The sequence below is a fragment of the Clostridium paridis genome (assembly GCF_016765615.1).
Taxonomy (GTDB): domain Bacteria; phylum Bacillota; class Clostridia; order Clostridiales; family Clostridiaceae; genus Clostridium_T; species Clostridium_T paridis.
In genome coordinates, this window is record NZ_JAESWA010000023.1 from 1 (window position 1) to 57,671 (window position 57,671).

The window sequence follows — 57,671 nt, forward strand, 5'->3', positions numbered from 1 at the left end:
ACAACTATAGATCACAATGGAATTTAAAAAAGATGACTCCTGTTCAATACAGAAATCATCTTCTTAAGTCTGCTATATAGTCTTTTTTAAACTGTCCTTTACAAAGGGTACATTTTAGAGATGTCTAGGTTTTTTTATTTTACTTCCATAAATCCTTGATAAAAATCTAATTTCCTTTCCAGAAATTCATCTAAATATCTTCCATTTCTAGGAGTCAAACTTTTATATTCAGTTATAATCATATCAGTACGAAATCTTTTACTATTAATTATTAAGTAAGGAGATATTAATTCTAATAGTTTTATTGCATCATTGTATTCTTTAATATACGAAAAAGAGTCCATATGTTTGTTTTTATTGTAATTTTTATTTCATTTAATTATTCCAATTCTAAAGTCTTAAATAATTAAAAAAGTTGTTAGAATAGTACATGGAAATAAAATACATTTAGTATATGTTTATACAATTATGTAGTATAATAGGAATTGGTGAAGAATTATTGTAGTTTTATGGGAGGGAAAAATGAATAAAGAATTTGTACAAGCAGTTCATGAAAAAAAACTAATACTATTAAAGTTTCATTCTAACGAAAAAGGTATAATTACTAGAACGTGTGTACCTTTTGATTTTGGACCAAGTAAAATTTATAAGGATGGTCAAAATAGATATCATTTTTATGATTTAGATAGTCCGTCTAACAATCATAATTTATCAATTTTGCCAACTCAGATTATTAATATTGAGGTATTAAGTAAATCATTTGAACCTAGTGATTTTGTAACTTGGAGTAAAATAAATTGGTTTTTAAAAAGGGATTGGGGAAAGTACTCATAGATTAAAAGTATAATTTGATTAATATTTTTTTATTAGTTTTGGGCTGGTTCATAAATAAAATTTGAAATAAAAAATATTTAAAATGTATCATATGTAGGACGAGGAATATATTAATTTAAGCTAATAAGTAATCTAATTATTAAAATTCTTGAATTTATAATGAGAATACTAAATTTGGGAGGGTATATAGTGAGAGGAGAAAGTTATATAGAAATAAATATAAAAAATTGTAACAATATAAAAGAAGGCTTGATAAAAATTGAGCAAGATAAATTAAATATAAAATATGCTATGAATGGAACAGGGAAATCTACACTTTCAAAGGCAATTAGAATTAAAAGTGAGCAGAGAAACCTTGATGAATTGACACCATTTTCTAAAGAGGGAGTTCCTTTTGTTAAATTGAGTAGAGAAATAAATAAAGTACTAATGTTTGATGATGAATTTGTGAATAATATAGTATTTAATGAGAATGAAGTAATAAAGAATTCTTTTGATGTTTTTATTAAGACAGAAGATTATGATATAAGAAGAAAACAGTTAAATGACATGCTTAGAGATTTAAAAATGCAAGTTGTAGAAAATGATAAAATTGAGGAAATGATAAATGTTTTTTTTGAGGTGTCAAAGAAGATTGTACAAAATAATGATGGTAGATTAAAATCAAATCCATTTCTTAAGGCAATTACAAGAAAGGAAAATTTGCACAATATACCTCAAAGGTTGGAAAAGTATAAGATTTTCATTCAAAATGATAATTATAATATAGAATGGATAGATTGGAAGAATAGGGGATTCAATTTTGATGAAAGACATATATGTCCATTTTGTTCTGAAAAATTACAAAATGATTATAATGAAGAGAAAGAAGTGTTTACAAAGTCATATGATAAAAATAATACAAGACATATAAAAGATATGCTTAATTATTTTAAGGATATGGAAAAGTATATTAATAAAGATAAGTATGAAGTATTAGAGAGTTCTTTAAGAACTGTAGAGGATGATGCATCATTAAAGCTTGAATTAGAAACTTTTATAAAAGAACTAAATTATATAAAAAATAAAATAATTGAAATAAGAGAATTTGACTCATACAAGATTAAGAATGAAGAAATATCAAAATTAGATGAAAAAGTTAAAAAATTTGAAATTAATAAAAGTATATTAAATATTTTTAATAGCGAATATTCATTAGAAATAGTAGACAGTATTAATGAGAAAGTTAAAAATTTAATTGAAAAAATTACAATATTAAAGTCAGATGTAGGAAAGCTAAATGGATATATACAAGCTGTGATTAAAAATTCTAAACAAGATATTGATGCATTCTTGGAGTCAGCAGGCATAAATTATGAAATAGTTATTTTGGTTAAAGATGAAGGAGATGCGACAACAATATTAAAATATAAAGGCAAAGATAATATTTCTTATGAAGTAGAAAATATAAAAAAACATTTAAGTTGGGGAGAGAAAAATGCTTTTGCATTAATTCTTTTTATGTATTATTCATTAAGGCAAGAAGCTGAATTAATTATATTAGATGACCCAATTTCATCATTTGATAGTAATAAAAAGTATGCTATTATAAATAGGTTATTTAAAAAAACAAATGGTAATAACAATCTAAGTCTATATAACAAAACTGTATTAATGTTAACGCATGACTTTGAACCAGTTATTGATTTCATAATTAATCATAAGCCTACTGGAGGATTTGTTAGTGCAAGTTATTTGAAAAATAATTTAGGAATGTTATATGAAACTGAAATTATCGATAATTCGGATATACAGCCTGTTATGTCAATGCTAATTAATAATGCTAGAAATAGAGAATTGAATTATGTACATAGGGTTATTTCTTTCAGGAAATATATTGAATATATGAATTTTGGAGATACTCAAAGCAGTGCATATGATATTCTTTCATCACTAATTCATGGAAAGAAAATACCGGATAGAAAGATTGGGATTGATCAATATAAAAGTTTTACAGAAGATGAACTTAGCAATGGATTATCTTATATATACAAATTTATTGAGGATTTTGATTATGAAAGTATTTTAAAAACGGATTATTCACAAAAGATGTTGGTACATCATTATACAACAGAAGAAAATAATTATCTGAAGTTACAAATTTTTAGACAGTATCTCGAAATATCAGATATACGTGATAAAATAAATGATGATGTCGTACTAAAGTTTGTCGATAATGTATATCATATAGAAAATGATTATACTTATTGCTTAAATTTTATGAAATATGATATCGTTCCCACATATATCATTAAAAGGATTGATGATTTTATGGAGCTTGAAGTAGTTAAAGTGAGTAAAGAAAGTTGAAAATATAGTAAACTTCAATATCGATGATTTACAAGTAAAATGAAAAAACCTAGGAATTTCTGTCTAGGTTTTTTCATTTAACTTCCATAAATCTTTGATAAAAGTCTAATTTCCTTTCTAGCAATTCCTCTGAATATCTTCCATTTCTAGGAGTCAAACTTTTATATTCATTTATAATCATATCAGCACGAAATTTTTTGCTATTAATTATTAAGTAAGGAGATATTGATTCTAATAAATTTATTGCATCGTTGTATTTCACAATATACGAAAAAGAGTTTTTATGTTTGGTTTCATTGTAATTTTTCTTCCCTTTAATTACTCCAATAGAAGTTACTTGCTTAATCCATTCCAATAGTTCTAATGAAGTAGAGGCAATGGAAACACAAGGGGAAGGGAGCTGATTATTATGGAATTTAATAAGCATTATGCTTCCTTCACCATCAATTATGCCAGCGATATAGGCTTTTTCAGCTTCAGTCAAAAAAATCACTCCTAATTAATAATATGATTATATGTTGCCAAAATGGATGATTGGATATTCATTAATTAGAACAATGTTAGCTGAAAGAAAATCATGATTATGCTTTGACATGAATGACCTGAAAAGTAAAAAAATTAGATTATGCTGAACAGATTCAAACCTATATTAACCTATCTCAATATATGATAAAATGTATTGATTAGTATTTAGGAAAAGGAGGATTCAAATGCAAAATTATAAGATGATGATAGCCTATGATGGTAGAAAATATATGGGGTATAATAAATCCAAAGATAACGCAGAAAAGAGTATTCAAGGTAAGCTAGAAATGATATTATCAAAGCTCTATGACCAAGAGATAGAGGTTATAGGTGCGGTTAATACTGATGCTGGAGTGCATGCTAAGGGGCAAGTTGTTAATTTTATAGCGCCAGATAATAGATTAAGTGAGAAAGAGATTTTTGATTATATCGAAAAATATTTAACTGATGATATTATTGTTTTATCAGTAGAAACTGTTGATGAAAGATTTCATAGTAGATATTTAATGAAGAGTGCCACTTACGAATATCGATTATGGAAGAAAGATGCTCCTAATCGCCCTTTGTTTGAAAGACATTATGTTAACTTAATGAATCAAACAATAAATGTAAATAAAAGCAGAGAAGCTGCAAAACACCTTCTAGGTGAACATGATTTCTTAGCTTTTACTACTAATAAGAAAACAAAGAAATCAATTAAAAAGCTAATTTCACTTGATGTAAGGGAAACTACAAATGAAATTATTATTACTATGACAGCAAATGGATATTTATTAAATATGGAAAGAGTAATAGTAGGTACATTAATTCAAGTGGGACTTGGGCAATTACCTGTAAGCACAATTCAAAAAGCTTTCGAGTCTAAGGATTTGAATGATGTAGGCCATAAAGCTAGTGCAGATGCGCTTTGTTTATTAAGTGTTCAATACTAGTACATATATTTTATTTAAGTCTATGTTATATCTGTTAGATGAAACAAGGCTGGAGAAAATCTAGTAGGATAAAATCCAAGAAAGTCATGAGGGGCTGCTTTCGGACGGATGGGTTCGATACCATAACTCCGCCACTGATATGTACAAAAAAGATGATAAGGTTCATATCTACCTTATCATCTTTTTCTTTGGAATATTACATGGTTATTGGATATATTTTTCCTTTAAGATTATCTGTATAGGCTAGTTTCCCATCCACAGTTATTACAACAGCACCCATGCCATTAATTCTATTAACTCTTTGAATAACTGAAGCAGCATCTAATCCAAACAATTTTGTAGTATATATATCACAGTCTAGGGATTTATCAGCAATAATAGTTAATGAAGCTATATTGCTTTCTATTGGATAGCCTGTTTTGCTGTCAAATATATGGTGGTATTTAAGTCCATCCTTTTCAAACACTCTCTCATATATCCCTGAGGTTACAACTGATTGATCTTTTATTTTAATAAGTGCTACCGCATTTCCTCTTGGTAGAAATGGATTTTGTATTCCGACTTTCCAGTCACCGCCTTCGGATGGTGATTCTCCAAAAACGAGAACATTACCTCCCATATCTACCATAGCTGAAACAGCCCCATTTTTCTTAAATAATTCCATAACTTTATCAGCAAAATAGCCCTTAGCTATGGCTCCAAGGTCTATCTCAATGCCTTTTTTTAAGAAATACACGGTCTTTTTTTCATCATCTAGTTGTATATTCTCGGGTTTTAAAAGTTCTAGCACCTTTTCTATAGATTCTTTTTCTGGTACATGTGCCCCCTCAAAACCTATTCTCCATAATTTTATTAATGGACCTATTGCAATATTTAAGTATGTATTTTCACATAGACTATGTTCTTTTCCTATTTTTATCAGCTCATACAGTTCCTCATCTACTTTTTGTGGAGCTGATGCAGCTGTTTTTTTAAGCATCGCAAGCTGTGAGTCATCACTGTTGGCACTAAAGACTTCTTCATAATGAATCAGCATATCGCAAGCCTTTTCTGCAAGCTTTTCAGCAGCCTCACCTTTTATATATATATAGATTTTTGTTCCCATAAGATATATTATCTTCGTATACTCATTCATTTGGATCTCCTATATTGAAATTATTTTGACCATGAACTAGAAATGCATCTATAAGGTCTTTATCAACGTCAGTTAGTTTTTTTTCACTGTTATATGCTATAAAATAATCTAAACTCAGCTCATCAATTGGAACTTCATATATATTGTATTCAGATGGGCACTCCTTTACATAGATGCTTTCAGGTATAAAAGTTACCCCCAAATTATTCGTTGCAAGGTTGAGTATAGTATAGATTTCCGTGCTTTCCATTATGATTTTGGGCTCTACCTTATAAATGCTTAATAACTGATCTATCTGCTTTCTTATAGCAGAACCTTTGGAAGTTAATATCAGCTTTTGACACAATAGCTTGTTTATGTCGATAGTTCCTTCTGGAATAATGGCTACATCTTTCTGATATAAATCACAGCAGCGAGGAATAATAGCACGGTATCTGTGTCTGCCCCAAGTAATCGAGTTTAAGTTCGGAGAAATATTTCTTGAATTTTGTCCAAGCCAAAAATCCAATTCACCATTCTGAGTAAGTTTCTCATTTTTTTCTGGTAAAGCCTCTGAAAGTTCTATTCTACAGTTTGGATGTATATCCAAAAACTTTGGTAAGAAAAGAGGTAAAAGGTAGGTTCCAAGGCTAGGAAGCACTCCTATTTTTATAACTTTGCTATCTATATCTGACACAGCTGATATTTCCCTAAGCAGCTTTGCATAATTATTTTCTATTGAAGTTAAATACTGATAATATATCTTCCCCTGCTCGGTTAATCTATATGGCAGATTGCTACGACTTATAAGCTCACAGTTTAACTGACTTTCTACCCTTTTAATAACCTGTGTCAAGTAAGGTTGAGAAATATAAAGTGATTTGGCAGCCTTGCTATAATTACTGTACTTTAAAATTGCATCAATATAATACAAAATATCTTGAGAGTAGTATTTTGACATTTAATTCACCCTTTTGCGAAATAATTAACTTATTTATTATTGTGTTTGATTATAACAAATATGTTATCAAGCTTCAATAAAATAACTATTAGATATAATATAGTCAACATGTTAAAATTATATCAAACAATTACTAAAATTATGAAAGTTTGAAATATAGAAAGGGGATTACTATGAAGTATTTAGCAATTGTAGGCACTAACTCAGACGTGTCAACTAATCGTATGCTGCTTCAATTTATGCAAAAGCATTTTTCTAGTGAGGCAGAGATAGAACTATATGAAATTAAGGCTTTACCTGCCTTTAATGAACCAGAGGATTCTGATATTCCTGAAAAGGTAGCAGAATTATCTGATAAAATTCTTAAAGCAGATGGCGTAATAATAGCAACTCCAGAGTATGATCATGCCATACCTGCAGTTTTAAAGAGTGCTCTTGAATGGATTAGTTACACTAGTCAGGCACTTACTGACAAGCCTGTTTTAATAGTGGGTGCTTCTCATGGTACACTTGGTTCTTCCCGTGCACAGGCGCATCTTAGACAAATACTTGATTCACCTGAGCTTGCTGCTAGAATCATGCCAAGTAGTGAATTCCTTTTAGGAAAATCACAGGGTGCATTTGATAGTGCAGGAAATCTTATCTATTCAGATAAGCTATCAGAGCTTGATGAAATTTTTAGAGAGTTTCTTCTATTTACAGATATTACATCAAAACTTTTAGCAGAAAAAGTTTTACATAAAAAAGTTAAAAAATTCACTTGGCAAGAGTAGGAGGATTAATATCAATGAAATTTATAGCAATTGTTGGAACTAGTGCAAAAAGATCATATAATCGTAAACTCCTTCAGTTTATGAAAAAATACTTTGAGACAAAGGCAGAAATAGAAATACTTGAGATTACAGATGTTCCTATGTTTAATCAATCTGATAATCAGTCCTCAAGTGAAGTGATACAGATGTTCAATAATAAGATTACAGAAAGTGATGGTGTTATTATAGCTACTCCTGAGTATAATCACTCAATCCCATCAAGTCTAAAAAGTTTAATTGAATGGCTAAGCTTTGATCTTCATCCACTTGCAGGAAAACCAGTAATGATCCTTGGTGCTTCTCTTGATACTCAAGGTTCTTCTCGTGCGCAGCTACATCTTCGTCAAATATTAGATGCACCAGGTGTTGATGCAAATGTAATGCCAGGATATGAGTTTTTACTTGGAAGTGCAAATAAAGCATTTGATGAGCAGGGTAATCTAAACAATGAAAGAACCATAGACTTCCTAGAAATATGCTTTCTACGCTTTATGCGTTTTGCAAAGATTTCAAATCAGCTTAATGAAGAAGAAGAGTTTACCTTTAAGCCAGGAGTATATGAGGTAGATGCAATAGGTCACAGCGGAAGTCTTCCAATGAAAGTATCCTTTAGTGAGAACAGAATAGAAAGTATAGATATAAATACAGATGGCGAGACGGAAGGACTTGCAGATGTAGTTTTTGTAAGAATACCAGATAAAATAATTGAAGGACAGACATTAAATGTTGATGCTCTTTCTGGTGCTTCCGAAACTAGTAATGCTGTACTAGACGGTGTAGCCAAAGCAGTTAAGCTTGCAGGAGTTAACCCTGACATACTTAAGAGACGTCCAAAGCCTGCTAGCAGCCTAATCAAAGAAGATGAAGAATATACTTGTGATGTAGTAGTTGTAGGTGGAGGCGGTGCTGGACTAAGTGCAGCTGCAACAGCGCTACAGAATGGTAAAAGTGCTATTGTTCTTGAGAAATATCCAGCAGTAGGTGGAAATACAATACGTTCAGGTGGCCCTGTCAATGCTGCAGATCCAGAGTGGCAAGTGAAATTTGATGAAAATCCAGGAGAAAGACATACCATCGAAGCACTACTAGATACAGATGAGAGCTTAATTCATCCAGAATATATAGATGATTTCCGTGCGCTTAGAGAAGAGTTTTCTGCTTACCAGAAAAAGTTTGGCACACAAAAGGGACATCTATTTGACTCTCCACTACTTCACAGAATGCAAACATATTTTGGTGGTAAAAGAACTGACCTTAATGGCAACACTATATACGGACAATATGACCTAGTAAAAATCCTTACAGACAGAGCTTTAGAAAGTGTTAAATGGCTAGAGGAGATAGGGGTCGAGTATGATAAGAGCATAGTATTTGCTCCTGTTGGTGCACTTTGGCGTCGTGGTCATAAGCCTACTAAAAGCCATGGTTCATCATTTATACTTGCACTAACAAAATATGTACAAGATAACTCAGGAAAAATCATTACTGATAGCCCTGTAAAAGAATTCATCATAGAAGATGGTGAAATAAAAGGAGTTATAGCAACTGGTGTAAATGGCCAAAAGATAACTGTTCATGCAAAAGCAGTAGTGCTTGCAAGTGGTGGTTTTGGTGCAAACACAAAGATGCTAAAAGAATACAATACTTACTGGAGTGAAATTGCTGACGATATAAAAACTACTAATTCTTACGCTATGACCGGTGATGGAATATTACTTGGTAAATCTGTAGGAGCAGCACTTACAGGAATGGGCTTTACCCAAATGATGCCTGTAGCTGATCCTGAAACTGGTGAATTATTTAGCGGACTTCAAGTACCTCCTGAAAACTTTGTAATAGTAAATAAAGAAGGAAAAAGATTTATTAATGAATTCTCTGGAAGAGATGTTTTAACAAAAGCTGCTATTGACCAGGGTGGTTTATTCTACCTTATAGCTGATGATGAAATAAAGAAAACTGCAGCTAATACAAGTCAAGAAAAGATAGACCGTCAGGTAGAAGCTGGTACTCTATTTAGAGCAGATACTCTAGAAGAGCTAGCAGTAAAAGTTGGTATGGATCCTGCAGTTCTTGTAGACACTATTAATAAATATAATTCATATGTTGATGCAGGCTTTGATCCTGAATTCCATAAGGATACATTTAGCTTAAAAGTTTTAAAAGCACCATTTTATGCGACTCCTAGAAAGCCAGCAATCCATCATACAATGGGTGGACTTAAGATAGACACTAAAGCCCATGTATTAGACGAAAATGATAAACCAATTAAAAATCTTTATGCTGCAGGAGAAGTAGCTGGAGGTATCCATGCAGGTAACCGTCTTGGCGGTAATGCATTAACTGATATATTTACCTTCGGAAGAATTGCTGGTAAAACTGCAGTTGATGAAATGAAATAAAGATGAACAACTAGTTCATCTATAGTTAATGTTTAGATAATTAAAATAAGAAAGTAGACTCCACTATAAAACCAACGAAAATCTAAATTTTAGATTTTCGTTGGTTATTTTATTTCAAAAATTTTTAAATTGCTATCTTAATTTATTTCATCTATAATTCTATTCATTAATCTTATTAAAACTTTCATATCTTCAATTTCTTGACTAGAAATTTCTTTTAAATAATCACGTTGTCTTTTCAAGGAATTTTCTAAAATTCTAATTTCATCATCTACATTTGGACTTGGTTCATCATATTTAGATTTTAGTGAATGCGCTAAATCATATAAATCCTCATTTGGCTTTTTTATCATACTACTTCCAAAGGAATCGCCATTGCCATAAGGTATTCTATAAGAAAAGAAGTCATAGGTCTTCTTGCTAAATTCAAAAACATACCTGTTGTTGTCAATAGGCTTAATATAGTTTTCTACTATATCACTTAAAGATTCACGCTTGTTTTTTAAACTTGAAATAGCCTTGGTCAATAAATCTATATTTTTCATAGCTACAGAGTGAGGGAAGGTAAGGGTATGAATACTTTGTTCCCAATAAAAGGCTAAGAGACTATCTTGGATTTTTTTTAGTAATTTAAATAACATATGATTAATATGACAGGAATCTCCAATATCATCAATATAACTGGAATTAGCAAATTGAATTGTCTGGGAGAGTCTTTTGGAAGTGCGGCACATCTCATAAATGACATCTTTTAAATCATTACTTATAATAGAAGGTAATAGCTCCTTTTTCATAATTTCAAACCTTGTATTAAAATTCAAAGGTTTTATTGATAAAGAATCTAGGCTAAGAATCAACCTACCATATAGTTTATGAATCATTTCATAGGTTTGTAGGTCAAATCCTACTTTTTCACTATCCATTGAACTGTGATAATAGTTTTCGTAATATATGGAGTTTTCAAAATCTTCTCCTGGCATAAGGGTTGGAATTCCGTTTTTATAATAAGAAAAATCATCAGCAAAAATAAGGCTTGGACAAATTACCTCATAATTATAACTACTCTTAGACGTAAAATATTTTATGAATTTTTCAACATACGTATATAATTCATAGGAACTGTAAACTCTAAAATTTCTTTCGTTAGCTATTGGAAAGTTTCCGTCAAAATTAAATAATGCAAAAGCTTTTTCTTTAAGTTCAGGATGAAGTTTTTCTATCTCATAATAAGAACCACATGCCCAGTCATAATCCTTATAACCTTGTCCCCATTCTTCAGCCCCTTGAGCTATAACTCTTATGGTTTTCATAGGAGTATATCCGCTGTCTATTATTGCTTTACTAATACCAAGAATCTCTGAAACCCCATTAGCATCGTCAAAAAATGAATGGTAATAACCATCATAGTGTGCGATTAAATATATTACCTCTGAACTTTTTCCTTTGATTTCGCCTACAACATTATAAGAATCTGCATAAGGTACAACTGTAGAATTTGCATTAAAAATAGCTTTAATCTCATTATCAGGGCTAGCTGAAATTAAGTCTTTTAATTTTTTCACATCTTTTATGCTTATAGCTAAAGTAGAGCAGTAGGGGGGAGCCTGAAGATCAAAAGAAATTAATATATCATCATGTTCTACGTTATAGGTTAAGGCAATTAATATACCTTTTGCATTATGAAGGTAAGCTTCATATGCAGGAAGGTTAATCCAGTAGTCAGTGGTGGGATTAATTGTTGAGACTAAAACCAGTTTATTTTTTATATCGCCTAAAGCGTTTAACTCATCTATAGTACCTCTACCACCATCAACTATACTTACTTCTTCATTTACAGCTTTAATATTCGAAGCATATCCTCCTAAAATAATTTTTTGTAAGAAACCTTTATCATCTTTATACATTATATTAGCACCTTTGTATGTCCAGCCATTAACCTGAAATTTATCCATAGATACATTTATAAGTGCTGTTTCTTTAAATTTGCTGAACAAATATTTTGCAGCATCGTAGGAGGCCTTTGAGCCTGCGGATCTATTTCCAGTGTCTTTATCATCTCCAAATTGACCTAATTTCTCCATGATTTTTTTAGAGAAGTTTAGGTCTAAAGCTTGGCAATAATCTCTATAAACTTCAAAATCATTCATCATTAAAATTCACCTCAATATAGATTATGAAATAAAACAATAGTTGTGATTATGTAATTTTTACAGTTATAACTTATGTAATTTATCATTGTTCTTTATAGTTTTTTACACCCAATTAGTTAGATTTAAATATATATTCTATAATAAATAAAAGGGAAAAAAACTAAACTAAGTTTATATTGTATTTACATTCATAATATATACTTGTAACAGGAAGGTGATAGATTTGAATAATGTTTTAGTTATAGATGATGATGGATATATAAGAGAGCTTATTTGCACAGTATTGAATAATGAAGGATTTTCTGTGTATGAAGCTGTAAATGGACTGGAGGCCTTAAAAAGGCTTGGAGAGGAAAAAATTGACCTTTGTGTACTTGATATCATGATGCCGCAAATGGATGGCTACGAATTTTGCAAACAAGTGCGTAAATATTATGTGGATATGCCAATTTTAATGCTAACTGCAAAGAGCGAACTTCCCCAAAAAGTAAAGGGTTTTGAACTTGGTGCAGACGATTATTTAACCAAACCCTTCGAGATTGATGAGCTACTTGTTAGAATAAAAGCACTTCTAAGGAGATATAAAGTTGTTACTTCACAGACTATTAATATTGGAAATTTAGTTATTGATAAAAGTAGTTATACTGTCATTAACAACGATGAAAAGTGTGATATACCAATGAAGGAATTTGAGCTTTTATTCATGCTTGGAAGTTATCCTGGCAAAACTCTTTCTCGCAATAGACTCATAGAAGAGATTTGGGGGCTTGATTTTGAAGGAAACGAGAGAACACTTGATGTTCATATAAATCGTCTTAGAGAGAGATTTCCCTGTGAGGTTTACAAGTTTAAAATTACTACTATTAGGGGACTTGGGTACAGATTGGAGGAAGAGAAGTGAGAGGAAACTGGTCTTTTTTTTCAATTATAATGATTTTTATTACAACATTACTAGGCATTATTAGTGGACATTATTTTTACATATTTATTTTAGGTGAATCACAAAGTATTCCTTCATATATGGTCTTTATTGTTGAAAGTTTGGCATCTGCAATGATATATTTTTTAGTCTGGAGAGTGTGGTTCTATTTACACAAACATTTCGCGAATAAACATAAAAGATTTGATCTTTCACATTTTCCAATATTAAGTGGAGCTATTGAAGCAATGAATAAGATGGCATCTGGTGATTTCAATGTACTTGTTAAAACAAATGAATTGGATCCTTTTAATGAGGTGGCAGATAAGGTGAATAGAATGGCAAAGGAACTTGGATCGTTGGAAAAACTGCGTCAAGATTTTATATCAGATGTATCACATGAAATACAGTCACCTTTAACATCTATATCAGGATTTGCATCCCTTTTGAAAAAGGGGAATTTAAGTGAAGACAAAGTATCACACTATGCTAATATAATAGAAGCTGAAAGTAAAAGATTATCCAAATTAAGTGAAAACTTATTAAGATTATCTAATTTAGAATCAGAGGAAAATAATTTAAACTTAAAGAAATATCAAATGAACAAGCAAATTGAAAGTATTTTACTAATGTTAGAACCACAATGGTCTGCAAAAAGTATAGCACTTGATGTTTCCCTTGAGGAAACCATAATATGCGCAGATGAGGATTTATTAAGTCAGGTATTTATAAATTTGCTTAATAATGCAATTAAATTCACACTAGAAAATGGAAGTATAGGCGTTAAATTATCAAGCAATGAAAACGGAATTGAATGTAGAATCTCCGATACAGGTATAGGTATTTCACAACAAGATCAGCTACGAATTTTTGAAAGGTTTTACAAAGTAGATAAATCACGTGACCGTTCTTTGGGTGGCAATGGACTTGGACTCTCAATAGTAAAGAAAATTATTGATTTGCATGGAGGAAAAGTATCTATTGAAAGTGAAATTGGAAAAGGTACTGAATTCACAATTTTTTTGCCTAAATAGAAAAAATATATTTATAACCACAGTCTGAATTAACAGAAGGTGGTTTTTCTTTTTGTTTACATTCCGTTTAAGTTCCATTTAAGTTAGGTTTAAATTGTAGCAATATACTATGTTTGTAAAAGTCAAACAGGGTTTAGAAAACAATACTATTGTTACGAGAGGATATTTTATTACTCGCAAAACGAAAGGAGTTTTTTATATGGAAAACATAGAAAATATGGATCAAAAATCACTGTACTATTTGGAAAAGGCACCCGTTACAAAAGCAATAATACACATGGTTATTCCTATGATGCTAAGTAGTATTGCCTCAGTTATCTATAATATCATCGATGCTTTTTTTGTAGGCAAGCTTAATAATACAGCGATGATGGCATCGGTGATGTTGGCTTTGCCATTTACATTAATATTAATGGCGCTTGGGCAAATGTTTGGAGTAGGTTCAGGAACATATATATCGAGACTCTTAGGTGAGGGAGATAGAGAGAGTACCAAAAAAGTTAGTTCTATTAACTTTTGGTCTTCAATGTTTATAGGGATTATTTTTATGCTAATATGTCTGCCTCTATTATCTTATATTTTGCCGCTTTTAGGAGCAAGTGGGGAAACACTACAATATACAAGAAATTTCGTAATGATACTTGTTATTGGTGCTCCAATTAGTATTACTAATATGGCACTTGAAGCAGCTGTACGTGCAGAGGGTGCATCAACTATTTCTATGACTGGTACCATAGGAGGTATTATAGTTAATATAATACTTAATCCTTTTTTCATTTTTGTTCTTAACATGAATGTTATGGGATCAGCACTAGCATCTCTTTGCGGCAATACAGTTTCTGCTCTATATTTTATATATTATCTGCAAAAAAAGAGTGCTGTTCAGAACTTATCAATAAAGAATTTTAAGCCTAGTAAAGAGATTTATATTAACATTTTTAAAGTTGGAGTTTCAGCTTTATTACTAAGTGGATTTTTCGTTATCATAAGTCTTCTTTTCAATAACTTTTCTATGATTTATGGAGATACTGTTGTGGCTGGATTTGGAATTGCACAAAGAGTAGTTCAAATTGTAGATTGTATTGGTATGGGCTTTGCAATGGGAGTTGTACCACTAATTGCATTTGCTTACTCTTCAAATAATCAAAAGCGTCTCATGGAAATTATTAAGAAAACCATAGTGTACATGTTGGTTTTAACATTAACCTTAGGAGCAATTCTATTTGCACTCAGGTTACAGATAATTGGCTTTTTTAGTGTTGATTCTAAGGTTATAGCCATTGGTCAAATAACTCTAATAGCTCAACTTTCCTCAACAGTTTTTGCTGCACTATGCGAGTTTTTCACAGGAATCTTCCAAGCCCAAGGAGCTGGTGTGCAATCAAATGTTATGGCTGCTGTAAGAGGTGTTTTATTTATCCCTATTTTGATTGTAGGAAACATGCTGTTTGCAGTTAATGGTGTTATTTGGACTATGACAGCAACAGAAGGAATCTCATGTCTGATAGGAATTACCCTATGGCTAGGAGTTAGAAAGAAGAGTTTCGTAGAAGTGTCTATGGGTGATCAAATAAGTTAAAAACGTTAGAATGAGGTGTTCAAATAATAACATTAAATGATTTAGAAATTTATTGGTGGATTTCAAAGGTCACGCTTCGCCTCCACCATAAAATCCACGACCATTTATATGTGGCTTAAATAGCTGCTTATAGATGGTCGTGTTTTTTTATGCTACGGGTAGCTCTGCCAATCATGAATTTTATTAGAATATTTGTTTTAATTTTTATATTGTGGATATTACTGAGTTATAAAAGTAAACTCTAATGAATCTCTGTCGACTAACCTTGAATAAGTATATTTTGGATACCCAACCATAACAGCACCAGTGATTTTCTTATTATTGGTGATATTAAATAATTTAAGTAATGGAGAATTATCCTTCATAGAAATTCTTTCAAACATTCCAGCCCAACACGAGCCTAATCCTAGTGTTGGTGCATATAGCTCCAAATATGATAATGAAAGAATAGAATTTTCTCTTCCGCGTGGGAAGTTTGAATCAGCAGTTGCCAAGATAAGGCAGGGAGCTCCTCTTAAAATTGTATCAATTCCCTTTTCACGATATGGTTTTGTAAAGTTACTTGATACTTTATCTTTTTCAAATTCTTCAATAGCAATCATAACAGCTTTATCAAGTATATCCCTATCGTCTATGATAGCGTAAGATATTCCTTGAAGATTATGTCCGCTAGGAGCAAAATGTGCAATGTTGACAAGATCTATTAATTTTTCTCTTGGGACAGGAGTTTCTTTATATGAGCGTATTGAACGCCTTGAACGAAGAAAGTTTTCTGCTTCCTCAGGACTTAGTTTTGGAAATTTTTTTGAACTTATTTGATTGGATAATGGTGTTTTTATATTATCAATTGCTTCCTGTGGACATATAGCTACACAATGGCCACAGGAAATGCACTCTTCAGTAGAAATTTCTTTAGGCCCATTTTTACTAAGTTCTAATACACGTTCTGGGCACTCCTTTACGCATAAACCGCATTTAATACATTTCTCTTGATCTAAAGTTATTAAATTCATTTTTATCTTCTCCTTTAATTTAAACATATTCCATCAAATAATAAGGTCTATCTGTTAGTGTATATAGTAATGGAAGACTTATGACTTATATCATATTCTTCACAATATAAAACTAATGAAAGTAAGTTCTTTTTATTTTTTGATTATGTCTTAAGTCATCTCACAAATTATTGCTGTGTCGGTTGATTTTTAGAGATAAATATATTTGAAGATTTAGTATTGTTTTTTGGAATTAAAAGATTATTAGTGATTAGATAATAAATATACGCCAGTAAAAGTACACTGCAGCTTGTACTTGTAATTCCTATAACACCAAATGAATGATATACAGAGGTACTTATCCATGAACCTAGAGATCCACCTAAGTAATATCCAACCATGTAAAGGGAATTTAATCTACTATGATTTTGAAGACTAAGCTTATAAATCCTTCCTTGATTTAAAGACATATTCATTCTCGAACCAACATCCAAAGTAAAGGTTATAAGAATTATAATTATAAGTTTAGACCAGCCTATGCCTAAGATTAAAAAAGATACAAACATTATAGCTAAAGCAAAAAGGTTCCATAAGCTTACACTTTTGCTGTTTGTAAGTTTTCCTGAAAATCCAGCTGCCAATGCTCCTGCTATACCTAAGAAACCAAAGAGTCCAACGATGGCACTTCCATAATTATAAGGAGAGCTTTCTAAAATAAAGGACAATGAAACCCAAAAAATATTGAATGCACAAAATGCAGCAGCACCGAAAACTATTGTTTCTCTTAATACCTTCTCTTTTTTTAATAATGGAGGTAAGGATAATATAATGTTTTTATATGAACTTTCTTTTTTCACATTATCATCAGGTAGAGAATAATATAGGTATACTGCAAAAATTAATAAAACTATTGCTGCGAATTCATGAACAACTCTCCATCCAAATAATTGTCCAATAACGCCTCCTAATACTCTGCCGAGTAGAACTCCAAGAAATACTCCTGTTAGTAAGTGACCAACTATTACACCTCGTTTTTCAGATGAAATATTTGACGAAACAAATGGAATTATAAGTTGTGCAGAAACACTAGAAATTCCCATAAAAAATCCTATGATTACTACTAAATTAAATGTAGAGACTAAAGTCATTAAATATAATAATGCAGCTGAACTAATAATACTTAAAATAACTAATAGCTTTCTATTATATCTATCTCCCAATGGAACAATAAAAAATAATCCTATTGTGTAGCCTATTTGTATAGCTGTTACAAGTTTACCAGATGATGAAGTAGCTACAAAAAAATCATTTGAAATATTGGTTAATAAAACTTGATCATAGTACAAATTAGCTACTATAATTGCACAAAGAATCGATAAAATTAATAATAATTTTTTTGAAAGATTCTTGTTTTCTAAATCTCTATTCATTTACACATCTTCCTCTCTATATGTTATGAGAATAGTGTATAATGAAAATATTATCTTAAATAGAAGCTAAGTTATCATATGATTAATAATACTATGTTAAACAAATATGAAATAATTTATAAAATGATTTAGTAATTTTCATGTATCATCATTAATGATTAAGGATAAATGGGAGAGATGGTAATGGTATCTAAAAATAAGGAACTTGGGTTATTTTTAAAAAAGAAAAGATCCACGTTAAGGCCAGAACAATTTGGACTTAAATTTGAAAAAAAAAGAAGAGTGAAAGGGCTAAAAAGAGAAGAAGTTGCTGATTTAGCAGGAGTAAGTATCGACTGGTATGTACGTATTGAACAAGGACAAAATGTTAACCCCTCAACAGCTGTACTACTATCTTTGAGTAGAGTTTTACAATTAAATAATGAAGAAAAAAGATATTTATTTAATTTGTCAGATAAAAAGTTACCTATAGAAGACGTTACTTCCGCTAGTATTTCGAATACATTACAAAAATTCTTAGATAATCAAAATCCTAGTATAGCTTATATTACTGATAGTAAACTAACTATAATTGGATGGAATGAAACAGCTTTAAAAGTTTATGGCAATTATAAAGAAATGAGTGAAAAAGAAAGAAATTCTGTTTGGAGAGCTTTTAATGATGATTATCTAAAGGAACTACTAGATAATTGGGAAGGACATACTAAATTACGTGTTGAACAATTGAGAGCAAATTACAACTATTATGAGAACGATAATACAATAAATGAGATTATAGATGAATTAAATGAAAAACATTCTCTATTTAATAAATGGTGGAATAATCAAGGTATTATGGGAACACCAGAAGGGCAAAAACTTTTACATCATCCTGTAGTAGGAGACTTATATTTAAGCTATATTTCATTTAAGTCTACAGAAATAGAGGGGGCACATATAACCATTCAAATGCCCATAGATGATTATACAAAAAATAAATTAGAGCAACTTACGTTAGAATAAATTAATTCTGTTTGAAGCTGTATATTAACAAAAGACTATATGCATCAATATAGTCTAAAGGCCAATATTAGGGGAGAGAATTATTAATAACCATTCTTTCTTAGATGAAAATAAGATAATAGAAGTTTTAACAATTATGATATTTTCGATGTAGATAGAGATGAATTTTATTAGTGGATTTCAAAGGTCACGCTTCGCCTCCACCATAAAATCCACGACTACTTGTAATGTAGCTTAAACAGCTGATTACAGGTAGTCGTGTTTTTTTATTGTTGTGGGTAGCGGTACCATTAAAACTCTCATGCTAATTAAAAAAATGTTATTTTAATAACTCAGATAACATATAAACGAATGATAAATATAGAAGTTTTCTACAAATAGAGAAATTTAATAATAAATTAAAAGATCAAGAATGAGATAAAGATTTTTGATTGGTGTTTATCAATATTATAGAGTGAACTACTTATGAATCATGATGAAGTAATACTTATTATGATTTTTTCTATTCTTATATAATAGGAAAATTCTTATTAATTATAATAAATTACTATTATAAATTGATATAAGAAACAATTATGGTAAAATAAACATGGTAAGAGATGGAATATAAAATTAGAGTTCTAGATATTCATAGTGACTGTGTAAACTAATATGTTTCAAATAATATAAATATTTATAGATAAAATATAGTGTAGTTACTTAAAAAAATTTCCATTTAGAATGATGCATACATTGAGTTTGTGTATGTAATAATTAAGAGAGAATTACTTAACACAATATAATTAAGGTGTATAGAAATTATATTGAGGGAATTAGGAAGAAAAATCTGAAATATGGGGGAGGAAATATGAATAAGTTAGTTTATTTATTCGAATTAGATTCTGTAAGAAAAACTGATAAACAGATATATAAAGGTCAATTAGCAATGTTTGATGAACTTTTAGGGAATGGAAACATTATTGTAATGTCTATGAATCAAATTACTGATTCAAAAGCATTTTTATGTATGCTTGAAAGTGATGAACACTATAATATTGTAAAAAAATTAATAAAGCAGGGATACATTCGAATATCAAGATATGGGGGAACGCGAACTGTTTCTCAATATATACAAAATGCTATAAATAAAAATTTAGATAAAAGTGATGATATATTTATTTTTTCTGCTATTCCAGTAAAAAGTAATCAAAAACTTTTACTGAAATTAATGCAGAATGTTTTAACGAATACTGACTTATCAATAATTCAGGAATATATAGATTTAGGAGATGAAGATAATCAAAAGATAGTAGAACTTTTTAATGAATATAGTATTGATGGAACAATTAAAGAAAATACTATAAATATTAATAAAGCAAAAGAGTATTTAGAATTTCTTTATCGTTTTCTAGAATTAACAATTATTGCGAGTATGTATGGTGATTCAATAACTCCTCTTATAAAATATAGTGAAATATATATAGAAAAAAGTTTCTTTACTATTATGGAGAAAATAGTAGATTTTAATTGCAATAAAAGTGAATATCCTTTATGGGATGAAACAATTATTACATTAAGAGAAATAAAGAATCAGTTGATTGTTAATGCAGGAAGTGAAAAAAATAATCGTTCAGTATGGATAAAAAAGATAAAGGAGTTAGATGGAAAGAAAAAAAAAGAAAATTTATATTATGCTGAATTAATTGTTAATTTATGCTATAACTATACGGTGGAACTTAGTATTTATGGTGTTTCAAAGCATTATGAAAGAGATGATGATATTAATATTGATTCATTTGAAAGAGAATTTTTTTCGCGTTTAAAATATGAATGGAATGGTGGAGAAGAGGCAGTATCTAGATTTTTACAGGAAGAAACAAACGAATATGTGCAATATAAAGGGAAATATCCAGATTGGAAACGTGGTATGAGGATAATTTCGAGACGGAAACATATTAAAATAAACTTTAATGATTATAAAAAAATACCATTATATGAATATAGTTATGAAAGTCAGCGTAAAAATGAAAAGAGAAAAGATGCTGGTAATATTTCCAAGGTGCTAATCACTATATTTATTAATGCATTAGTTCTTTATTTTTTGGACAATAAAATATCATATTTACAAGAATATATAAGTACATTTTTAAAATCAGTGTTAACTTTCTTTGCAATAGCCGTTTTAAATGATATTATATCTAAATTATTTAATCTTCCTAATATATTAGAATGTATTCAGGTTGTGGAAAAATCAATGATTGATTTATTCGCAATTATTTTTAGAAAAACAGATACATATATAAATTATGATAATTTTAATAATGATCATGTAGAAGAAATACCAAACATTTTAAGGCAGGCAGATACAAAATCAAAGGCATTACAAGAATATATAGAGTTGTGGAAAAATAGACCGGATATGTTTAAAGAGTATATTAATATGATTATTATTGAACCAAATAAAAATGGAATTAAAGAAATTATCAAATATGAGACAATTTTTAATAAAAATATTGGGGTTGTTTATAAGAGTGATTATAATATGATGGTAGTTGATTTAATTCGAAATATAGAAGGCAAATATAGTACATATGAACGCTTAATGCCTACAGTTCGAGAAGGAGCTGTAGTAGTTGTACCGGTGTATAAAGGTAAATTTATTCTTTTAAATCAATTTCGTCATGCGATAAGACAAAAACAGTTAGCATTTCCACGTGGATATGGAGATATGGACAAAAACGGAAATGAAATAGATACTGAAAATAATGCCATTAAAGAAATAAAAGAAGAATTGGAAGCTGAAATAATTGATAAACCACAAAAATTAGGAAGTATCATTGCAGATAGTGGAATTAGTGCTAATAAAGTAATGGTTTATACAGTTAATATTGCTAAATATAAAGAAAAATTTGGATATGAAGGTATTGAAAATATACAACTAAAAACTGAAGAAGAACTTATTTACTCTATAAAAAATGGAGAAATTAATGATGGGTATACATTAGCAGCATATATGTTATATATTAATAAACTTAAATAAAAATTATTTTTAAGTTTGTATAATAGCTTTGATAAATTTTTCAGTATAGTCTATAGTTTCTTCATTTTATATTTTAAAAGAGAAGCTAAGAGGCTATGAATAGATGCATAATATGTGGTGGATTTCAAAGGTCACGCTTCGCTTCCACCATAAAAAACCCACGGCAAAATTATGCTGTGGATTTTTTTCGTTTATAAGGAAGTTTGGAATTGTGAAAGATGAGCCGTACCATAAGTAAATGCAGTACCTTGATAAACTTTTGATTATAGATAATAAAAGAGAAAGTAAAGAAAAAATTAAATTTACGAAAATAATAATATAATAGTTTTATCTATTAATAAAAAAGTTCTATTTTTGATGGGAGAGTAGGGATGAAAAACAGAAAAATGAAGATGATATCATTAATACTTGTTTTGGTAAGCTTATTTGTAAGCTTTAATGTTACGTCCGCTAGTGCAATTACAATAACAGGAACGGATACAAATGGTTTTACATGGCAGTCAGATGATGGAGTAACATATTCGATAACAGGTTACAATGGGAGTGATACCAATATTACAATTCCTAGTTCTATAGATGGACATGCTGTTACAAGCATAGGAAGTAATGCTTTTAGAGAAAAACCATTAACAAGTGTAACAATTCCAGATACAGTTACAAGTATAGGTGGTTTTGCATTTTATTGTTGCTCGTCTCTTGTAAATATAGCAATACCTAATAGTGTAACAAGTATAGGAGATAGTGCATTTGCATATTGTACATCCTTAGCAAATATAACACTTCCATCCAATCTTAGTAGCATAGGAAATTCAACATTTCAAGATTGTAAGGCACTTAAAGGAATAACAATTCCAGATAGTGTTACAAGTATTGGCATCTATGCATTTGTGGAGTGCTATTCACTTACGGATATTACAATACCAAACAGTGTAACATCTATTGGAGAAGGGGCATTTAAGGATTGTAAGGCACTTAGATCTGCAGTAATGCCTGATAGCGTAACAAGTATAGGAAATTATTTATTTTATAACGATCAGCTTTTATCAAACGTAAGGTTATCCAATAATCTTACGGATACAGGTAATTTTATATTCTACAATGATTTCTCTCTTACAGGAGTTACACTTCCAAGTAACCTTAAGAATATAGGAAACAGTGCATTTGAAAATTGTACAGCGCTTACAAACATAACAATCCCAACTGGAGTGACTAGGATTGGATATAGAGCTTTCATAATGTGCAGAGTCCTTTCAAATGTAACAATACCAAACACAGTTAAAATCATAGATTTTAATGCATTTGCTCATTGTTATGCATTTACTAATATCATAATTCCTGAAGGCGTTACTAGTATTGGAGACTATGCATTTTATTATGATACAGCTTTAACAGAAATAACAATACCTCAAAGTGTTACTAGTATTGGTTTTTTAACATTCAGTAGTTGTAATTCAAATTTTAAAATCAAGGGGTATGAGGGTTCTTATGCACAGATTTATGCAGGTAGTAATTCTATAACCTTCCAAGCACTGTCTACAACAGAATTTCAAAGACTATCAGGTCTTTCGAGATATGAAACAAGTGTTGAAATTTCAAAAGCTTGGGGTTCTCATGCTGATTATATTGTTCTTGCTACAGGAGAGGATTTTCCAGATGCTTTATGTGCGGCTCCGTTAGCGACTAAGTACGGTGCACCTATTTTATTGACTTTAAAAAATTCTCTTCCTGAAGCAATAGAAAATGAAATAGATAAACTTAAGCCTCAAGAAGTTTTTTTGATTGGAGGAACAGGAGTAATATCAGATAATATAAAAACAGTTCTTCAAAGTAAAGGAATTAAGGTTACGAGAATTTCAGGGGTAGATCGTTATGATACCTCTCTTGAAGTAGCGAAATATGTTAACAGTCCAACTCAAGAGGCTTTTATAGTAACTGGTGATAACTATCCAGACGCACTATCTATAGCTTCCTACGCAGGAAGCAAGCAGATACCAATTCTATTGACAGATAAAAGCAAGCTTAATGATAAAATAAACAACTATATTAGAAACAAAGGAATAACAAAAACCTATGTTATTGGTGGAACTGGAGTAGTTAGTGACAATGTATTGAGCTCACTTCCAAATGCAGAAAGAATTTACGGAAGCAACAGGTATGAAACTAATTATAAAGTTCTATCCAGGTTTTCATTCTCATATGGTGATAATTATTTTGCTACTGGTGAATCCTTTGCAGATGCTTTGTCAGGTTCTGCTTTAGCTGGAGTTTCAAATAATCCTATAATTTTAGTTGGTGATTCAATGCCGGATAATATAGTTAATTTACTTAAGCAGAATAAGGACATGATGAAATTTAAAAAAATTCTTGGTGGAACTGGAGCGGTTTCAGATACTATAATAAATAAGATATTTAAATAATAGTGGATTTTAAATGTGGTGTTTCACCTCAATCATATAAAGAACCTAGACAGAGATGTCTAGGTTTTTCATTTTACTTCTATAAACTTTTTATAAAAATCAAGTTTCTTCTCTAATAACTCATCTGAATATCTTCCGTTTCTTATTCAAACCATCAGATTCAAAGACTTGATTCAATATATATGTGCCCTTATTTTCTTGTTTTAGTTTTTTATTTCATATTGACAGGAATAGAGCGCAGTCTCATGACCAGGAAAAGCACTATCTCCATACTCTTCGTATTCACTTATCCAACTCGAGAGGTAATCGTAATGAATTGATAATTCTTTTACTGGATCAGAAGCAGACATATTATCTTCAAAACTAATTTTACAGCAGCAATTTAAGTTATTTATCATAATTTCTTATGATAAGGTAGACCACCTTTTTATATTTTTCTCTTATCTTGGTGTCTACTTTATTGTATTACTTTCAGATTTTTATTTTTTAAGCTATCTTCTTTAAGGGAGAATATCACACTACCGTTCTTACGAGGATTTTTTTATTTTTTAAATCTATTATCTTTTATTATATACTGACAGTCAATGTCATTATATAAAGGTAAAATTAAAGTAAGTTTTATGTGATATAGATATTGAGAGTAGGTGTATTGAGTGGATTGTGAAAACATGGATAAAGAAATACTTATTAAAATTCTAAAAGAAAAGGATGAGTTGCTAAAAAGATTGGTCCTAGAAAAAGAAAAGTTAAACTATTATGCAAGTATAGATCCATTAACTGATGTGCTAAATAGAAGGTCAGGTTTAGTGCAACTAAGTAAAGAACTCGATTTATCAAAAATTAATGGTAATAATCTTGTTGTTTGCTTTGTTGATATAGACAAATTTAAAATTATAAATGATGTATTTGGTCATGAGGAGGGGGACAAACTTTTAATAAATACATCCTTAATTTTAAAGAATAGTATTAGAAAAACTGACTTCGTAATTAGAATGGGTGGAGATGAATTTTTAGTTGTTTTTCCTGAAACAACAATAAGAGAAGTAAATAAAGTATGGTATAGAATTTTAAAAAGTGTAGAAGAAAGTAATAGAAATAATGAAAAATATAATTTAAGTTTAAGCTATGGATGTTATGAGTATGGTAATGAAATAGAAAATAAAGTAACTGTCAATGACTTAATAAGAAGAGCAGACATAGAAATGTATAAGATAAAAAATGTCAAAAAAGAGGATTTTAATTACAAATATAGAAATAATGTTAGGTGGTAATATCTAAAGGAGTAATATTTTTATATGGAAAGATTTAAAGCAGATGCTTTGTTATATATTTATAATAGATTATTTGAAGGGAAAGTAGTTAAAAAGAATGATGTAGTAGACAAATTTAACATTAATGAAAGAACTTTTTATAGATATATAAAAGATATAAAAGATTTTGTAGAAAAACCTAATAGTGTAGTAATAGGTGAGAGAGTTATATCGGATAGAGAGAAAGGTGGGTATGTTCTTAAAGAAAAGCATGAAAAAAATCTTAATGAAAAAGAAGTTTTAGCTATGTCTAAAGTTCTTCTTGAAAGTAGAGGTTTTGTAAAGACAGAAATAAAAGGGATGATAGACAAGCTCCTTGAAAATTGTATAAGTGAAGATAAAGACAATATTAAAAGAATTATTGGAAATGAGTTAGTTAACATGATTCACCACAACATAGAAAGGAGCTTTTAGATAGGTTATGGCAAATTAGCAATGCCATAAAAGAACAAAAGATATTAAGTATTGACTATCTTAAGATGGGTACTGATGGAAAATTACTAGATGAAGTTTCGAAAAGAAATGTATATCCACAAGGATTATTATTTTCAGAGTATTATTTTTACCTTATAGCTTTTATTGAAGGGACAAGCTATGAATATCCTACTATCTATAGAGTAGATAGAATTAAAGATTTAGTTATAACTGATAAAAAATATAAAGTAGATTATAGTAAAAGATTTAAAGATGGGGAGTATAGAAAGTTAATTCAATTTATGCAAACAGGAGAACTTGAAAAAATAAAGTTTAAATTTACAGGTAGATCTATTGAGGCAGTTTTAGATAGGTTACCTAATGCCAAAGTAGTAAAGGAAAGACACGGAGAATACATTGTTGAGACTAATATGTTTGGTAAGGGAATAAAAATGTGGCTTTTGAGTCAGGGAGATTCGGTAGAGGTTTTAGAACCTGATAAATTTAGGAAAGAAATTATGGAAACTATTGAAAATATGAGAAGGGTATATACATAATCTATCAATTGTAAAAAATATAAGAATACTTAAAGATTAAAGAAAACGAGGTGAGAGAAAATTATGGATATAGAAGAGTTGCGTAGAAGAAGAAGAGAATTAAGTAGTAGTTCAGAAACAACACTAAGAAATATGGAAGCTATAGCTAATGAATCTTATAGAGTTGCGGAAGTAGCACATAATTCAAGAAAAATACTTGATAATCTTGATAAAGAATTTGAGACACAAACAGGATTGAAAGGTACAGATATTGCCTTTTTATTTATAGCAACAGCTTTACAATGTGGAAGAATTTTTATCATAAACAACTTAACAAAGATTGAGAAAGCTGGTCAAGGCAACCGCAATGAAGGCTTTTTACATGACTTACAAGACAAGATATTACACAAGTTTGATAATGGTACAGTTTTAGGGATAGACCGTTACCATGCTCCATTAAATCAAATTATTACAGGACGTGGTGTACCATATGATGCTACTGGGTATATGGATGAGAATTTTAAATTATTTAAAGGTGCGAATCATAGATTTGCTACTTTGGGGCATGACCCTATCTTAGGATTGATTTTCGGAACAGCTAATATTTTGACGAATACAATAACCTGTGTCAATGCACCCATAATCTCAACTAATCATGTGATTTATGATTCAAGTCTAAAGAATCCGAGAATTGGTGGATTTGCACCGACAACAGTAACATTAAAAAAGGCAGTAGAAAGATTAGATGGCGATGTAAGTTCGATAGTTGCAGCAATTATTAAACAAATTATTCATATAGGAACAGATATGTATACACCTTGTGGAATTCAATTTCCAGGAGCAAATCTTCTCTTATCTAAAGAAAATACAGAAAAATTAACAAAATATATTAGCACAGGTGATCTAGTCAAGATTGGAGCATCTGCTGGCCTATCTACACTGATAAATACAATTATAAGTACAGTCCATATGTTAATGTATGATGGAACTAAGTATTCATCGCAGGATGTGTATAGTGTAAAAACACGAAAAATTATTCTATACTCAAATCTTATTGCTTCAACCAGTAATATTATATGGGTTGGTGGAAATATGATTGCAGGAAATGAAGGTGCAATTAAGGAATTGGATATTGGTGGATTATTGGTTACATTGCATCGACTTATGACTGATACTAAGTTTATACGAGAAGTCAAGGAAGAATTTGTATTTGGTGGGTTTAATAAAATGATTCAAGGTGATGAATTGAGTCTTAAGGAGGTAACATTATGGGAATAGGTAGAATGTTATGGAGAAGTACAAGGATTGGGAGAACAATAGATACAATAAAAAATATTGTTGATGAAGGCAATTTAGTTGAAGGGGTAAAGCGTACTGTAAAAGAAGATTATTGTGAAGATAATCCACTTACCAGCGCAATATATAAATCTGGTAAATATGATGGAAAGATTGAAGGATATGAAGAGGCTTCATATGAGTATGAGAAGAAACTTTTAACACAGGCTGACGAATTCTTAAATCAGACTCGTATTTTTGAAATTGAGAAAGATGCTTATGAGCAGTTACTTGATGAATACGAAAAAGAAATAGATGAGTTGAGTGAAAAAGTCAATCGTACTGAGGCTGAGAATCAATACTTACATCAGCTTTTGCTAAGAGACCGTAAATTGCGTAAAATGGCATGTTAAATTTATTTTCGATGGTATTAAATACGTTTAGCGTTTAATTATGAGGTTAACAGTAAAAATAATACGACAGGGATGGAAGCTGTGGATTTTGAAACAAAAGCAGATGATCCAAGCGCTGAAGTTACAAATCATTTAAATAACATATTTTCAGCTAAGTGCGTGACTTTTTCCTAAGAAATGAAACACTCAAAAATATCAAAATATACAGCATCAACCTAGGTTGACATCAAAACAAGACATATTAGCTATCTGGCATTGGAAAATATATCGATATAGATGTACACTTTTTAGCGAGACTTCATACAATTTAGCATTAATTAATTTAATCAATACTTTGAAAATAGCGCTAAATTGTATCAAAATGATAGTGATTAGACAAATAAAAACCTAGACAGAGATGTCTAGGTTTTCTCATTTTAAATTAAAAATCTTCCGACTGTAGTTTTAGATAGTCGGAAGATTTGTTTTTATATCTAGACTTATATTTTATTTTTCGAAAGTGATTTTACATATTTTTTTGGAGAGAATCCGAACTCATCCTTAAAAGCTTTTAAGAAATTTTGATAGTTATTAAATCCACTACCAATATATGCAGAGTCAATAGAGGCCCCATTGTACAAATGAATCTTGGCAAAAATAAGTCTTTTTTTACTAATATACTGATGTATAGTAAAGCCAACATATTGCTTGAATTGCCGACTTAGATGATACTTGCTTATATAAAATTTCTGAGATAGTGTGTCGAGGGATAAATCTTCACATAAATTTTCATTTATATAATGTACTACGTTGCTTATTTTCGAATTCTGCTCAATATCGATTTCAATTTCTTTAGATGTATCAAAATATGCTTTATTGAGATATATTAGTAATTCTGTCATATAGATTTTCCTAAGAAGAGTATCACCATAATCATTTCCATTGTAGGACTTTTCAAACTTTTCATATATTTTCTTTATAAGATGAAGAAGATCGATATTTGGACGAAGAAGGTTGTAATGATGTTTTGATGAATCTTCAAAACAAAGTGTAAGAAAGGTTTCATTATTTTCAATCTTTTTTACAAAGCTTGGATCAACCCAAATAACAATTCTTTCATAATTAATTCCATTCTCAATTACAGGTTTATGTAGCTCTCTATTGTTAGTTAGAAGAATATCGTTAGGTCTAAGATTGTAGGTTTTTCCTTCAATAATATATTTAACTCTTCCGGAGATAAAAAAGAATATCTCATAAAAGTCATGATTATGATATTCAACATTTAATGAATGTTTATCTGAGTAGTGAAAAAATTCAAAATCAGGTGAATTCATCACTTGTCTTGATGTAAATTCTAATATGTTATTATCCATGACTCCTCCTTAAATTTTTATAAGTATACAATATAGCAATTTTTGTTATTTTTCAAGCAAGAAAAACAATAAATATTATAAATAGAAAGATATAATTTAGATATAGAAATAACGAAAAGATAATTTAAATAAGAGGTGGTTATTATGAAATTATCATTTAGATGGTATGGAGAAAATGATCCTGTAAAATTAAAGTATATTAGACAAATTCCTAATATGAGAAGCGTTGTTACAGCTGTTTATGATGTGCCAGTTGGAGAAGTGTGGAGTCGCGAAAGTATAGCAAAATTAAAAAAAGATGTTGAAGAGTCAGGTCTTATCTTTGATATAGTTGAAAGTGTACCGGTTCATGAAGACATAAAGCTAGGAAAGTCTACTCGTGACAAATATATAGAAAACTATAATGAAAATATTAGAAGATTAGCTGAAGCTGGTGTCAAGGTTATCTGTTATAATTTTATGCCTGTATTTGATTGGACAAGAACTCAGCTTGATAAAGAACTAGAAGATGGATCAACAGCACTTGTTTATTACAAGGATCAACTTGAAAAAATGGATCCACTGAATGGAGAGTTAGCTCTTCCAGGATGGGATTCTAGTTATAAGAAAGAAGATTTAAAAGCTTTATTTGAAGATTACTCAAGGATTAATAAAGAAGCTCTTTGGGGGACCTTGCAATATTTCTTAGAAAAAGTCATTCCTGTTGCAAAAGAAAACGATATAAATATGGCAATACATCCAGATGATCCGCCATTTGATATATTTGGCCTTCCAAGAATAATAACTGGTGAAGCCAATATAGATAGATTTTTAAAACTAGTTGATAGTCCTAATAATGGATTAACCTTATGTACGGGATCATTAGGATGTACAAAATCAAATGATATTTATCAAATGATTGATAAATATAGTTCGCAAGGAAGAATTCACTTTATGCATGTAAGAAATGTAAAGATATTAGATGATGGAAGTTTTGAGGAATCAGCTCATTTCTCAACTTGTGGTTCACTTGACATTGTTAAAATCATGGAGATTTTACATAAAAATAAATTTCAAGGTTATTTAAGACCAGATCACGGAAGAATGATATGGGACGAAACTGGTAGACCAGGATATGGATTATATGATCGTGCATTAGGTGCAAGTTATATTACAGGTATATGGGAGACACTTGAAAAATTGAAATAATTATAAATATTAAGGGGAGTAAATAATTATGAAAATACCATTTCAAATAGATTTAAAAGACAAGGTAGTAGTTGTTACTGGAGCTGGCGGAGTACTTTGTAGTATGTTTGCTAGTGCAATTGCTGAGTGTGGAGCTAAGGTAGCTCTTTTAGATATAAATATTGAGAATGCACAAAATTACGCAAATGAAATCACAAAGTCAGGTAATATAGCAAAAGCTTATCAAGTTGATGTACTTAATAAAGAGAGTTTAGAAGTGGCACGAGCACAAGTTACTGCTGACTTTGGAACTTGTGATATTTTAATCAATGGTGCAGGTGGAAATAACCCTAGAGCAACAACAACTAATGAATATTATTTTGAAGGAGATTTAGATAAGACTGATATTACTACATTCTTCAACTTGGATCCTAAGGGTGTTGAATTTGTATTTAACTTAAACTTCCTTGGAACATTAATACCTACACAAGTATTTGCTCAGGATATGTTGGGTAAGGAAGATACAAGCATTGTAAATATCTCATCAATGAATGCATTTACTCCACTTACAAAAATTCCTGCTTACTCAGGAGCTAAGGCGGCAATAAGTAATTTTACACAATGGCTTGCAGTTCATTTTGCTAAGTCAGGTATCCGTGTAAATGCTATTGCACCAGGATTCTTTGTAACTAAGCAAAATCGAGATTTATTATTTAATGAAGATGGTGAACCTACTGATAGAACAGCTAAAATTTTAAATAGTACTCCAATGGGACGATTTGGTGAAAGTGAAGAACTTGTAGGAACATTATTATTCTTACTTTCAAAACCAGCGGCCAGCTTTGTTACAGGCGTTGTAATTCCTGTAGATGGTGGGTTTAGTGCATATTCAGGAGTATAAAGTGAAACCTTTCAGTATAAAAAATATTTGAAAGTAGGATGATTAGCTTGAAAAAATTTATGGATGAAAACTTTTTATTATCTAACTCAACCGCAATAGATTTATATCATAACTACGCAAAGAAAATGCCTATTATTGATTACCATTGCCATGTAAATCCAAAAGAAATATATGAAAATAAAAAATTTAATAATATTACTGAAGCGTGGTTATACGGGGACCATTATAAATGGAGAGCTATGAGGAGTAATGGTATAGATGAAAAATATATCACAGGGGATGGAAGTGATTATGAGAAATTCCTAGCTTGGTCAAAAACAATACCTATGGCTATAGGTAATCCTCTTTATCATTGGGCTCACTTAGAACTTCAACGATTCTTTGGAATATATGATGTTATAGATGAAGATACTGCTCCATTAATTTGGGAAAAAGCTAATGCATTACTTAGAGGAGAAGGTTTTAGAGTAAGAGATTTAATTAAAAAGTCAAATGTTGAATTTTTATGTACAACAGATGATCCTATTGATACATTGGAATATCATATAAAAATTAAGGAAGATGAAAGCTTTAATGTAAAGGTATTGCCAACATTTAGACCAGATAAGGGAATGGAAATAAATTCAGATGGCTTTGTTTCATGGGTAAAAGATCTTGAGAAGATATCTAAAGTTACCATTAACTGTTATGATGAATTTTTACAAGCACTTGAATCAAGAATAAAGTTTTTTCATTCAGTTGGATGTAGAATATCAGATCATGGCTTCAACAATACGGTAGTATATTCAGAAGTTTCAAAAGAAGAGGCAACAGCTATATTTAAAAAAGTGCTAGACGGTAGGGCTATAAGTATAGAAGAAGAAAAGAAATATAAGACATATACATTTAGATTTGTAGCTAAATATTATTATAAGCTTGGATGGGCAATGCAACTTCATATTGCAGCGCTTAGAAATAATAATGTAAAAATGGCTGAATGTTTAGGTGTAGATACTGGCTTTGATTCTATAGATGATAAAAGCATAGCTTACCCCCTTTCTAGACTATTGGATTCTTTAGAAAGAGAAAATTCACTTCCAAAGACCATTTTATATACATTAAATCCAAAGGATAACTATGTTTTAGGCAGTATGATTGGAAACTTCCAAGGAGAGGGGATTCCAGGGAAAATACAATTTGGTGCAGCTTGGTGGTTTAATGATAATAAAGATGGAATGATTGAGCAAATGAAAGCATTAGCTAATTTAGGGTTATTAGGCCGTTTTGTTGGAATGTTGACTGACTCAAGGAGCTTCTTATCATATACAAGACATGAATACTTTAGGAGGATAGCTTGTAATCTTATTGGAGAATGGGTTGAAAATGGTGAAGTACCAGAAAATATAAAATTATTAAAAAATATTGTTCAAGGTATATGTTACAATAATGCTAAGGAATATTTCGGCATATGAAAGAGGTGTACGCTCAATGGATGTAATTACAATAGGAGATGGAATGATTGCAATGTGTCCTATACAAAAAGGACCAATAATGTTTTCAAATACTTTTGAAAGAAAAGTAGGAGGAGCAGAATTGAACGTTGCAATGGGTTGTGCAAGATTAGGATTGAAAGCTGGATGGATAAGTAGACTAGGAAATGATGATTTCGGAAAGTATATTTTAAAGATTATAAGAGGAGAAGATGTTGATATATCAGAAGTTAAGCTTGTAGATGGATATCAAACATCAGTATATTTTAGAGAAGTTTTATCTGATGGGTCTAGTAGGTCATTTTATTATAGAGAGAAATCTCCAACAAGTACAATGAACCCAGAAGATTTGAATGAAGAATATTTTAAGAATGCAAAAATACTTCATATTACAGGAGTTTTTCCTTCAATTAATAAAAATAATCAAAGTGTGATTATAGAAGCGGTAAAATTAGCAAAAAAATTAAATTTAACAGTATCCTTTGATCCTAATATTAGATTGAAAATGTGGACAAAAAAAGAAGCAAAATATTTTATACAAAGTATTTTACCTAGTGTTGATATTCTCTTAATAGGAGATGAAGAAGTAGAACTATTATTAGAAGATACTAATATAGAAAAGGCAATAGAAACTTTTCACGGTTATGGAATAGAGAAAGTTATTGTTAAAAGAGGAGCTAAAGGAGCAATAGGTTCAGATGGTAAAAATGTTTATGAAGTTCCAGCTATTAAACCAAAAGCGTTAGTAGATACAGTAGGGGCAGGAGATGGATTTGCGGCAGGCTTTTTAACTGCACTACTTAAAGGTGAAACACTAGAAAATTGTGTTAGATTTGCAAATGCAGTTGGATCCCTAGTAGTTGGTGTCGAAGGTGATAATGATGGATTACCTTATTATGATGATGTTTTAGTACATTTAGGACAAGCTAAAAAAATAGAACGATAGAATAACCTGAATTAAAGGTGAGGTGTAAATAATGTTTGAAGAAATTTATAATATTTTAAAAGAAGAAAAAGCAGTAGCTGTTATTAGAACTAACACATATGAAGAGGCAAAGGAAATTAGTATGGCAGCTATTGAAGGTGGAATGAAGATTATAGAAATAACTATGAGTGTACCTAATGCACCAAAGCTCATAAAAGAATTAAAAGAAGCATATAAAGGTGTATGTGTCGGAGCAGGAACTGTTTTAACTAAGGATGCTGTAGATGAGTGTATCGATAATAATGCTGATTTTATTGTTTCACCTTGCATTGATGAAGAAATAATAAGTTATGTGAGTCAAAGAAAGGCATTAATAATTCCAGGTCTAATGACAATGTCAGAAGTAAATAAAGCTTATAAATTAGGATTAAGATTTATAAAATTATTTCCGGGAAGTGTTGTTGGGAAAGGGTTTATTGGAGCAGCAAAATCAATATTCCCAGATATTTATATAATGCCTACTGGAGGAGTAAATAAGGACAATATAAGTGAATGGATACAAGCCGGAGCAGATTGTAGTGGAATTGGTAGTGATTTAAATAAAGTATATAAAAGTAGTGGTGTTATAGGTGTAAAAGAATATTGCATTAAAGTTATGGCAAAAGTAAAATAAATGATAAAAATCAATCTATCATCTAATAACCCTTCTTAATTTTCCATTTTATTCATATAATGAAATATTGTATTATTATGATCATAAGATTAGTTCAACCTTATAGAAAATGAAAAATACAGATTGTCTATATGCTGTGGAAATATATCAATTCAAATTAAAAGTAATTTTTATGGAAAAGGGGAAAATGATGATACAACTAGGAAATGCATTTATTCTTTTAGCACTTGTAGTTGCTCTAGTTCTAGCCGTCTTTGCAATAGTACGAGGATATAAAGGCATTAAGGCGAGCAAACTTTTCGATACAGATGATAAAAAAGTAAAAGTTGGTTATTGGTTACTTTCAGCCATACACATGTGGGTGGGCATTTTAATTACTTTGTGCTATTTGATTGCAGGAGTATTTATTTTGAATAGATTTTAATGGAGGTGGACTGATGTTCTTTTTTATTTTACCGTATTTAGCGGCTATAATTGGAATTGTTATTGCATTTAGTTGTTTTATAGGAATATCTCTCATAATTATTGGTGGTACAGGGGTAGCAATGGATAAAATATACTTAAAGCAGATGGATACAAAAAATGGTGTATCAAAACCTTTATTTAATACAAGTTCAATAATTTTAGGACTTATATTCATTTTATTTCCTATAGGATATGTTCTATATAAGATTATTCTTTCATTATCATAAAGATAAGTATAATAGTAATTAAGCCCTAGACTAATTAATTAGTCCAGGGCTTTTATTGGTTACTGAGAATTCAGTAATTATGAAATTATATAGATCGTCCAGGTGTTAGATGGGGAGGTCGTGAGCCTGTTACTAAAGACTAAATTTATAGTAATTTAATCAGCGCTTCTAACTCCTCTAATAAAGCCTTTGCAAGTGTAAAATCAGTATTTTTTAAAGCAGATTCTATTCTTATTTCAACTAATTTTTTCTTTTGTTCTATTTCTAAATAGTCTAAGCTAAAATGCTTAGCATAAATCATCTTTCTAAATTTTCTCATATTCATTTTTCTAATTGTTTTATCTTCAATGATTAAAACATAATCCATACAGTTAACTATAGAATAGAAATCATGAGAAATCATAAGTATCGCGCCTTGATAATTTGATATGGCCTTCTCTAGCGCTATTTGTGAATAGGTGTCTAAATGACTTGTAGGCTCATCAAGAAGTAACATGTTTGTTTTACTATCAGAGATTTTAGCCAATTGAAGTATATTTTTTTCTCCACCAGATAAAGACCCTATCTTTTGATTAATCATTTCTTCTTCAAAACCATAGTTTAAAATATGGGCTTTAATATCATCATAAGTTTTAAATCCAGCATCAAAAAATTCTTCAAGTATCGTATTAGATTCATTTAGTGTTTTGCCTTGAAGCTGAGATAAATAAGCTATTTTAACATTTTCATTTATTTCAATAGAATCATGATTATTTTTATATATCTCTTGGAGTAAGGTTGTTTTACCTGTACCATTTGAACCGATAATGGCTATTTTATCTGTAGATTTAATCTCAAAGTTAACATTTTCTAGAAGCAAATCGTCAAAGGAGATGCTATAATCATTAACTTTTAAAGCAACAATTTCTTCGGGCACATTATATGTAGATAAACGTATATTCGGTTGTTTAATATCTACAAATGGTGCTTTAATCATACGTTTTTCTAATCTCTCTTGATATTTAACTCTAGCTCTTAGGGTTCTCCCTCTAAAAGCTTCAGCATTATCAGTTGCTATATCTCTTAGTTTTTTTATTAATTTTTCGTTTCTTTCAAATTCCTCATTATCAGAAGCAGCTAGCTCCTGTAATTCAATTTTAGTTTGGAGTAATGAGAAGTTATAATCAATAAAGTTTCCGTCATACTCTTGAATCTCCATGTTTTCTAGGTGAATAATTTTGTCAAAACAATGATTCAATAGATATCTGCTGTGTGTAATAATTAACATTGTTCCTTTGTGTGAATTAATTAGATCTTTAAGAGCTTTAAGATTATCAAAGTCTAAAAACACATCGGGCTCATCCATAATCATTAGGTCTGGAGAGTTTAACATTTCCTTGATTACTTGAATAAGCTTGAATTGCCCACCGCTAAGCTCAGATATCATTAAATCTTTATACTTGATTAAGTTTGCAAGATTTAGGCTTTTATTAATGTTGTTTTCGTAGTCAGCACCATTAATTGCATCAAATGCATCTAAAGTTTGTTGATACTTTTCTAATAAAGTATCAATATCAGAAGATGTTTCCATTTCAGTACAAATAGATGTTATTTCATTTTGTAATTTAATAAATTCTTCTGCAATATAATCGAAAACTGTAATTTCTTTTATCTTGTCCAAATGTGAGAATTGACTTACATAACCAATTCTACAATTAGGGGATAGTTCTAAACTACCATCGAACATATATTTTTCTGGATACATAATTATATCTATCAGTGTACTTTTTCCACTGCCGTTTGTTCCTATAAAAGCACAATGATTACCATCTTCTAATGTAAATGAAATGCTATTAAATAAATCTTTTTGGGGGAACGAATAGGACAAATTATCAACTTTTATCACGTTATTACCTCTCTTTATTACTAAAAAAGAGCCTATAAAAATAAGCTCTTCATTATATTAATTTTAACTTTGATAGCATAACACTTTTTAAGGCTAAGTTCAATCACTTCATATTTGCTGTTACTATTGGTGTTGGTAAAAATAAATTTATAAGTTAATCTATTATAACAAAAATAAAGATGAGCATTAATTTTCACACCTTGGAAAACACTTGAAATCAAGGATTTTTCTTGTTTTTTAGGGTGAATTTTAGTGTGTACTTTTTAGCAGAAATATAATATTGTAAGAACTATAATACACACATGTGATTGAAATCACATAAAGTTTCTCTAGTTATAGATAATATATATACTATAAATTATCTATATCGGAGGTAGAATTATGTCAAGATTTAAAGCACAAGTAGATGCACGTATATATCCACCAAGGGAAAAGCATGTTGTAATATTTGATACTTTTAATAATCTAGTGAGTGGAGAAGAAATGGAGTTATTAAATGACCATGATCCAAGACCATTACATTACCAATTTTTGGCGGAATATACTGAACAATTTGAATGGGAATATCTTGAACAAGGACCAGAGGTATGGCGCGTAGCCATTAAAAAGAAATAGAATTAGTATATTAATTTAACTAATTTTTATAGGTATTAGAAACCCCAATTGTGAATTTTTTCAGAACCCCCCCAACCGTTTGTAAGTAACTTAAATAGCTATTTGCAAGCGGTTATATTTTTTTTAAAGTCTAATTGAAAAGGCTTAAAATGAAAGTTGAATATAGAAAATTATCTATATTTAGAATATTCTGAAAACTTTAAAATGGTTAGTACTGAAATATTAACAAATATTGAACAATAAAAAATAATATAAAATAATATGATTTAATACCTTGAAATTTATAAAAAAAAGTGATATTATGAAAACGTAGTCAAGTTAGGAGTAGTTAAATAGCGGTTCCTAAGTAGATTGCAGAGTAATAATAAATAATAATATCTAGCATGCTACTAATTCAACTAGGCGTTATCAAAGTAAATAAAGTAATTTAATATTGATTTGTATTCACTATTTTTTGTACAGTTTTATAAGGGTATTATGATGTTTTTTAATTAATTTAATTCAGTGTACAAGCAGTATGATGAAATCCAAACAATATGTATTTTGTTTTATTTTATAATGCTCATGCCTTTTGTTTTTGTAGCAAATAAAAATTAGGAGGTATAAGTAAAAATGGTAGGAATTATTCTTGCTAGTCACGGTGAATTTGCTAAAGGCATCTTGCAATCTGGTACGATGATTTTCGGAGAACAAGAAAACGTTAAAGCTATTACGTTGATGCCAAGTGAAGGACCTGATGATCTAAAAGCAAAAATGAAAGAAGCAATCGCATCTTTCGACAAGCAAGATGAGGTTTTATTCTTAGTTGATCTTTGGGGCGGTACTCCATTCAACCAAGCAAACTCTCTATTTGAAGAACACAAAGATAAATGGGCTATTGTAGCTGGTTTAAATCTTCCAATGTTGATTGAAGCTTATGGTTTACGTCTTTCAAATGAATCTGCACATGAAATTGCAGCATCAATTTTAACATCAGCTAAAGAAGGAATTAAGGTTAAACCAGAAACATTAGAACCAGTTACTGGTGTAGCTTCACAAGCCTCAGCTCAACAATCTAATGCAGGTGCACCTGGATCATTCGAGTATGTTTTAGCTAGAATCGACTCTCGTTTGCTTCATGGACAAGTAGCAACTGCTTGGACAAAAGCTATGCAACCTACACGTATTATTGTAGTGTCAGATGATGTTGCAAGAGACAAACTTCGTAAGAACTTAATCACACAAGCTGCTCCTCCAGGGGTTAAAGCTCATGTTGTACCAGTAGATCATATGATCAAACTTGCAAAAGATGATCAACATTTTGGTGGACAACGTGCTATGCTTCTTTTTGAAAATCCTGAGGATGTACTAAGAGCAGTAGAAGGTGGAGTACCTTTGAAGACAATCAATGTTGGTTCAATGGCTCACTCATTAGGTAAAGTTCAACCAAATAAAGTACTTGCTTTTAATCAAGTAGATATTGATACATTCAATAAGCTTAAAAAAGCTGGACTAAACTTTGACGTTCGTAAAGTACCAAATGATTCAAAAGGAAATATGGACGAAATACTAAAAAAAGCACAAGAAGAATTAGCTAAACTTAAATAATTTAATTATTTAAGAAATCTAATTATTTAGACAAAAGGAGGTTTAATAATCGTGACTTTAAATATAATTCAAATAATATTAGTCATTATTGTAGCATTTCTAGCTGGTGTAGAAGGTATATTGGATGAATTCCAATTCCATCAACCAATAATAGCTTGTACATTAATCGGTTTAGCTACAGGAAATTTATTACCATGCCTTATCCTAGGTGGTACTCTTCAAATGATCGCTTTAGGCTGGGCAAATATTGGTGCTGCAGTAGCACCTGATGCAGCATTAGCATCTGTTGCATCCGCAATTATTTTAGTTCTTGGTGGACAAGGTAAAGAGGGAGTTGCTTCAGCAATCGCTATAGCTGTTCCTCTAGCAGTTGCAGGTTTATTATTAACAATTATTTGTCGTACTATTGCTACAGCATTCGTACACTTTATGGATTCAGCTGCAAAAGAAGGAAATATCAGAGCTGTTGAAATGTGGCAAATCGCTGCTATCTGTTTACAAGGTGTACGTATAGCAATTCCTGCTGGTTTAATATTAGCAATTGGTGCTGATCCAATACGTTCATTACTTGACGCTATGCCTACTTGGTTAACTGGTGGTTTAGCAATAGGTGGTGGAATGGTTGTAGCTGTTGGTTATGCAATGGTAATCAACATGATGGCAACAAAAGAAGTATGGCCATTCTTTGCAGTAGGTTTTGTATTAGCAACAGTTTCACAAATTACACTTATCGGATTAGGTGCTTTAGGTGTTGCTTTAGCTCTTCTTTACTTAGCATTAAGTAAACAAGGCGGCAACGGCGGAAGTTCAAATACTGGAGATCCATTAGGGGATCTTATAGATAGATACTAAGAAGGGAGAGGACGAAAATGGCAAAAGATTTAAAATTAACTAAAAAAGATCGTATTTCTGTTTGGTGGCGTTCAGCTTTCCTTCAAGGTTCTTGGAACTATGAAAGAATGCAAAACGGTGGTTGGGCATTCGCAATGATTCCAGCAATCAAAAGATTATATAAGACTAAAGAAGAAAGAACTGCAGCGTTGGAACGTCACTTAGAGTTCTTCAACACTCATCCATATGTAGCTTCACCAGTTATCGGTGTAACATTAGCATTAGAAGAAGAACGTGCAAATGGTGCTCCAATCGATAACGCAACTATTCAAGGTGTTAAAGTTGGTATGATGGGACCTTTAGCTGGTATCGGAGATCCAGTATTCTGGTTTACTGTAAGACCAATATTAGGAGCATTAGCTGCTTCACTTGCTATTAGCGGTAACATTATTGGACCATTCATATTCTTCTTTGCTTGGAACATAATTCGTATGGCATTTATGTGGTATACACAAGAGTTCGGTTACAAAGCAGGATCTCGTATCAGTGAAGATTTAACTGGTGGTTTATTACAAGATATTACAAAAGGAGCATCTATCCTTGGTATGTTCATATTAGGATCATTAGTTAACAGATGGGTATCTGTTAGATTTGCACCAGTAGTATCATCAGTTAAATTAAGTGATGGAGCATTCATTAATTGGAGCAAGCTTCCTGAAGGAGCTGCTGGAATTCAACAAGCTCTATTACAACAAGGATCAGGTATGGCATTAACTGATACTAAGGTAACAACTTTACAAGGTAACTTAGATTCATTAATTCCTGGACTTGCAGGATTAATAATCACACTTATCTGTATGTGGTTACTTAAGAAGAAAGTATCTCCAATTGTTATGATTCTAGGATTATTTGTAATTGGTATTGTTTTCCACTTAATCGGATTAATGTAATATTTTAAAATTAGCCTAGGCTTTTTAGCCTGGGCTTTTATTAACATATAGAGTAGTTTAAATAGAGTGAAAAATAATTGTTACAATACTAATAATACAAATTGGCAATATATGTGTTAAGCTTATCGACTTTCAAACACTTGATAGTAACATATAAAGAATATATAATAGTAGTAATAAATTTTTGTATAAGTAGAAAAGAGGTAGATCGGATGGTTGAATCACTCAATACAAAAGTGGATCTAGTAATTGAAGCAACAGCGTTTACAGGTTTTTCAGATTATGGTAAACTAATGATTGGCGACAAGGGTTTTGAATTCTATAATTCTCGTGATACACGCAAATTTATTCAAATTCCTTGGGAAGAGGTTGACTATATCATTGCATCTGTAATGTTCAAAGGAAAATGGATTCCAAGATATGCAATCAGAACAAAGAAAAATGGTACATATACTTTTGCTTCAAAAGATGCAAAAAAGGTACTTCGTACTGTTCGAAATTATGTTGACCCAGAGCGTATGGTTTCTTCGTTAAGCTTTTTTGATGTGGTAAAACGAGCAGTAAAATCATTATTTAAGAAGAATAAATAAAGTAAATAAGTTATTATGTAAACTTAAAATAAAAAACAAGGGACTTGCTCTTTTCTGTAGTAAGTTCCTTTTTATTTTCAAAAATTGAGAAAAGAGTTATCATTAAGTTATAAAAATGTAAAGTGGTGATTTTTATGAACATAATTATATGTGAAGATAGAAAAGAATATATAGTAAAGATTTCTCAAATAGCAAAACTTGTATTTGAAGAGAAAGGGTTGGAATTTAATATCAAAGCATTTGATATTTATGAAGAAGCAATAAAATATATTAAATCTTTAAAATCCTATGAAGATTGCCTTTATATTTTGGACATTGATTTGAAACAGGAGAAAAATGGGTTAATGCTAGGAAGAGAGATAAGAAATATTGATGAATATAAAGGGGAAATGATATATGTTACTTCTTATGTTCATCAAATGCAAAGCGTATTTAAATATAAGCTGAAAATATTAGACTTTATAGACAAAGGCTTTGATATGGAAAATTCGATAAGAGAAGCACTTAATACATATATTAAAATTTATAAAGATAAGATTGAGAATGAATCTTTAATATTTAAGGTTGGTGGAAATGTATTTATTATAAAGCCCTCAGATATTATTTGTATTGAAACTGATAAGAGCAAAAAGAAGATTATTATATATACAATAAATAATGAAATAAGCGTGAATTTAACTTTAAAGGAAATTCAAGAAGAACTTTCAAACCAATTTATACAAATCCATAGAAGTATAATTGTTAATAAAGAACATATTAAAATGATTGAAAATGTTAATGAGGATTTATATGTAGTTCTTACCGGTGGTATAAGGGAGATTGTTTCTAAGAGAAGGGAAAAGGAGATACGATCATGCTTTACACAGTAGCAACCACATTAGCTCAAACCTATCTCATTTATACTTTTTCTGATAAAAAGATAAATATTAAACTTAAGGGTGTTATTGCTATAATAATAGTGATGCTTATTAAACCAAGTGTAATGCAGTTTTTAGCCGATAACCTTTTATCTTTTATATTTGTATGGTTTTGCAATTATATAATAACTTACTTCTGCATTGGCAAGAACTTCAGAAGGAATTTGGAGCTTTCCTTTTTTGTAGAGTTAATTACTCTCATGTCCTATTATATGAGTTCAGGTATAGTGCTTATTTTAGGGTATAAAATAGATATAGCAGATATATTTAATTTTAATATTTTATTACATCCTATTAATTATAGTTTTATATTAATTTATTTAGCAATATTATTAGCATTTGGGTTATTTAGGAGATATATTCCTTTGAGTTTTCCAGATGATAATGTGAAAGAAAGAAATTTTAATGGCATATATATAATAATTCTTATTAATATATTGATAAAAATAATAAATGATTTAAATATTAACTACGGAATTAAATTAATCATATTTGTTTCCATAAACTTCTTTATCTTAATGTTTTACATTATAAATAATAAACTAGACATTCAGAATATAAAAGATGAATTAGAACTAAATGAAAAAGAAAAGAAGATTAAGGAATTAACCCTATACATAGATACCATAGAGAAGTTAGTGGAGAAATATAGAGAGTTTAAACATGATTATAAAAACATAGTTTTAGGCATTGGCATGGATAACTTAAAAGAAAATGATTTATTAGATAAATTAAGTAGAGAAGTGGTAGGGGATAAAAGTTATGATGCCTTCCTAAATTTAAAGGATATAAATTATATCCCTTTAAAATCTATTCTTTCATATTATATAATGTTAAGCATTAAGAAAGATATAGAAGTAAGCTTAATAACTATAGGAAAAATAAAGGAATGTAATATATCTGAAATGGAGTTTTCTAGAGTTATGGGAATAATATTAGAAAATGCATTAGAGGAAGTATTAAAAAATGAACATAAAAAGCTAGAAATTTATGCGGAAGCAATTGATAATAACTTAAATATTACAGTTGCAAATACATTTAAGAAACAAGAATTGAATATGGATAAAATTTTTAATAGAGGATATTCTACTAAAGGTGAAAATAGAGGATTAGGTCTTTATATACTAAAATCTATAGTTGATAAGAATCCAAATATGACCCTAAATACATTTATAAATGAGGGAATGTTTACACAAGATTTATATATTTTTTCTGCAGAGGAGAAGTTAAAAGGAAAATAGTACTTTTAACTTCTTTTTACGTTTAGTAAGAAAAAAAACCTCCTAACGTAATAAAAATTTGAATTAAAGGTATGGGTAGAAACGTTGGAAGAAATGCTATTTTAACTTTTAATTAATAGGTATAATATGAAATTGCTCACAAAATTATAATTCAAAATTAAGTATAAATATTAGTGAGCGTAAACAGTATTTAAGTACTTTTCATGCAATTATTATTAAAATTTAGTAAGGAAAAAAATAAAAAGGGTTTAGGAGGAAAACATATGACAAATTATAAGGGTAATGATCGTTTGTTATTTGGAATGATTCTAGGTGTTGCAACTTATTGGTTATTTGCAAGTGCTATAACGGCAGGCGTACCGCCACTTACTAGTGATTTAGGGATTTCAAGTTCCATTGTTAGTACTGCAGTCAGTATTACTGCATTAATTTGTGGTGTTAGCATTGTAACTGCAGGAAGTATTGCTGACAGAGTTGGAAGAGTTAGGATTACTCAAATCGGATTTATATTAAGTATTATTGGTTCCATACTTTGCGCAATAGCTCAGGGAGCTACACTTCTTATTGCAGGTCGTGTCATTCAAGGGTTATCAGGTGCCTTTATTATGCCAGCAACCTTAGCTCTTATAAATGCCTATTATCCTGGTGAAGCTCGCCCACGTGCTTTAAGCTTTTGGTCTTTAGCTTCTTGGGGTGGCAGTGGTGTTGCTAACTTCTTTGGAGGTGCAGTTGTATCAGCATTAAGCTGGCGATGGTTATTTTGGATTACAGTCCCAGTAGCATTAATTGGTATGTTTTTAGTAAATGGTACTCCAGAAAGTAAAATTACTAGTGGAGAAAAACGAAACATTGATTATTTTGGAATTATTACTTTAGTATTAGCATTACTTTCATTAAATTTAGTTGTTACCCGTGGACGACAACTCGGATGGACAAATCCAATTATTCTTTCATTAATATCTGCTTTTGTAATTATATTTGGTATTTTCCTATTTATAGAAAGCAGAAATTCAGCACCATTAGTTGATTTATCACTATTTAGCAGCAAAGGTTATAATGCAGCAGTAATTTCAAATTTCTTACTTAATATGTGTGCAGGTTGTCTATTTATATTAATGCCTTACGTTCAAACAACACGTGGCTTAAGTTCATTCCAAAGTGGACTGTTAACGATTAGTTATTTAGTTGCTATAGTTTCAACAATTCGCGTAGGAGAAAAAGTTATGCTTAAGACAGGAGCACGTTTGCCAATGTCTATAGGTACATTAATGGCTGCTGTAGGAATTTTCTTAATGACACTAACATTCCTACCCAATGTTGCTTATTTTACAGCTGTTGTAGTCGGTCTTGCTATCATGGGAACTGGATTTGGATTTTATGCTACTCCATCTACAAATACTGCAGTTGGAAATGCGCCAGCAGAAAAAGCAGGTTCTGCATCAGGTATTTATAAAATGGCAAGTTCTTTAGGTGGTAGCTTTGGTGTAGCCATTTCTGGAGCTGTGTCAACAGCTATTATTATGAGTGACAAAACAGCTCAAAATTTATCAGCTGGTTGGGGATTGGGAGTTAGTGTAATTGCAGGAACCATATCACTAATTGCTGTATTAATACTAGTACCTAAAAATAAAAAAAATGAAAATAATAAAAGAAAGGCAGCTTAATTAAAACCACAAATTACATATAAATGTTTATGAAAATATAATAGAAAGGAAGTTCTCATTATGTCAAACATATTAGATAAAGCTAAATTAAACGAAGATTATATTATTAACTTTAGAAGAGATTTACATGAAAATCCCGAACTTAGTGGTCAGGAATTTAAAACTCAAAAAAAAATTATGAAGGAATTAGATAAACTTGGAATACCATATAAGAAAGCTGGAAATACATCTTTGATTGCAACATTAAAAGGTGGGAAAAGTGGTAAAACAGTAGCTTTAAGGGGTGACATAGATGCTCTTCCTGTAAAAGAGGAAACAAATGTTGAATTTAAATCTAAAACTCCAGGGTTAATGCATGCATGTGGTCATGATGCTCACACTTCAATGCTACTTGGTGCTGCAAAAATCTTATCTGAAATGAAGGATGAGATTTGTGGTGAAGTTAGATTTTTCTTCCAAGAGGCAGAGGAAACATTCTCAGGTGCGAAAAAAATAATAGAAGCTGGAGGAATGGAGGGTGTAGATGCTTGTCTTGGTATGCATGGAATGCCAGAATTAGAGACTGGATATGTAAATATTGAGCCCGGATATAGAATGGCTGGCTGTGATACTATTTATGTTAAGTTTGAAGGAGTATCAGGACATGGGTCTGTACCACATATGGCTAAGGATACTATTCATCCTGCATGTATTTTTGTTACAGACCTTCAAGGGATAGTTACTAAAAATATTAATGCTCAAGATCCAATAGTGCTTTCTGTAGGAAAGTTTATTGGTGGAACAAAGGCAAATATAGTTGCTAAATATACAGAGATTGATATTTCTATGAGATACTTTAATCCAAAAGTTAGAGAAATAGCTCACGAAGCAATAAAAAGACATGCAAAAGCGATTGCAGAGGCTTATGAGCTTAAAGTTAATGTAAGAATAGAAGAAAGCGCCTTAAGTCTATATAATGATGAAGAATTAGCAGCAATAGCAGATAAGTCAGCAACAAAAGTATTTGGAGAAGGCAAAAATAAAATCCTACCTAAATATATGGGATCAGAGGATATGCCATACTATTTCCAACATGCTAAAGGAGTTTATGCATTTGTAGGTTATAGAAATGAGGAAAAAGAAGCTATATATTTCCCACACCATGAAAAATTCAAGATTGATGAAGACTACATGAAATATGGTACTGCATTACATGTACAATTTGCTCTTGATTTTTTAAATAAATAGTATGGAAGACATAAGTATCAATTTGTCATGAAAGTTCAAGGATAAGATATACAATATAATTGTAGTATTCATAGTATAAACCCACGACGGAAATATCGTGGGTTTTTCTATTAGAGACTTTGTTCACATACTCGTTACAGTAATTCTTTTAAATTAACTCGATAAATAGGTACGCCATTTAGTTTTCCATTTTCCTCTTTACTCGCCATTAAGCTTATTGTTTTTACTGGAATTCTAACTCTTTCAAATTTAATCAAGTCATTTGGGCCTTTATAATCTTCATTAAGTAATACTCTTCTCCCTAAAGTTATATGGGGCATATAAAGTTTATCATAAAATGGTATCTTATATTCTTGTAATAGGATGGTAAGCTCTTTATGAAGTTCAGATAGAACAGTATTTTCTTCTATCCCCATCCATAAGATATTTGTCTTTTTTCTTTTAAAAATGCCTAGGTTACCTATTAATAATTCAAAAGAACTTATTCCCTGAAGAGACTTATCCATAATTTCTTTTATTCTGGTAATCTGAGTATCAGCAGCTTCTCCAATAAATCTAATTGTTAAATGAAAGTTATTCTTTTGAGTAAAACTTCCTTCAATGCAGTAATTCTTTATATTTGATGTTATCTTATCAAGATAATTCTTGATGTTATTATCAAAATCTATAGCAATATAGACTCTCAAGTGATTCTCTTCCTTTCCTCTAAGTTATTATAATTATAATTCATATTTACAAAATTATAAAAAACATAATTAAAATATATTAAAGAACTTTGTAAAAATAGCTTAATATTTGCTATAATATTTGTGTTTAATAATTTTGAATATAATAGATGAGGAATATAAAGAGATGACAATAGAATTAGAGAAACACTATAATAAATTTTGTGAGGACAAAAGATTAACAAGAAGACACGGACAAGTAGAATATATAACTTCCATGAAGTATATTCATGAGTATCTAGAGAATTATGAGAATGCAAAAATCTTAGATGTTGGTGCAGGAACAGGGAGATACTCTGTGGAACTAGCAAATGAAGGATATGATGTTACTGCAGTTGAGCTTGTTAAGCATAATCTAGGCGTTTTAAAGTCAAAAGGAAGCACAGTAAAAGCATATCAAGGAACAGCATTAGATTTATCAAGATTTCAAGAGAATACTTTTGATATGACCTTAGTGTTTGGTCCCATGTATCATTTATATACTTTTGAGGATAAGGTAAAAGCGCTACAAGAAGCAAAAAGAGTAACTAAGCTTGGTGGAGTTATTTTGGTAGCATATTGCATGAATGAATATAGTGTAATAACATATGGATTCAAGGAAAATAATATTAGAGCAAGTATTGAAAATGGAAAGTTAAGTGATGATTTTCATGTTATATCAGAGCCTGAAGATTTATATGATTATGTAAGGCTTGATGATATCAATAAGATAGTTGAAGAAGCAGGACTTAAAAGAATAAAAATAATTGCAGCTGATGGACCAGCTAACTATATGAGACCGACTTTAAATGCTATGGATGAAGAGACATACAAACTGTTTATTAAGTACCATCTTTCTACCTGTGAAAGACCTGACCTATTAGGAGCAAGTGCCCATACAGTAGATATTTTAAGAAAAGAGTAAGGAGAACAAATTGATGATAAAAGAAATTGAAGTACGTAGAAGTATAAGAAAATATATTGATAAGCCAGTTGAGGATGAAAAAATAAATGAAATATTGGAGAGTGGAAGGTTGGCTCCATCAGGAAACAACACACAACCTTGGCACTATATTGTAGTTAAATCAGATGAAATGAGACAAAGAATAATGGAGGCTTCCCATAATCAGAAATGGATGATGACAGCTCCTGTTTTTATTGTAAGTGTTGCAGATGTAAGATGCAGAATAAAAGAAGACATATCAATCGATGATGATAGTTCCGAAGATGAAGTAAAACGAATAATTAGAGATACGGCAATTTCAACAGGATATATGCTTTTACAAGCTAATAATTTAGGCTTGGGAGTCTGCTGGGTTGCAGAGTTTACACAAGAAGAAATTAGACCAGTCTTAAATATACCATCTGATAAATATGTAATTGGTGTTATAACAGTTGGTTATCCAGATGAAGCTCCTAAGCCTCGTCCAAGAAAAAATATTGAAGATATAGTGCATTACGAATCTTGGTAGTAATAAATATAAAAATCTAACCTACTATACAAAAGGAACCCATGAAAATAGTCTTTTAGTGTCTATTTCATGGATTCCTTTTTTTATGTTTATATATTTTTTTTATAAATTAAAGATCTGCCTCAACACCATTTACATTAGCTTGTTCATCATCTTCCATAGGAATTATAATGCACTTTTTCCCGTCAATTATTTGTGATTTTATTTGAGGAACTTTTTGAGGTTTTACGTGAAGTACAACATCATAGTTTTGAGTAGTATTGTCATCAGCTTCTATTGCAGAATCGGCAGCTATTTCTAACATACTTTCATCTTCAACATCTATAATTGGTTCTGCAGCTACATTTAATTCAGTCTCTTGTTTTGTTTTTTCTAGTATTTCTTCAAGTATCTGCACTTTCTTTTCAAGTCTTTCTTCCTTTTTTCTCTGTTCATTAGCAGCTATAGCTTTTTTATCAATTAAGTGCTCTACTACAGGAGGAGTATCGCCAAATTCATCTATATAGGATTTTTCTATTTTTGCAGTGATCTCTTCAGGAATCCCGCTTTCAATTAAAACCTCCTGAATATTATCATTAGTCAAAATTATAGGTTCAGCATTCTTACCATTTACAGTGGTATGATCCTCCACCATATTATTTAGAGTCTCTTGAATATCCATATATAAATGCTCGGATTTTTCATCATCACTTCCAAGAGCCTTACGAACAATAGTGTTGAAGGTTTCTTTCTGCTCAGTAGCAGTTTGTTTTGAACTACACCCTAAGGCTTGTTCCATAAATTCTGGGTGTGTATCTTTTGCATTTTTTGTATAATACATAATAGAATGAATATCAGTACTACGGTCAGTAAAAGCTGGGAAAACAAATCCTAAATCTGGAGCACCAACTATCCAATCTCTAACCCTTGAACCAATTCTATTTTCATTTTCAAAGTACCCAAGGCCTGGTTCACTAAGAGATACTGGGCATATAGCACATAATAAATATTCATAGACCTCTTCAGATTCATCTATTTTTGAATTATCAGTAGTTTTAGTAATAACATCGTAAGCATCGTGAAAAATAAGTATTAGGAAATTACCAGTGTAGTCATAGCTGTTTATAATCATTTTATAGAAGCTATCAAGAAGTCCATCATCCTTTAATCTGCTTTTCTTAAGTGCTAATAAAGAAAGTTGTCTACTTTCTATTTCATCCTCATCTCCATTAAGAGGGAAATTAAGTTCTAAAAGGTTGTTTCCAACCGTTCCTGATAAGGTTTTTTTAGCTATCTCTAAATATTTAAAGAATTCTTCATCTACTAAGTTTAAAAATGTTTCTCTAAATTTTAATACAATATTTTTTTCGCCATCTACGTAACATCCACACATTTTAGTAAATGTGCATTCATCCTTCTTTAAACGCCTTTTTAATTCCAATATATCTTTCTTTTTCATAAACAGACCTCTCACTTCATGAGTTTTTATCAATACATAATATAGTATAGTGTTCAATGGACAACCCTGCAAGTAACTATATAGATTAAAAGACTATAAATATTTAACAGATTACTGATAGAGTGCATAAATTCACCTTTTATAAGATCTATTAATACAATATTAATATGTAGAATATTAATATTTTTAAAGAGTGCATTGAGGGATAAAAATGGATATAAGTAATAAAAATTACTATGGAAAAGGATATAAGTATGAGAAAAATGGATGGATCTATGTTCATATTGAAGGTGAAGCATATAAACGAGGACTTCAACATGGATTTCTCCTTGCAAATGAAATTGAAGAAATAATTGATAATCTTAAATTTTTGACTTATTGGAATACAGGAAAAGAGTGGAGTTTTTTTGTTGATCAAGCAGAGAAGCAGTTTACACATAAGGTTGATGAGGAATTTCTTGATGAAATAAAAGGGATTGCTGATGGGGCACGTAAAGTTGGTGTCAAAGTAACATGGCAAGAAATTCTAACTTGGAATGGATATGGAGAACTTATAGGTTTTTGGTGGTCTAATAATTCAGATGGAGAAGTCAAAAGCAATATAGGAAGAAATAATGGAGGATGTTCAGCGTTTATTGCAACAGGTACTGCTACAAAGGATGGAAAGATTCTTTTAGCTCATAATACATGGGAAAGTTATGAAACTGGACAATATTTGAATGTAATAATGGATGTTTTGCCCGAGTATGGAAATAGGTTTTTAATGCAGACCGCACCAGGATATATAGATAGCTTTAGTGATTTCTTTGTAACAGCCTCAGGTATTCTAGGTGCGGATACAAGTATTTCTGGATTTAAAAAATATAATTCTGAAGGTGTACCTCAGTTTGTGAGAATTAGAAAAGCAATTCAATATTCTGATGAAATAAATGAATTTATTGATATTATGAAGGAAAATAGCAATGGGGGCTACACCAGCATGTGGCTGCTTGGGGATATAAGAAGTAACAAAATTACTAGGTTTGAGCAAGGGTTAGATTACTCAAGTGTAAAAACACTAGAGGATGGTTACTTTATTGGGTTTAACGCACCTGAAGATCCTAGAATACGTAATTTGGAAGTGGAAAATAGTGCCTATACAGATATTCGTGATCATCAGGGAGCAAGAAGAGTTAGGCTTACTCAATTAATAGAAAGGTATTATGGAGAACTAGATATAGAATTTGGGAAGGCTATTTTAGCAGACCACTATGATGTATACCTAAGTAGGAGAAATCCTTCTTCAAGGACAGTAGATGGACATTATGAACTGGATGATCAAAGATATCCAAGTGTCGCTGGAACACTGCCACCATTCTCTCCACAAGGTGCTTTAGATGGAAAAGTAATAGATAGTGATTTAGCAGAAAGTATGTCTTTCTTAGCAAAATGGGGAGGTTCTAGTGATATTCCATTTATTACAGATGAGTACTTCTCAAAGCATCCACAATGGAATTATCTAAAAGGACATCTTAAGGATAGGCCTTCAATGCCTTGGTGTATGTGCAAGGTAAGAAAGGAATAAGAGAGTTAGATAAAAAGGGGGATGAATATGGTAAAACCTAAAACACTTAAAAAAGGGGATACGGTGGGCATAGTATCACCAGCAACTGGAGTAGATAAAAGTCATATATGGAGATCTATTAAGACATTTGAAAGTTGGGGGCTTAAAGTAAAGGTTGGAAAGCATGCTTATGATAACTACTATTATCTTGCTGGAACAGATGATGATAGAGCAGAAGACTTAAATGAATTTTTTGCTGACACATCAATAAATGCAATTTTTTGTAGTCAGGGAGGTTATGGTTCACCGAGAATAGTTAATGCTTTAGACTATGATATGATAAGAAAAAATCCTAAAATATTTATTGGATATAGTGACATTACAGCACTTCATCTTGCAATTTATAAGAAAACAGGACTAACTACTTTTCATGGTCCAAGTGCTACAGGAATCTATGGAGAATATGCTACTGAATATAGATTAAGATATCTTTATAAGGCACTATTTAGTGAGGAACCTATTGGACAAATAAAAATGGCAGACCAAGATAAATATCTTGTGAAAGTTACTAAAGGACGAGCATCTGGAAAAACTATAGGTGGTAATTTATCTTTAATCTGTGAGCTTATAGGGACTCCTTATGAAATTGATACAAAAGGTAAAATGTTGTTTTTTGAAGAGGTTGGCTCAGATATTCAAGATATAGATAGCAGATTAACACAACTTCTTAATACAGGAAAACTTCAGTCTGCTGCAGGAATTATTATTGGAGAATGTACAGATTGTGAAACAGATGTATTTGATAAGGGAAGATCCTTAGAAAATTTGATTTTCGATAGAATAGGTAATCTTGGAATACCAGCAATATGGGGACTCCCAATAGGTCATACTCATGATTTAGCAACTATTCCGATAGGGGTTAATGCTTCCTTAGACGCAGCAAAGGGGGAGTTTAGTATTTTAGAAACTGCAACTATATAAAGGTATAAATCAGTAAAACTCATAATAGAAATGTTATGGGTTTATCTTTTGTAAAAAAATTACATATGGTAAAATAATATTTGTATATATAACAAAAGGAGTTTTCTATTATCCGGGGGACGGTAATTATGAATAAGTTTAGAAATTTTATAAAAATGATATTAATAGTTTTGTTAGTCCTAACTATCAATGGACCACTAGTTGCTTTTGCAAGAGCAGGAGGCGGTGGTGGGGGAGGTTCATCTGGCGGAGGTGGTGGCGGTGGAAGCACTGGTTCAACTCATAGCAAATCATCAAGGAAAAGCAGTCCACTAGAAAATGTAATAAGTTTTGGATTGTTTGCTGTAGCTGCTTCAGCTGGAACAATTGTACTAAAAGTAAAGCTAGGTAAAAAGAAGGCTAAAACTATTTCAGCTATAAAGGAACTATCTAAAAGCGATAATAACTGGAATTACAAAGAAATAAAGCAAGATATAGAAGAAGCTTTTTATAAGGTGCAAACTGCATGGATGGAAAGAGATCAAGATTTAGCTAAAGAATATATGAGTGATGAGCTATATACTAAACATAGAACTCAAACTGAATGGATGAAGGTACGTAAGCAAAAAAACATTCTAGAAGATATGGAGTTATTAAGGGTGACGCCTGTAGGAATTGAAGATCATGAAGGAATAGATAGAGACAGTATATGGGTTCATATTAAGGCATCATCACAGGATTATACCATAGATGAAGAAACAGATGAAGTAATAGAGGGGGAAGCTTATAAATTTGTTCAATTTGAAGAATACTGGAAGTTTATAAGAAAAGAATATAGATGGGTATTAGATGAGATAAGGCAAATAGATGAAATTAGCAATTTAGATTTCTTTGTAATAGATGTAGAAAAGGAAGAGTAAAAATTTTTATAATATTAATATAAGCCCCAGAGCAATCAAGGATATTTATTGCTCTGGGTATTTTGATTTATAGACATTTTATAAAAATTTTATATTATCTAAAAATACTTTTTAGAAATTTTTACTACTTATAGTGTAGAATGATAAGTGTAATATTGAACAATATATATTTAAATAGTGCCAGGAAGGGTGAACAAAATGAATCTACTAATGATAATATTACTACTAATGGTGTGTTTGTTAATTTCCAATATAATTAGTCATTACATTCCATCTGTTCCAACAGCGCTAATTCAAATAGTTTTAGGTGTAGTGCTTGCGTTTATATTTAGACATAATTCAATTGAGATAGAAGAAGAGTGGTTTTTCCTTTTATTTGTAGCACCTCTTTTATATAATGATGGGAAGTACTTTCCACGAGAAGAACTCTGGAAAATGAAATGGTCTATATTAGGTAATGCCTTGATATTAGTACTTTTAACAACTCTAGGAGGAGGCTATTTTATTCATTGGTTAATACCAGATATTCCTCTTACAGCAGCATTTGCTTTAGCGGCTATATTATCACCAACTGATCCAGTAGCTGTAAACGGAATTGCAAAGCGAATTCATATTCCAGATAGAGTATTAAATCTTGTTAGAGGAGAATCCTTAATAAATGATGCATCAGGTCTAGTTGCTTTTAAATATGCAATTGGGGCGGTGGTAACTAGTTATTTTTCTTTAAGGGAAGCAGTAGTAAATTTTTCATACATATTTTTTGCGGGAGCAGCTTTTGGAGTTTTATTTGCATTAATTATGATGTTTATAAGATTTACATTACATAAGAAAGGAATAAATGATGTAACATTTCATTCCTTACTACAGATATTAGCTCCTTTTGGAATTTATATTATTACAGAAGAATTTTTGCATGCTTCTGGAGTAATTGCTGTAGTAGTTGCTGGGATTATTCACTCAGTAATAAGTAAAAAGATTGAAATAAGAATAGCTGAAGAGCAAGTACTCACTGAGAATATGTGGAGTATTATACTATTTGTACTAAACGGAAGTGTATTTCTGTTACTAGGATTAAATATACCATCATCTATGAGAGAAACCATAGCAAGTCCTGATATAGGAAAATGGAAAGCCATTGGATATGTTATTGCCATTGGGTTTGTTATTTTGGTAATTCGCTTTATATGGTCTTATTTTTCAGCATTTTATGGATATAGGTTAAGAAGAGAAAAAGATATTGAGAAACCGGATATGAAATTTGCCTTACTTACTAGTTTAACTGGTGTTAGAGGTACGGTTACAATGGCAGGAGTTTTATCGATACCATTTTTTCTAGAGAATGGAGAAACTTTTCCAGAGCGCTCACTAATTCTGTTTTTAACTGCAGGGGTAATATTATTTACATTAATACTCGCAACAGTATTTTTACCGATTTTATGTAAACAGGCTTCGGAGGAAAATCAAGAAATAATTGATAATGATTTAAGTGAAGCAAAGAATAGACTTTTACTAGTTAGTATTAAGGCTATTAAGAAGGAAATTAACGAGAAAAATGAAGCGGTAGCTTATGAATTAATTAACGAATATAAACATACCTTTGACCATTATAGATTAGAACATGAAATTGTAGCAAAGGATACAAATATTAAAGAAAAAAAGATTGTGGAGTTAAGACTCATTGCATTAAAAGCTGAGAGAAATTATATATATAAATTAATGGATGAATACCAAATTAATGAAGAGGTATTTAATACTTTTGAAAAATCTTTTGATTATAGGGAAGAAGCTCTTTTAAATAATACAAGGCAAAATACAGTATTTTTCATAAGAAAATTAATGAGATGGTCTAGGCGTTTTTATGGAGGAAGTAATAAGAGAAGAGATGAAAAATTAGATAGCATTCAGTTAGTAAAAGACATTCAAGTTAAAGCATTTGAGGCAGCAATTGAAGCAATACAGAAATATACAAAAAATCATGAAGAATCAAAGTTTGCTCACGGGTTGATTTTAGATTATAAGAGTATGATTAATAGAATGAAGGGAACAAAAATAAAATACACTGAGGAGGACATGGAGCAGAAGGAAGAACTAAGAATAAAAGCTATGGATATAGAACGTTCGGAGATTCGTAAAATGTATGAGGCTGGAGAGATTACAAGGGAGCAGTCAAAAGAATTAAGAAGATACATAAATTATATAGAGAGTGTAATTTTGTATAAGCATGTTGAGTAAATAAAACTCCAGGATAGAAATATCCTGGAGTTTTTTAGGTATTATTAATATGCTGTTTTGATATAATTATTTATAACAAGAAAAACATGAGGTAAGGGAGAGGAGAGGGCTATGGTAGAAAACTTAACTGCCAAGGATGGCAAAAATTTATATGTTTATTGCTGGGATAAGGCTGATAACCCTAAGGGGATGATACAGATTTTTCATGGTATGGCTGAGCATTCAGGTAGATATAAAGAATTTGCAGAGTATCTTAATAGAAAAGGGTTTATTGTATACTCCTCTGATCATCGTGGACATGGTAAAACTGCAGATACTGTAGAGGAAATAGGGATTATTGGTGAAGATGGCTTTAATGCTATAGTTGAGGATAAGCATCTTATATTTGAGCAAATGAAGCAGGAACATCCAGAATTACCTATGTTTTTATTAGGGCATAGCTTCGGATCTTTTCTTGCACAGGAATATATAATTCGTTACGGAAAAGAACTAAAGGGAGTAGTATTATCAGGATCAGCAGCACAAAAGGGAGCAGAAGTCTATTTGGGAGGATTAATTTCCTCATTTCAAAGGGAAATTTCGGGAGAAAAGAAGCAAAGTAAACTTTTAGATACTTTAAGTTTCGGAAGCTATAATAAAAGATTCAAAGGGGATGGATATAAATTTTCATGGTTAAGTACTGATTTGAAAGAGGTTAAAAAGTATGAGGAGGATCCTTTCTGCGGAGCAGTCTTCAGCATAGGCTTTTTCTACTATCTAATGAAAGGATTAAGGAATCTTTATAAAAAAGAAAGACTAAAGTTAATACAGCAAGAGCTACCTATTTTTATTATCTCTGGAGAGGATGACCCTGTAGGGGGTTATGGTAAACTAGTAAAAGGACTATTTGAAATTTATAAAGAAATAGGTATTAGAGATGTTACGTTGAAGTTATATCCAGGTTTCAGACATGAAATACTAAATGAAGTAAAAAAGAGAGAAGTATATGAAGATATATTAAATTGGCTTAACCATATATATGCATAAAACTAAACCGTACTAGAGAAATCTAATACGGTTTTCTTATTTAATAAAAATATTTATGAGTAAACATAGTAATATTATTCACTATTTCCATAAGTTCCTTTGGAGATTCAGTTAAATCACTTTCAAGCCAGGTTTGTATAATTGAAAAAGTTCCACCTACGGTATGACTTATTAAATAATCTATATGGGCATCATTAAATTCATTTGATTGGTGTACTACGTATTCAATATCTGCTTTTCGTGCAAGATATATTATACGGTTTATTATTCTGCT

52 protein-coding genes (1 of these 52 running past the window's edge) are annotated in these 57,671 nt (G+C 30.6%); 40 read left to right on the forward strand and 12 right to left on the reverse strand.

Features of this window, described 5'->3' with window-relative positions; genetic code table 11:
• On the forward strand, positions 1 to 80 hold an 80-nt coding region (locus JK634_RS20465), incomplete at its 5' end, for an integrase core domain-containing protein (RefSeq protein WP_243425568.1).
• 54 nt (positions 81 to 134) lie between these two features.
• Here JK634_RS20465 and JK634_RS13135 read toward each other — a convergent pair.
• Positions 135 to 344 (reverse strand): hypothetical protein, encoded by a 210-nt coding sequence (locus JK634_RS13135; RefSeq protein ID WP_202768134.1) that lies wholly within the window; start codon positions 342 to 344, stop codon positions 135 to 137.
• A gap of 178 nt (positions 345 to 522) precedes the next feature.
• On the opposite strand from JK634_RS13135, the gene JK634_RS13140 reads away from it, so the two are divergent.
• Together JK634_RS13140 and JK634_RS13145 are read left to right on the forward strand one after the other, a co-directional pair.
• On the forward strand, positions 523 to 834 hold the full coding sequence (locus JK634_RS13140) for a hypothetical protein (protein WP_202768135.1): 312 nt from the start codon (positions 523 to 525) through the stop codon (positions 832 to 834).
• Positions 835 to 1,023: 189 nt separating this feature from the next.
• Entirely contained in the window at positions 1,024 to 3,183 is a 2,160-nt protein-coding gene (locus tag JK634_RS13145; RefSeq protein WP_202768136.1) for an AAA family ATPase, read from the forward strand.
• Positions 3,184 to 3,256: 73 nt separating this feature from the next.
• Here JK634_RS13145 and JK634_RS13150 read toward each other — a convergent pair whose 3' ends face one another.
• Positions 3,257 to 3,667: an LAGLIDADG family homing endonuclease gene (locus JK634_RS13150; RefSeq protein ID WP_202768137.1), complete on the reverse strand. Its 411-nt coding sequence runs from the start codon at positions 3,665 to 3,667 to the stop codon at positions 3,257 to 3,259.
• Positions 3,668 to 3,893: 226 nt separating this feature from the next.
• On the opposite strand from JK634_RS13150, the gene truA reads away from it, so the two are divergent.
• A complete protein-coding gene (gene truA / locus JK634_RS13155; protein ID WP_202768138.1) occupies positions 3,894 to 4,640 on the forward strand; it encodes a tRNA pseudouridine(38-40) synthase TruA in 747 nt (248 codons plus the stop codon).
• A gap of 196 nt (positions 4,641 to 4,836) precedes the next feature.
• Here the strand turns inward: truA and JK634_RS13160 are convergent, their stop codons facing one another.
• Both JK634_RS13160 and JK634_RS13165 read right to left on the reverse strand, forming a co-directional pair.
• Complete coding sequence (locus tag JK634_RS13160; RefSeq protein ID WP_202768139.1) at positions 4,837 to 5,775, reverse strand: FAD:protein FMN transferase; 939 nt, start codon at positions 5,773 to 5,775, stop codon at positions 4,837 to 4,839.
• Positions 5,768 to 6,715, reverse strand: a complete 948-nt coding sequence (locus JK634_RS13165; protein ID WP_202768140.1) for a LysR family transcriptional regulator — start codon at positions 6,713 to 6,715, stop codon at positions 5,768 to 5,770. The genes JK634_RS13160 and JK634_RS13165 overlap by 8 nt, the downstream gene beginning before the upstream one ends.
• A gap of 173 nt (positions 6,716 to 6,888) precedes the next feature.
• Between JK634_RS13165 and JK634_RS13170 the strand changes: the two genes are divergently transcribed.
• Positions 6,889 to 7,488 (forward strand): NADPH-dependent FMN reductase, encoded by a 600-nt coding sequence (locus JK634_RS13170; protein WP_202768141.1) that lies wholly within the window; start codon positions 6,889 to 6,891, stop codon positions 7,486 to 7,488.
• A gap of 14 nt (positions 7,489 to 7,502) precedes the next feature.
• The gene (locus tag JK634_RS13175) at positions 7,503 to 9,926 is read left to right on the forward strand and encodes a flavocytochrome c (RefSeq protein ID WP_202768142.1); all 2,424 of its coding nucleotides are present in this window, start codon (positions 7,503 to 7,505) and stop codon (positions 9,924 to 9,926) included.
• Positions 9,927 to 10,063: 137 nt separating this feature from the next.
• On the opposite strand, the gene JK634_RS13180 is transcribed toward JK634_RS13175, so the two are convergent.
• Positions 10,064 to 12,076 (reverse strand): M28 family peptidase, encoded by a 2,013-nt coding sequence (locus tag JK634_RS13180; protein ID WP_202768143.1) that lies wholly within the window; start codon positions 12,074 to 12,076, stop codon positions 10,064 to 10,066.
• 223 nt (positions 12,077 to 12,299) lie between these two features.
• On the opposite strand from JK634_RS13180, the gene JK634_RS13185 reads away from it, so the two are divergent.
• From JK634_RS13185 to JK634_RS13195, 3 genes are all read left to right on the forward strand, one after another.
• The gene (locus JK634_RS13185; RefSeq protein ID WP_202768144.1) at positions 12,300 to 12,977 is read left to right on the forward strand and encodes a response regulator transcription factor; all 678 of its coding nucleotides are present in this window, start codon (positions 12,300 to 12,302) and stop codon (positions 12,975 to 12,977) included.
• Positions 12,974 to 14,029: an ATP-binding protein gene (locus tag JK634_RS13190; RefSeq protein WP_202768145.1), complete on the forward strand. Its 1,056-nt coding sequence runs from the start codon at positions 12,974 to 12,976 to the stop codon at positions 14,027 to 14,029. The genes JK634_RS13185 and JK634_RS13190 overlap by 4 nt, the downstream gene beginning before the upstream one ends.
• 199 nt (positions 14,030 to 14,228) lie before the next feature.
• Entirely contained in the window at positions 14,229 to 15,608 is a 1,380-nt protein-coding gene (locus JK634_RS13195) for an MATE family efflux transporter (RefSeq protein ID WP_202768146.1), read from the forward strand.
• Between the two features lie 218 nt (positions 15,609 to 15,826).
• Here JK634_RS13195 and JK634_RS13200 read toward each other — a convergent pair whose 3' ends face one another.
• Positions 15,827 to 16,621 carry a nitroreductase family protein gene (locus tag JK634_RS13200; protein ID WP_202768147.1) on the reverse strand — a complete coding sequence of 265 codons (795 nt, stop codon included), beginning with the start codon at positions 16,619 to 16,621 and terminating at the stop codon, positions 15,827 to 15,829.
• A gap of 167 nt (positions 16,622 to 16,788) precedes the next feature.
• Positions 16,789 to 18,030: an MFS transporter gene (locus JK634_RS13205; RefSeq protein WP_202768148.1), complete on the reverse strand. Its 1,242-nt coding sequence runs from the start codon at positions 18,028 to 18,030 to the stop codon at positions 16,789 to 16,791.
• Positions 18,031 to 18,213: 183 nt separating this feature from the next.
• Here JK634_RS13205 and JK634_RS13210 point away from each other — a divergent pair, with 183 nt between their 5' ends.
• The 8 genes from JK634_RS13210 (at position 18,214) to JK634_RS13245 (ending at position 28,416) form a co-directional block, all read left to right on the forward strand.
• Entirely contained in the window at positions 18,214 to 19,032 is an 819-nt protein-coding gene (locus JK634_RS13210) for a helix-turn-helix domain-containing protein (RefSeq protein ID WP_202768149.1), read from the forward strand.
• An 847-nt stretch (positions 19,033 to 19,879) separates the two neighbouring features.
• Positions 19,880 to 22,051 (forward strand): NUDIX hydrolase, encoded by a 2,172-nt coding sequence (locus tag JK634_RS13215; RefSeq protein WP_202768150.1) that lies wholly within the window; start codon positions 19,880 to 19,882, stop codon positions 22,049 to 22,051.
• Positions 22,052 to 22,422: 371 nt separating this feature from the next.
• Entirely contained in the window at positions 22,423 to 24,468 is a 2,046-nt protein-coding gene (locus JK634_RS13220) for a leucine-rich repeat protein (protein WP_202768151.1), read from the forward strand.
• Positions 24,469 to 25,121: 653 nt separating this feature from the next.
• Positions 25,122 to 25,739: a diguanylate cyclase gene (locus tag JK634_RS13225; RefSeq protein WP_202768152.1), complete on the forward strand. Its 618-nt coding sequence runs from the start codon at positions 25,122 to 25,124 to the stop codon at positions 25,737 to 25,739.
• A gap of 24 nt (positions 25,740 to 25,763) precedes the next feature.
• Positions 25,764 to 26,192 carry a hypothetical protein gene (locus JK634_RS13230; RefSeq protein ID WP_202768153.1) on the forward strand — a complete coding sequence of 143 codons (429 nt, stop codon included), beginning with the start codon at positions 25,764 to 25,766 and terminating at the stop codon, positions 26,190 to 26,192.
• A gap of 14 nt (positions 26,193 to 26,206) precedes the next feature.
• On the forward strand, positions 26,207 to 26,749 hold the full coding sequence (locus tag JK634_RS13235) for a WYL domain-containing protein (protein ID WP_202768748.1): 543 nt from the start codon (positions 26,207 to 26,209) through the stop codon (positions 26,747 to 26,749).
• 63 nt (positions 26,750 to 26,812) lie between these two features.
• Complete coding sequence (locus JK634_RS13240) at positions 26,813 to 28,006, forward strand: hypothetical protein (protein ID WP_202768154.1); 1,194 nt, start codon at positions 26,813 to 26,815, stop codon at positions 28,004 to 28,006.
• Complete coding sequence (locus JK634_RS13245) at positions 27,997 to 28,416, forward strand: hypothetical protein (protein ID WP_202768155.1); 420 nt, start codon at positions 27,997 to 27,999, stop codon at positions 28,414 to 28,416. The genes JK634_RS13240 and JK634_RS13245 overlap by 10 nt, the downstream gene beginning before the upstream one ends.
• 479 nt (positions 28,417 to 28,895) lie before the next feature.
• On the opposite strand, the gene JK634_RS13250 is transcribed toward JK634_RS13245, so the two are convergent.
• Positions 28,896 to 29,768 (reverse strand): AraC family transcriptional regulator, encoded by an 873-nt coding sequence (locus JK634_RS13250; protein ID WP_202768156.1) that lies wholly within the window; start codon positions 29,766 to 29,768, stop codon positions 28,896 to 28,898.
• A gap of 144 nt (positions 29,769 to 29,912) precedes the next feature.
• On the opposite strand from JK634_RS13250, the gene uxuA reads away from it, so the two are divergent.
• From uxuA to JK634_RS13285, 7 genes are all read left to right on the forward strand, one after another.
• Positions 29,913 to 30,956, forward strand: a complete 1,044-nt coding sequence (uxuA, locus tag JK634_RS13255) for a mannonate dehydratase (protein WP_202768157.1) — start codon at positions 29,913 to 29,915, stop codon at positions 30,954 to 30,956.
• A gap of 28 nt (positions 30,957 to 30,984) precedes the next feature.
• Positions 30,985 to 31,836, forward strand: a complete 852-nt coding sequence (locus tag JK634_RS13260) for an SDR family oxidoreductase (RefSeq protein WP_202768158.1) — start codon at positions 30,985 to 30,987, stop codon at positions 31,834 to 31,836.
• Positions 31,837 to 31,883: 47 nt separating this feature from the next.
• Entirely contained in the window at positions 31,884 to 33,287 is a 1,404-nt protein-coding gene (gene uxaC / locus JK634_RS13265; RefSeq protein WP_202768159.1) for a glucuronate isomerase, read from the forward strand.
• 16 nt (positions 33,288 to 33,303) lie between these two features.
• The gene (locus JK634_RS13270) at positions 33,304 to 34,251 is read left to right on the forward strand and encodes a sugar kinase (protein WP_202768160.1); all 948 of its coding nucleotides are present in this window, start codon (positions 33,304 to 33,306) and stop codon (positions 34,249 to 34,251) included.
• Between the two features lie 31 nt (positions 34,252 to 34,282).
• Positions 34,283 to 34,903: a bifunctional 4-hydroxy-2-oxoglutarate aldolase/2-dehydro-3-deoxy-phosphogluconate aldolase gene (locus tag JK634_RS13275; RefSeq protein WP_202768161.1), complete on the forward strand. Its 621-nt coding sequence runs from the start codon at positions 34,283 to 34,285 to the stop codon at positions 34,901 to 34,903.
• 172 nt (positions 34,904 to 35,075) lie between these two features.
• Positions 35,076 to 35,327, forward strand: a complete 252-nt coding sequence (locus JK634_RS13280; RefSeq protein ID WP_338031236.1) for a hypothetical protein — start codon at positions 35,076 to 35,078, stop codon at positions 35,325 to 35,327.
• A gap of 13 nt (positions 35,328 to 35,340) precedes the next feature.
• Positions 35,341 to 35,595 (forward strand): hypothetical protein, encoded by a 255-nt coding sequence (locus JK634_RS13285; RefSeq protein WP_202768162.1) that lies wholly within the window; start codon positions 35,341 to 35,343, stop codon positions 35,593 to 35,595.
• 145 nt (positions 35,596 to 35,740) lie between these two features.
• Here the strand turns inward: JK634_RS13285 and JK634_RS13290 are convergent, their stop codons facing one another.
• On the reverse strand, positions 35,741 to 37,480 hold the full coding sequence (locus tag JK634_RS13290; protein ID WP_202768163.1) for an ATP-binding cassette domain-containing protein: 1,740 nt from the start codon (positions 37,478 to 37,480) through the stop codon (positions 35,741 to 35,743).
• Positions 37,481 to 37,861: 381 nt separating this feature from the next.
• Here JK634_RS13290 and JK634_RS13295 point away from each other — a divergent pair, with 381 nt between their 5' ends.
• From JK634_RS13295 to JK634_RS13335, 9 genes are all read left to right on the forward strand, one after another.
• Complete coding sequence (locus JK634_RS13295) at positions 37,862 to 38,095, forward strand: DUF2249 domain-containing protein (RefSeq protein WP_202768164.1); 234 nt, start codon at positions 37,862 to 37,864, stop codon at positions 38,093 to 38,095.
• Positions 38,096 to 38,707: 612 nt separating this feature from the next.
• Positions 38,708 to 39,682: a mannose/fructose/sorbose PTS transporter subunit IIA gene (locus tag JK634_RS13300; protein ID WP_202768165.1), complete on the forward strand. Its 975-nt coding sequence runs from the start codon at positions 38,708 to 38,710 to the stop codon at positions 39,680 to 39,682.
• A 51-nt stretch (positions 39,683 to 39,733) separates the two neighbouring features.
• Positions 39,734 to 40,534 carry a mannose/fructose/sorbose family PTS transporter subunit IIC gene (locus JK634_RS13305; protein WP_202768166.1) on the forward strand — a complete coding sequence of 267 codons (801 nt, stop codon included), beginning with the start codon at positions 39,734 to 39,736 and terminating at the stop codon, positions 40,532 to 40,534.
• Between the two features lie 17 nt (positions 40,535 to 40,551).
• Complete coding sequence (locus JK634_RS13310) at positions 40,552 to 41,463, forward strand: PTS system mannose/fructose/sorbose family transporter subunit IID (protein WP_202768167.1); 912 nt, start codon at positions 40,552 to 40,554, stop codon at positions 41,461 to 41,463.
• Between the two features lie 212 nt (positions 41,464 to 41,675).
• A complete protein-coding gene (locus tag JK634_RS13315; protein WP_202768168.1) occupies positions 41,676 to 42,053 on the forward strand; it encodes a DUF956 family protein in 378 nt (125 codons plus the stop codon).
• A 134-nt stretch (positions 42,054 to 42,187) separates the two neighbouring features.
• Positions 42,188 to 42,922 (forward strand): LytR/AlgR family response regulator transcription factor, encoded by a 735-nt coding sequence (locus tag JK634_RS13320; protein WP_202768169.1) that lies wholly within the window; start codon positions 42,188 to 42,190, stop codon positions 42,920 to 42,922.
• Entirely contained in the window at positions 42,907 to 44,211 is a 1,305-nt protein-coding gene (locus tag JK634_RS13325; protein WP_202768170.1) for a sensor histidine kinase, read from the forward strand. The genes JK634_RS13320 and JK634_RS13325 overlap by 16 nt, the downstream gene beginning before the upstream one ends.
• Before the next feature lie 263 nt (positions 44,212 to 44,474).
• Positions 44,475 to 45,875 (forward strand): MFS transporter, encoded by a 1,401-nt coding sequence (locus JK634_RS13330; RefSeq protein ID WP_202768171.1) that lies wholly within the window; start codon positions 44,475 to 44,477, stop codon positions 45,873 to 45,875.
• 60 nt (positions 45,876 to 45,935) lie between these two features.
• Positions 45,936 to 47,102, forward strand: coding sequence for an amidohydrolase (locus JK634_RS13335; protein WP_202768172.1), 1,167 nt, complete (start codon positions 45,936 to 45,938; stop codon positions 47,100 to 47,102).
• A 134-nt stretch (positions 47,103 to 47,236) separates the two neighbouring features.
• Here the strand turns inward: JK634_RS13335 and thpR are convergent, their stop codons facing one another.
• Positions 47,237 to 47,788 carry an RNA 2',3'-cyclic phosphodiesterase gene (gene thpR / locus JK634_RS13340; RefSeq protein ID WP_202768173.1) on the reverse strand — a complete coding sequence of 184 codons (552 nt, stop codon included), beginning with the start codon at positions 47,786 to 47,788 and terminating at the stop codon, positions 47,237 to 47,239.
• Between the two features lie 166 nt (positions 47,789 to 47,954).
• Between thpR and JK634_RS13345 the strand changes: the two genes are divergently transcribed.
• Together JK634_RS13345 and JK634_RS13350 are read left to right on the forward strand one after the other, a co-directional pair.
• The gene (locus JK634_RS13345) at positions 47,955 to 48,731 is read left to right on the forward strand and encodes a class I SAM-dependent methyltransferase (RefSeq protein WP_202768750.1); all 777 of its coding nucleotides are present in this window, start codon (positions 47,955 to 47,957) and stop codon (positions 48,729 to 48,731) included.
• A 13-nt stretch (positions 48,732 to 48,744) separates the two neighbouring features.
• Positions 48,745 to 49,278 (forward strand): nitroreductase family protein, encoded by a 534-nt coding sequence (locus JK634_RS13350; protein ID WP_202768174.1) that lies wholly within the window; start codon positions 48,745 to 48,747, stop codon positions 49,276 to 49,278.
• Positions 49,279 to 49,387: 109 nt separating this feature from the next.
• On the opposite strand, the gene JK634_RS13355 is transcribed toward JK634_RS13350, so the two are convergent.
• Entirely contained in the window at positions 49,388 to 50,716 is a 1,329-nt protein-coding gene (locus JK634_RS13355) for a DUF4317 domain-containing protein (protein ID WP_202768175.1), read from the reverse strand.
• A 211-nt stretch (positions 50,717 to 50,927) separates the two neighbouring features.
• On the opposite strand from JK634_RS13355, the gene JK634_RS13360 reads away from it, so the two are divergent.
• The 5 genes from JK634_RS13360 (at position 50,928) to JK634_RS13380 (ending at position 57,397) form a co-directional block, all read left to right on the forward strand.
• Positions 50,928 to 52,280, forward strand: coding sequence for a C45 family autoproteolytic acyltransferase/hydrolase (locus JK634_RS13360; RefSeq protein ID WP_202768176.1), 1,353 nt, complete (start codon positions 50,928 to 50,930; stop codon positions 52,278 to 52,280).
• A gap of 27 nt (positions 52,281 to 52,307) precedes the next feature.
• The gene (locus tag JK634_RS13365; protein WP_202768177.1) at positions 52,308 to 53,240 is read left to right on the forward strand and encodes a S66 peptidase family protein; all 933 of its coding nucleotides are present in this window, start codon (positions 52,308 to 52,310) and stop codon (positions 53,238 to 53,240) included.
• Positions 53,241 to 53,368: 128 nt separating this feature from the next.
• Positions 53,369 to 54,139, forward strand: coding sequence for a Tim44 domain-containing protein (locus JK634_RS13370; RefSeq protein WP_202768178.1), 771 nt, complete (start codon positions 53,369 to 53,371; stop codon positions 54,137 to 54,139).
• A 198-nt stretch (positions 54,140 to 54,337) separates the two neighbouring features.
• Entirely contained in the window at positions 54,338 to 56,371 is a 2,034-nt protein-coding gene (locus JK634_RS13375; RefSeq protein WP_202768179.1) for a Na+/H+ antiporter, read from the forward strand.
• Between the two features lie 111 nt (positions 56,372 to 56,482).
• The gene (locus tag JK634_RS13380) at positions 56,483 to 57,397 is read left to right on the forward strand and encodes an alpha/beta hydrolase (protein ID WP_202768180.1); all 915 of its coding nucleotides are present in this window, start codon (positions 56,483 to 56,485) and stop codon (positions 57,395 to 57,397) included.
• A 40-nt stretch (positions 57,398 to 57,437) separates the two neighbouring features.
• Here JK634_RS13380 and JK634_RS13385 read toward each other — a convergent pair whose 3' ends face one another.
• Positions 57,438 to 57,671 carry the 3' portion of a TetR/AcrR family transcriptional regulator gene (locus JK634_RS13385; protein WP_202768181.1) on the reverse strand. 333 nt of this gene lie beyond the right edge of the window, so only the last 234 of its 567 coding nucleotides appear in the window; its start codon lies beyond the right edge, outside the window; it ends in the stop codon at positions 57,438 to 57,440.

Excerpts from the sequence above, each read along its gene's own strand:
- JK634_RS13135 (WP_202768134.1), bottom strand. The coding sequence starts at position 344 with ATGGACTCTTTTTCGTATATTAAAGAATACAATGATGCAATAAAACTA.
- JK634_RS13140 (WP_202768135.1), top strand. The coding sequence starts at position 523 with ATGAATAAAGAATTTGTACAAGCAGTTCATGAAAAAAAACTAATACTA.
- truA (WP_202768138.1), top strand. The coding sequence starts at position 3,894 with ATGCAAAATTATAAGATGATGATAGCCTATGATGGTAGAAAATATATG.
- JK634_RS13160 (WP_202768139.1), bottom strand. The coding sequence starts at position 5,775 with ATGAATGAGTATACGAAGATAATATATCTTATGGGAACAAAAATCTAT.
- JK634_RS13165 (WP_202768140.1), bottom strand. The coding sequence starts at position 6,715 with ATGTCAAAATACTACTCTCAAGATATTTTGTATTATATTGATGCAATT.
- JK634_RS13170 (WP_202768141.1), top strand. The coding sequence starts at position 6,889 with ATGAAGTATTTAGCAATTGTAGGCACTAACTCAGACGTGTCAACTAAT.
- JK634_RS13175 (WP_202768142.1), top strand. The coding sequence starts at position 7,503 with ATGAAATTTATAGCAATTGTTGGAACTAGTGCAAAAAGATCATATAAT.
- JK634_RS13180 (WP_202768143.1), bottom strand. The coding sequence starts at position 12,076 with ATGATGAATGATTTTGAAGTTTATAGAGATTATTGCCAAGCTTTAGAC.
- JK634_RS13195 (WP_202768146.1), top strand. The coding sequence starts at position 14,229 with ATGGAAAACATAGAAAATATGGATCAAAAATCACTGTACTATTTGGAA.
- JK634_RS13200 (WP_202768147.1), bottom strand. The coding sequence starts at position 16,621 with ATGAATTTAATAACTTTAGATCAAGAGAAATGTATTAAATGCGGTTTA.
- JK634_RS13205 (WP_202768148.1), bottom strand. The coding sequence starts at position 18,030 with ATGAATAGAGATTTAGAAAACAAGAATCTTTCAAAAAAATTATTATTA.
- JK634_RS13210 (WP_202768149.1), top strand. The coding sequence starts at position 18,214 with ATGGTATCTAAAAATAAGGAACTTGGGTTATTTTTAAAAAAGAAAAGA.
- JK634_RS13215 (WP_202768150.1), top strand. The coding sequence starts at position 19,880 with ATGAATAAGTTAGTTTATTTATTCGAATTAGATTCTGTAAGAAAAACT.
- JK634_RS13220 (WP_202768151.1), top strand. The coding sequence starts at position 22,423 with ATGAAAAACAGAAAAATGAAGATGATATCATTAATACTTGTTTTGGTA.
- JK634_RS13230 (WP_202768153.1), top strand. The coding sequence starts at position 25,764 with ATGGAAAGATTTAAAGCAGATGCTTTGTTATATATTTATAATAGATTA.
- JK634_RS13240 (WP_202768154.1), top strand. The coding sequence starts at position 26,813 with ATGGATATAGAAGAGTTGCGTAGAAGAAGAAGAGAATTAAGTAGTAGT.
- JK634_RS13245 (WP_202768155.1), top strand. The coding sequence starts at position 27,997 with ATGGGAATAGGTAGAATGTTATGGAGAAGTACAAGGATTGGGAGAACA.
- JK634_RS13250 (WP_202768156.1), bottom strand. The coding sequence starts at position 29,768 with ATGGATAATAACATATTAGAATTTACATCAAGACAAGTGATGAATTCA.
- uxuA (WP_202768157.1), top strand. The coding sequence starts at position 29,913 with ATGAAATTATCATTTAGATGGTATGGAGAAAATGATCCTGTAAAATTA.
- JK634_RS13260 (WP_202768158.1), top strand. The coding sequence starts at position 30,985 with ATGAAAATACCATTTCAAATAGATTTAAAAGACAAGGTAGTAGTTGTT.
- JK634_RS13270 (WP_202768160.1), top strand. The coding sequence starts at position 33,304 with ATGGATGTAATTACAATAGGAGATGGAATGATTGCAATGTGTCCTATA.
- JK634_RS13275 (WP_202768161.1), top strand. The coding sequence starts at position 34,283 with ATGTTTGAAGAAATTTATAATATTTTAAAAGAAGAAAAAGCAGTAGCT.
- JK634_RS13280 (WP_338031236.1), top strand. The coding sequence starts at position 35,076 with ATGGAAAAGGGGAAAATGATGATACAACTAGGAAATGCATTTATTCTT.
- JK634_RS13285 (WP_202768162.1), top strand. The coding sequence starts at position 35,341 with ATGTTCTTTTTTATTTTACCGTATTTAGCGGCTATAATTGGAATTGTT.
- JK634_RS13295 (WP_202768164.1), top strand. The coding sequence starts at position 37,862 with ATGTCAAGATTTAAAGCACAAGTAGATGCACGTATATATCCACCAAGG.
- JK634_RS13300 (WP_202768165.1), top strand. The coding sequence starts at position 38,708 with ATGGTAGGAATTATTCTTGCTAGTCACGGTGAATTTGCTAAAGGCATC.
- JK634_RS13310 (WP_202768167.1), top strand. The coding sequence starts at position 40,552 with ATGGCAAAAGATTTAAAATTAACTAAAAAAGATCGTATTTCTGTTTGG.
- JK634_RS13315 (WP_202768168.1), top strand. The coding sequence starts at position 41,676 with ATGGTTGAATCACTCAATACAAAAGTGGATCTAGTAATTGAAGCAACA.
- JK634_RS13320 (WP_202768169.1), top strand. The coding sequence starts at position 42,188 with ATGAACATAATTATATGTGAAGATAGAAAAGAATATATAGTAAAGATT.
- JK634_RS13325 (WP_202768170.1), top strand. The coding sequence starts at position 42,907 with ATGCTTTACACAGTAGCAACCACATTAGCTCAAACCTATCTCATTTAT.
- JK634_RS13330 (WP_202768171.1), top strand. The coding sequence starts at position 44,475 with ATGACAAATTATAAGGGTAATGATCGTTTGTTATTTGGAATGATTCTA.
- JK634_RS13335 (WP_202768172.1), top strand. The coding sequence starts at position 45,936 with ATGTCAAACATATTAGATAAAGCTAAATTAAACGAAGATTATATTATT.
- JK634_RS13345 (WP_202768750.1), top strand. The coding sequence starts at position 47,955 with ATGACAATAGAATTAGAGAAACACTATAATAAATTTTGTGAGGACAAA.
- JK634_RS13350 (WP_202768174.1), top strand. The coding sequence starts at position 48,745 with ATGATAAAAGAAATTGAAGTACGTAGAAGTATAAGAAAATATATTGAT.
- JK634_RS13355 (WP_202768175.1), bottom strand. The coding sequence starts at position 50,716 with ATGAAAAAGAAAGATATATTGGAATTAAAAAGGCGTTTAAAGAAGGAT.
- JK634_RS13360 (WP_202768176.1), top strand. The coding sequence starts at position 50,928 with ATGGATATAAGTAATAAAAATTACTATGGAAAAGGATATAAGTATGAG.
- JK634_RS13365 (WP_202768177.1), top strand. The coding sequence starts at position 52,308 with ATGGTAAAACCTAAAACACTTAAAAAAGGGGATACGGTGGGCATAGTA.
- JK634_RS13370 (WP_202768178.1), top strand. The coding sequence starts at position 53,369 with ATGAATAAGTTTAGAAATTTTATAAAAATGATATTAATAGTTTTGTTA.
- JK634_RS13375 (WP_202768179.1), top strand. The coding sequence starts at position 54,338 with ATGAATCTACTAATGATAATATTACTACTAATGGTGTGTTTGTTAATT.
- JK634_RS13380 (WP_202768180.1), top strand. The coding sequence starts at position 56,483 with ATGGTAGAAAACTTAACTGCCAAGGATGGCAAAAATTTATATGTTTAT.